Annotated in this window: 56 protein-coding genes, 1 other RNA gene and 1 pseudogene; 28 read left to right on the top strand and 30 right to left on the bottom strand. The window is 28.5% G+C overall.

The window, feature by feature from the left end:
• Positions 1 to 1,496 (bottom strand): amino acid adenylation domain-containing protein (locus tag L8U04_RS07165; RefSeq protein WP_263709741.1); only part of this gene is annotated, 1,496 nt, incomplete at its 3' end.
• Between the two features lies 1 nt (position 1,497).
• Positions 1,498 to 2,280, bottom strand: coding sequence for an AAC(3) family N-acetyltransferase (locus tag L8U04_RS07160; RefSeq protein ID WP_263709739.1), 783 nt, complete (start codon positions 2,278 to 2,280; stop codon positions 1,498 to 1,500).
• 69 nt (positions 2,281 to 2,349) lie between these two features.
• Between L8U04_RS07160 and L8U04_RS08385 the strand changes: the two genes are divergently transcribed.
• From L8U04_RS08385 to L8U04_RS07150, 3 genes are read left to right on the top strand one after another with little or no spacing between them, the layout of a single operon-like run.
• Entirely contained in the window at positions 2,350 to 3,012 is a 663-nt protein-coding gene (locus tag L8U04_RS08385; RefSeq protein WP_412175215.1) for a DUF2920 family protein, read from the top strand.
• Entirely contained in the window at positions 2,966 to 3,571 is a 606-nt protein-coding gene (locus L8U04_RS08380; protein WP_412175298.1) for a DUF2920 family protein, read from the top strand. Before L8U04_RS08385 ends, L8U04_RS08380 begins: the two co-directional genes overlap by 47 nt.
• A 35-nt stretch (positions 3,572 to 3,606) precedes the next feature.
• Positions 3,607 to 4,854 carry a DUF2920 family protein gene (locus L8U04_RS07150; protein ID WP_263659252.1) on the top strand — a complete coding sequence of 416 codons (1,248 nt, stop codon included), beginning with the start codon at positions 3,607 to 3,609 and terminating at the stop codon, positions 4,852 to 4,854.
• Between the two features lie 12 nt (positions 4,855 to 4,866).
• On the opposite strand, the gene L8U04_RS07145 is transcribed toward L8U04_RS07150, so the two are convergent.
• The 11 genes and pseudogenes from L8U04_RS07145 to dcd form a co-directional block, all read right to left on the bottom strand.
• Positions 4,867 to 5,085 carry an acyl carrier protein gene (locus L8U04_RS07145; RefSeq protein WP_214100219.1) on the bottom strand — a complete coding sequence of 73 codons (219 nt, stop codon included), beginning with the start codon at positions 5,083 to 5,085 and terminating at the stop codon, positions 4,867 to 4,869.
• Positions 5,078 to 6,145, bottom strand: a complete 1,068-nt coding sequence (locus L8U04_RS07140) for a beta-ketoacyl-ACP synthase III (protein ID WP_263659253.1) — start codon at positions 6,143 to 6,145, stop codon at positions 5,078 to 5,080. Before L8U04_RS07140 ends, L8U04_RS07145 begins: the two co-directional genes overlap by 8 nt.
• The gene (locus L8U04_RS07135; RefSeq protein ID WP_263659254.1) at positions 6,135 to 7,658 is read right to left on the bottom strand and encodes an HAD-IIIC family phosphatase; all 1,524 of its coding nucleotides are present in this window, start codon (positions 7,656 to 7,658) and stop codon (positions 6,135 to 6,137) included. Before L8U04_RS07135 ends, L8U04_RS07140 begins: the two co-directional genes overlap by 11 nt.
• A complete protein-coding gene (locus L8U04_RS07130; protein ID WP_263659255.1) occupies positions 7,655 to 8,059 on the bottom strand; it encodes a VOC family protein in 405 nt (134 codons plus the stop codon). The genes L8U04_RS07135 and L8U04_RS07130 overlap by 4 nt, the downstream gene beginning before the upstream one ends.
• Complete coding sequence (locus tag L8U04_RS07125) at positions 8,056 to 8,946, bottom strand: class I SAM-dependent methyltransferase (RefSeq protein WP_263709738.1); 891 nt, start codon at positions 8,944 to 8,946, stop codon at positions 8,056 to 8,058. The genes L8U04_RS07130 and L8U04_RS07125 overlap by 4 nt, the downstream gene beginning before the upstream one ends.
• Positions 8,933 to 9,169: an acyl carrier protein gene (locus tag L8U04_RS07120; protein ID WP_220566911.1), complete on the bottom strand. Its 237-nt coding sequence runs from the start codon at positions 9,167 to 9,169 to the stop codon at positions 8,933 to 8,935. Before L8U04_RS07120 ends, L8U04_RS07125 begins: the two co-directional genes overlap by 14 nt.
• A gap of 3 nt (positions 9,170 to 9,172) precedes the next feature.
• A complete protein-coding gene (locus L8U04_RS07115; protein ID WP_263709737.1) occupies positions 9,173 to 9,955 on the bottom strand; it encodes an AAC(3) family N-acetyltransferase in 783 nt (260 codons plus the stop codon).
• Positions 9,952 to 11,215 (bottom strand): annotated as a pseudogene (locus tag L8U04_RS07110) (DUF4910 domain-containing protein). The gene L8U04_RS07115 and the pseudogene L8U04_RS07110 overlap by 4 nt, the downstream one beginning before the upstream one ends.
• 4 nt (positions 11,216 to 11,219) lie before the next feature.
• A complete protein-coding gene (pseC, locus tag L8U04_RS07105; RefSeq protein WP_263709736.1) occupies positions 11,220 to 12,350 on the bottom strand; it encodes a UDP-4-amino-4,6-dideoxy-N-acetyl-beta-L-altrosamine transaminase in 1,131 nt (376 codons plus the stop codon).
• Positions 12,347 to 13,354, bottom strand: coding sequence for a UDP-N-acetylglucosamine 4,6-dehydratase (inverting) (pseB, locus tag L8U04_RS07100; protein ID WP_133319776.1), 1,008 nt, complete (start codon positions 13,352 to 13,354; stop codon positions 12,347 to 12,349). Before pseB ends, pseC begins: the two co-directional genes overlap by 4 nt.
• Positions 13,355 to 13,404: 50 nt before the next feature.
• Positions 13,405 to 13,965 (bottom strand): dCTP deaminase, encoded by a 561-nt coding sequence (gene dcd, locus L8U04_RS07095; protein WP_012661997.1) that lies wholly within the window; start codon positions 13,963 to 13,965, stop codon positions 13,405 to 13,407.
• Between the two features lie 131 nt (positions 13,966 to 14,096).
• On the opposite strand from dcd, the gene accB reads away from it, so the two are divergent.
• Complete coding sequence (accB, locus tag L8U04_RS07090) at positions 14,097 to 14,546, top strand: acetyl-CoA carboxylase biotin carboxyl carrier protein (protein WP_258108147.1); 450 nt, start codon at positions 14,097 to 14,099, stop codon at positions 14,544 to 14,546.
• Between the two features lies 1 nt (position 14,547).
• Positions 14,548 to 15,879 (top strand): acetyl-CoA carboxylase biotin carboxylase subunit, encoded by a 1,332-nt coding sequence (locus L8U04_RS07085; RefSeq protein ID WP_258108146.1) that lies wholly within the window; start codon positions 14,548 to 14,550, stop codon positions 15,877 to 15,879.
• 18 nt (positions 15,880 to 15,897) lie between these two features.
• Here L8U04_RS07085 and L8U04_RS07080 read toward each other — a convergent pair whose 3' ends face one another.
• On the bottom strand, positions 15,898 to 16,725 hold the full coding sequence (locus L8U04_RS07080) for a peptidylprolyl isomerase (protein ID WP_258108145.1): 828 nt from the start codon (positions 16,723 to 16,725) through the stop codon (positions 15,898 to 15,900).
• A 64-nt stretch (positions 16,726 to 16,789) separates the two neighbouring features.
• Between L8U04_RS07080 and gltX the strand changes: the two genes are divergently transcribed.
• From gltX to gdhA, 4 genes are all read left to right on the top strand, one after another.
• Positions 16,790 to 18,181 (top strand): glutamate--tRNA ligase, encoded by a 1,392-nt coding sequence (gene gltX / locus L8U04_RS07075; RefSeq protein ID WP_263659261.1) that lies wholly within the window; start codon positions 16,790 to 16,792, stop codon positions 18,179 to 18,181.
• Positions 18,181 to 19,416, top strand: coding sequence for a malic enzyme-like NAD(P)-binding protein (locus L8U04_RS07070; RefSeq protein WP_263673226.1), 1,236 nt, complete (start codon positions 18,181 to 18,183; stop codon positions 19,414 to 19,416). The genes gltX and L8U04_RS07070 overlap by 1 nt, the downstream gene beginning before the upstream one ends.
• Before the next feature lie 247 nt (positions 19,417 to 19,663).
• Positions 19,664 to 20,329, top strand: coding sequence for an MqnA/MqnD/SBP family protein (locus tag L8U04_RS07065; RefSeq protein ID WP_133319772.1), 666 nt, complete (start codon positions 19,664 to 19,666; stop codon positions 20,327 to 20,329).
• A 12-nt stretch (positions 20,330 to 20,341) separates the two neighbouring features.
• A complete protein-coding gene (gdhA, locus tag L8U04_RS07060) occupies positions 20,342 to 21,709 on the top strand; it encodes an NADP-specific glutamate dehydrogenase (RefSeq protein ID WP_263709735.1) in 1,368 nt (455 codons plus the stop codon).
• Between the two features lie 22 nt (positions 21,710 to 21,731).
• Here the strand turns inward: gdhA and L8U04_RS07055 are convergent, their stop codons facing one another.
• The 4 genes from L8U04_RS07055 to selA are packed head-to-tail and all read right to left on the bottom strand — an operon-like array spanning position 21,732 to position 26,142.
• Positions 21,732 to 22,259, bottom strand: a complete 528-nt coding sequence (locus L8U04_RS07055; RefSeq protein ID WP_263669889.1) for a hypothetical protein — start codon at positions 22,257 to 22,259, stop codon at positions 21,732 to 21,734.
• Complete coding sequence (locus L8U04_RS07050) at positions 22,246 to 22,959, bottom strand: thioredoxin fold domain-containing protein (protein WP_220566922.1); 714 nt, start codon at positions 22,957 to 22,959, stop codon at positions 22,246 to 22,248. The genes L8U04_RS07055 and L8U04_RS07050 overlap by 14 nt, the downstream gene beginning before the upstream one ends.
• Positions 22,960 to 23,012: 53 nt before the next feature.
• Positions 23,013 to 24,818: a selenocysteine-specific translation elongation factor gene (gene selB, locus L8U04_RS07045; RefSeq protein WP_263709734.1), complete on the bottom strand. Its 1,806-nt coding sequence runs from the start codon at positions 24,816 to 24,818 to the stop codon at positions 23,013 to 23,015.
• A complete protein-coding gene (gene selA / locus L8U04_RS07040; protein ID WP_263709733.1) occupies positions 24,811 to 26,142 on the bottom strand; it encodes an L-seryl-tRNA(Sec) selenium transferase in 1,332 nt (443 codons plus the stop codon). The genes selB and selA overlap by 8 nt, the downstream gene beginning before the upstream one ends.
• Before the next feature lie 90 nt (positions 26,143 to 26,232).
• Here selA and L8U04_RS07035 point away from each other — a divergent pair, with 90 nt between their 5' ends.
• Positions 26,233 to 27,885 carry a 4Fe-4S dicluster domain-containing protein gene (locus L8U04_RS07035; RefSeq protein WP_263664927.1) on the top strand — a complete coding sequence of 551 codons (1,653 nt, stop codon included), beginning with the start codon at positions 26,233 to 26,235 and terminating at the stop codon, positions 27,883 to 27,885.
• Between the two features lie 86 nt (positions 27,886 to 27,971).
• Here the strand turns inward: L8U04_RS07035 and L8U04_RS07030 are convergent, their stop codons facing one another.
• From L8U04_RS07030 to modA, 3 genes are read right to left on the bottom strand one after another with little or no spacing between them, the layout of a single operon-like run.
• Complete coding sequence (locus tag L8U04_RS07030; RefSeq protein WP_263709731.1) at positions 27,972 to 28,826, bottom strand: ABC transporter ATP-binding protein; 855 nt, start codon at positions 28,824 to 28,826, stop codon at positions 27,972 to 27,974.
• Complete coding sequence (locus tag L8U04_RS07025) at positions 28,820 to 29,209, bottom strand: hypothetical protein (RefSeq protein ID WP_263666371.1); 390 nt, start codon at positions 29,207 to 29,209, stop codon at positions 28,820 to 28,822. Before L8U04_RS07025 ends, L8U04_RS07030 begins: the two co-directional genes overlap by 7 nt.
• Entirely contained in the window at positions 29,206 to 29,952 is a 747-nt protein-coding gene (modA, locus tag L8U04_RS07020) for a molybdate ABC transporter substrate-binding protein (protein ID WP_263666372.1), read from the bottom strand. The genes L8U04_RS07025 and modA overlap by 4 nt, the downstream gene beginning before the upstream one ends.
• A 210-nt stretch (positions 29,953 to 30,162) precedes the next feature.
• On the opposite strand from modA, the gene L8U04_RS07015 reads away from it, so the two are divergent.
• Genes L8U04_RS07015 through L8U04_RS07005 form a run of 3 tightly spaced genes read left to right on the top strand, consistent with a single transcriptional unit; the run spans position 30,163 to position 33,857 of the window.
• Positions 30,163 to 30,849, top strand: a complete 687-nt coding sequence (locus L8U04_RS07015; protein WP_263666373.1) for a VacJ family lipoprotein — start codon at positions 30,163 to 30,165, stop codon at positions 30,847 to 30,849.
• A gap of 9 nt (positions 30,850 to 30,858) precedes the next feature.
• Entirely contained in the window at positions 30,859 to 31,428 is a 570-nt protein-coding gene (locus tag L8U04_RS07010; RefSeq protein WP_258108135.1) for an ABC transporter substrate-binding protein, read from the top strand.
• A complete protein-coding gene (locus L8U04_RS07005; protein WP_263709730.1) occupies positions 31,428 to 33,857 on the top strand; it encodes an efflux RND transporter permease subunit in 2,430 nt (809 codons plus the stop codon). Before L8U04_RS07010 ends, L8U04_RS07005 begins: the two co-directional genes overlap by 1 nt.
• Before the next feature lie 61 nt (positions 33,858 to 33,918).
• Here L8U04_RS07005 and rdgB read toward each other — a convergent pair whose 3' ends face one another.
• Positions 33,919 to 34,536, bottom strand: coding sequence for an RdgB/HAM1 family non-canonical purine NTP pyrophosphatase (gene rdgB / locus L8U04_RS07000; protein ID WP_263709729.1), 618 nt, complete (start codon positions 34,534 to 34,536; stop codon positions 33,919 to 33,921).
• A 76-nt stretch (positions 34,537 to 34,612) separates the two neighbouring features.
• On the opposite strand from rdgB, the gene L8U04_RS06995 reads away from it, so the two are divergent.
• Positions 34,613 to 35,914, top strand: coding sequence for an MFS transporter (locus L8U04_RS06995; protein ID WP_263659273.1), 1,302 nt, complete (start codon positions 34,613 to 34,615; stop codon positions 35,912 to 35,914).
• Between the two features lie 6 nt (positions 35,915 to 35,920).
• On the opposite strand, the gene L8U04_RS06990 is transcribed toward L8U04_RS06995, so the two are convergent.
• Both L8U04_RS06990 and ruvB read right to left on the bottom strand, forming a co-directional pair.
• On the bottom strand, positions 35,921 to 36,964 hold the full coding sequence (locus L8U04_RS06990; RefSeq protein ID WP_133319757.1) for an AI-2E family transporter: 1,044 nt from the start codon (positions 36,962 to 36,964) through the stop codon (positions 35,921 to 35,923).
• Entirely contained in the window at positions 36,954 to 37,964 is a 1,011-nt protein-coding gene (gene ruvB / locus L8U04_RS06985; RefSeq protein ID WP_039619088.1) for a Holliday junction branch migration DNA helicase RuvB, read from the bottom strand. The genes L8U04_RS06990 and ruvB overlap by 11 nt, the downstream gene beginning before the upstream one ends.
• Before the next feature lie 87 nt (positions 37,965 to 38,051).
• Here ruvB and L8U04_RS06980 point away from each other — a divergent pair, with 87 nt between their 5' ends.
• From L8U04_RS06980 to L8U04_RS06965, 4 genes are all read left to right on the top strand, one after another.
• A complete protein-coding gene (locus L8U04_RS06980; protein WP_039619086.1) occupies positions 38,052 to 38,462 on the top strand; it encodes a hypothetical protein in 411 nt (136 codons plus the stop codon).
• 1 nt (position 38,463) lies between these two features.
• Positions 38,464 to 38,822, top strand: a transfer-messenger RNA (tmRNA) gene (gene ssrA, locus L8U04_RS06975).
• Positions 38,823 to 39,047: 225 nt separating this feature from the next.
• On the top strand, positions 39,048 to 42,800 hold the full coding sequence (locus tag L8U04_RS06970) for a class I SAM-dependent DNA methyltransferase (protein WP_263709728.1): 3,753 nt from the start codon (positions 39,048 to 39,050) through the stop codon (positions 42,798 to 42,800).
• Position 42,801: 1 nt separating this feature from the next.
• A complete protein-coding gene (locus L8U04_RS06965; protein WP_263709727.1) occupies positions 42,802 to 44,361 on the top strand; it encodes a DUF4435 domain-containing protein in 1,560 nt (519 codons plus the stop codon).
• 29 nt (positions 44,362 to 44,390) lie between these two features.
• On the opposite strand, the gene L8U04_RS06960 is transcribed toward L8U04_RS06965, so the two are convergent.
• On the bottom strand, positions 44,391 to 45,320 hold the full coding sequence (locus L8U04_RS06960) for a ribose-phosphate pyrophosphokinase (RefSeq protein WP_039619082.1): 930 nt from the start codon (positions 45,318 to 45,320) through the stop codon (positions 44,391 to 44,393).
• A 64-nt stretch (positions 45,321 to 45,384) separates the two neighbouring features.
• Positions 45,385 to 45,789, bottom strand: a complete 405-nt coding sequence (locus L8U04_RS06955; RefSeq protein ID WP_133319755.1) for an acyl-CoA thioesterase — start codon at positions 45,787 to 45,789, stop codon at positions 45,385 to 45,387.
• A gap of 64 nt (positions 45,790 to 45,853) precedes the next feature.
• Between L8U04_RS06955 and ciaB the strand changes: the two genes are divergently transcribed.
• A complete protein-coding gene (gene ciaB, locus L8U04_RS06950; protein ID WP_263709726.1) occupies positions 45,854 to 47,689 on the top strand; it encodes an invasion protein CiaB in 1,836 nt (611 codons plus the stop codon).
• Positions 47,690 to 47,707: 18 nt separating this feature from the next.
• Here ciaB and L8U04_RS06945 read toward each other — a convergent pair whose 3' ends face one another.
• Both L8U04_RS06945 and L8U04_RS06940 read right to left on the bottom strand, forming a co-directional pair.
• Positions 47,708 to 47,902, bottom strand: a complete 195-nt coding sequence (locus tag L8U04_RS06945) for a hypothetical protein (protein WP_263709724.1) — start codon at positions 47,900 to 47,902, stop codon at positions 47,708 to 47,710.
• Positions 47,895 to 49,364 carry a DNA methylase gene (locus L8U04_RS06940; RefSeq protein WP_263659277.1) on the bottom strand — a complete coding sequence of 490 codons (1,470 nt, stop codon included), beginning with the start codon at positions 49,362 to 49,364 and terminating at the stop codon, positions 47,895 to 47,897. The genes L8U04_RS06945 and L8U04_RS06940 overlap by 8 nt, the downstream gene beginning before the upstream one ends.
• Before the next feature lie 204 nt (positions 49,365 to 49,568).
• Between L8U04_RS06940 and L8U04_RS06935 the strand changes: the two genes are divergently transcribed.
• Positions 49,569 to 49,805 carry a hypothetical protein gene (locus L8U04_RS06935; protein WP_133319752.1) on the top strand — a complete coding sequence of 79 codons (237 nt, stop codon included), beginning with the start codon at positions 49,569 to 49,571 and terminating at the stop codon, positions 49,803 to 49,805.
• A complete protein-coding gene (locus L8U04_RS06930; RefSeq protein ID WP_133319751.1) occupies positions 49,786 to 50,067 on the top strand; it encodes a type II toxin-antitoxin system RelE/ParE family toxin in 282 nt (93 codons plus the stop codon). Before L8U04_RS06935 ends, L8U04_RS06930 begins: the two co-directional genes overlap by 20 nt.
• A 349-nt stretch (positions 50,068 to 50,416) precedes the next feature.
• On the opposite strand, the gene L8U04_RS06925 is transcribed toward L8U04_RS06930, so the two are convergent.
• Positions 50,417 to 50,680, bottom strand: a complete 264-nt coding sequence (locus L8U04_RS06925) for a TetR/AcrR family transcriptional regulator (RefSeq protein ID WP_243705656.1) — start codon at positions 50,678 to 50,680, stop codon at positions 50,417 to 50,419.
• Positions 50,681 to 50,906: 226 nt separating this feature from the next.
• Here L8U04_RS06925 and L8U04_RS06920 point away from each other — a divergent pair, with 226 nt between their 5' ends.
• A complete protein-coding gene (locus tag L8U04_RS06920; RefSeq protein ID WP_263666379.1) occupies positions 50,907 to 51,278 on the top strand; it encodes a hypothetical protein in 372 nt (123 codons plus the stop codon).
• A gap of 15 nt (positions 51,279 to 51,293) precedes the next feature.
• On the opposite strand, the gene L8U04_RS06915 is transcribed toward L8U04_RS06920, so the two are convergent.
• Positions 51,294 to 51,509 carry a hypothetical protein gene (locus L8U04_RS06915; RefSeq protein ID WP_263709723.1) on the bottom strand — a complete coding sequence of 72 codons (216 nt, stop codon included), beginning with the start codon at positions 51,507 to 51,509 and terminating at the stop codon, positions 51,294 to 51,296.
• Between the two features lie 70 nt (positions 51,510 to 51,579).
• Between L8U04_RS06915 and L8U04_RS06910 the strand changes: the two genes are divergently transcribed.
• From L8U04_RS06910 to L8U04_RS06885, 6 genes are all read left to right on the top strand, one after another.
• Positions 51,580 to 51,723 carry a hypothetical protein gene (locus tag L8U04_RS06910; RefSeq protein ID WP_263709722.1) on the top strand — a complete coding sequence of 48 codons (144 nt, stop codon included), beginning with the start codon at positions 51,580 to 51,582 and terminating at the stop codon, positions 51,721 to 51,723.
• Between the two features lie 121 nt (positions 51,724 to 51,844).
• Positions 51,845 to 51,985 carry a hypothetical protein gene (locus L8U04_RS06905; protein WP_165955277.1) on the top strand — a complete coding sequence of 47 codons (141 nt, stop codon included), beginning with the start codon at positions 51,845 to 51,847 and terminating at the stop codon, positions 51,983 to 51,985.
• A gap of 11 nt (positions 51,986 to 51,996) precedes the next feature.
• Complete coding sequence (locus L8U04_RS06900; RefSeq protein WP_263662597.1) at positions 51,997 to 52,128, top strand: hypothetical protein; 132 nt, start codon at positions 51,997 to 51,999, stop codon at positions 52,126 to 52,128.
• Entirely contained in the window at positions 52,129 to 53,940 is a 1,812-nt protein-coding gene (locus L8U04_RS06895) for a hypothetical protein (protein ID WP_263709721.1), read from the top strand.
• A 9-nt stretch (positions 53,941 to 53,949) separates the two neighbouring features.
• Positions 53,950 to 54,369 carry a hypothetical protein gene (locus L8U04_RS06890; protein ID WP_133319747.1) on the top strand — a complete coding sequence of 140 codons (420 nt, stop codon included), beginning with the start codon at positions 53,950 to 53,952 and terminating at the stop codon, positions 54,367 to 54,369.
• A 2-nt stretch (positions 54,370 to 54,371) separates the two neighbouring features.
• On the top strand, positions 54,372 to 55,395 hold a 1,024-nt coding region (locus L8U04_RS06885), incomplete at its 3' end, for a zonular occludens toxin domain-containing protein (RefSeq protein WP_263709720.1).

Genomic DNA, 55,395 nt, shown 5'->3' with positions numbered 1-55,395 from the left:
TAAGAGTTTTTACTCAAAACCTTCCTATCAATCTTCCCATTTGCATTTAAAGTAAATTGTTCTATTTTAACAAATTTTTTAGGTATCATGTAAACAGGGAGTTTGTCTTTTAAAAAGTTTTTAAAATCTAACTCTTCCTTACTTTCATAAAAGCAAATAATTTCTTCTTTAAAAATACAAGCACAATTTCTTACATTCTCATGAGAATTGATAATACTTTCTATCTCTCCAAGTTCTATGCGATGACCCATGTATTTGATTTGATGATCTATCCGTCCATAACATAAAAGTTCACCAAATTCATTATAAGCTACCACATCACCTGTTTTATAAAGCAAGTCTAGGTAATTATCATGCAAAGGATTTTGCATAAAAGCTTGCTTTGTTTTTTCTTTATCGTTGTAATAGCCTAAAGAAAGACAAGTTCCTCTTACATAAAGCTCGCCTTTAACTCCCACTTGACTTGAAGTAATTAAATTTAAATTCTCATCAAAGACTAAAAGTTGGGTATTTTTACATGCTTTTCCTATAGGCAAAAGCTCATCATCGCTAAATTGCCTATCAACTATGTAAAAAGAGCATACATCGGTAATTTCAGTAGGTCCGTAAAGATTAGCAAATAAAGCACTAGGAAGGTGCTTACGCCAAATGTTGAGTTGTTTATTTGGCATGATTTCGCCACAAAAAAGAATTTTGTTTAAATGCCTTAGTGTAAAGGCTTCAAGCGCATTAGTATTAGCAAAATAAATCAGCACTGAAGGTACCCAAAAAATTGTTGTTATTTTTTCTTGTTCTAGATACTCCAAAATTTTATTTGGAAAAGCAAAAAGATGATTAGGCAGTATATGAAGCGTAGCTCCCATTTTAACAGAGCTAAATATATCTAATATGCTATTATCAAAGTAAAATGGCGCTTGATTAGCAAGTATATCTTCATGGCTTAGCTTAAAAGTTTCACATACCCAAAAAGTATAATCAATCACACTTTTATGGCTTATGCTTACTCCTTTTGGAGTTCCTGTGCTTCCGCTTGTAAAAAAGACATAAAGTAAATTAGTATCTATGTGATCGTTTAAAGCTTTTTCTAAAGCATTTTCATTTATAACAAAGCTTTCAAAATCTTCTGTGAAAATGGTATCAAGATTAAAATCTAAATTTAATTTTTTAGAAGTAATTAAAAGCTTTGGTTTCAAAACTTCTATAACTTTTTCTACACGCTCTTTGGGACTTTTTTCATCTAAAAGTGTATAAAAATTTCCACTTTTTGCTACACCAAAAAAAGAAAGCAAACAATCAATTCCTTTAGGAAGTATGATTAATACAGGATCTTGTGTACTTTTAGTAGGAAGTTTAGAAAGAATTTTACTTGCTATTTTTTTACTTAAATCATCAAATTCTTTATAGCCTATACTTCTACCATTAAACTCAACAAAAGCATTTTTGCTTCCAAATTTAGCAACACTTTCTTGTAAAAAATCATTGATATGAGTTGTCATTTTATTCCTTTAGCAAACAATAAGGGTTATCCTTTAAAGCTTTTAATGTTTTTTCTAAATAGTTTTTCATGTTGATATTTATTATATGAGCATTGGAAAAATTTAAAATATTAAAATTATCATCATTTTTTAAAATAGCTACTTGTTTATCAACATCTAAATCTGAATTTTCATCCAATTTTCTAACATAGTATTTAATATTTTTTTGGAGTATTTTACCATCTTCATCAATAATTTTTCCACTAAAATTTTTAAAATATCTATATGGAACATGAGCTTTTTCTTCTATGAAATGACTAAAAGTGTACCCGGCTATTTTAGAGCCAAATAAAAGTAATTTTCCATTTTCTTTGGCTAAAATTTCATACACACAATTTTCTCCAAAACAACTTGTAGTGTCCTTTAAAAACAATTCTTCTTTAGCTCCTTTAATGGCAAATGAAAATATAGGATCATTGGTGCGTTTTACCCCCCCCCATTTGCGAAAATATTCTGTTAAAACACCAACAGTGCTTTTTGAATTCAAATTATCATAAACTTCATTTTTGCAAAAACTATAAGTAAATGTAGGCATGATTAAAGTACCTTCTTTACCTATAACTTCAAAAAAACAATCTAATATAGTTTGTAAAAATTCATTTCTAGGAAGTAAAGGAATACCAAATTTCATCAATTCACTATGTACACACAAAATATCACCTTTTTTAATACCAAGTTTTTTAAAAGCTTCTATTAAGTCTATATTGGAATATTTTTTATCATTGCATTTAAATATATATTTCATACTTTTTTCTTTGAATGTATTTTAATTAGTTATAATAGCATATAAATTATAATATCAAGAAAGAAAAATATGCTCATAAATCAAACTTATTTTATAGACTCTTGTGATGATGTAGAATTAAATATAAAAAGAGAAAGTAAATTAGAATATAGAATCACTTATGATGATAGTAAGCAAATGAAAGCTATTGTTTTTATCATAGGTGGATATGGAGCAAATGCAAATATACATTTTCTAGAAAGTTATAGAAATTTTATAGCTAAAAAATTTGATGTAGTAGCTGTAAATGTATTTTATCATTGTTTTTGCCAAAGAGTTTCTGATGTGGATAAATATAGCGCTGAAATGACTTTTTTATTAGACGATATAAGAACATTTGAAAAGGCTTTCAGGGATTTTGAAATAGAATTTGAAGTGCTAGATAATACAAAAAATATAGAAAAATATTATCAAATTCTTGATCAAAAAATGAGTATATTAAAAGAACAAGGAATTTTAAATCAAGACTATAAGGTTGAGTTATCTGTGACTTTTATCCCACCCAACAATGAGTATAATAATTTTGCCATTATGCCTGCTATCGATCATATCAATGCCTTAAAAGATATAATGAAAAATTATCCTCAATTTAAATCTTTACCTAAAATTTACGGGGGGGGGGTCATACGGTGGCTTAGTGGCACTAATGTGTGCAAAAATAGCTCCTTGGTATGTAGATGGAGTGATAGATAATTCAGGTGCTGCATTGCCTCCGTTAAGATATATCATAGGAAGGGATTTAAATAAAGGTGATGCTATTTTAAACGAAGATGAGTTAAATAGTAAAGTTCATTGTTATGTGGAAACTTATTGGACACGCAAAAACCCAAACTCACCTTATTATTTTGCTGATGAAAATTATTTAATAAGAGCTTTACTTAATAAAGATCATTTGATCTTACAAGCTCAAAAGAATAAAAATATTATTTATACAAGTTATCATAGTGCTAAAGATGACTTAACTCCAGCTGATCATAAAATTTCTATGATAGAAATTTTAAAAGCCTTAAATTATGAAGTAGATTTTCATCTAATAGATGAAAAAGATATAGATGGTAAATTTATTAAAAATTTAACTCATGGCTGTGGAATTCCTGATAAGGCATTATTTAATAAAGAATTACCTATTATGCTTGAAAAATTAAAAGATAAAACATTTAACATGAAAAAAGATAGCATATCTTATCCTTGTAAAAATAAAGTTTTTACTTTTAAAGATGAAAATGATAAATTTGTTTTAGATATTATTTGATAGAATATATCTAAAACTAGCAAAGGCTTTTTAAAATGTTAAAGAATGAGACCTATTTCATAGACTCTTGCGATGATGTAGAATTAAATATAAAAAGAGAAAGTAAATTAGAATTTAAATTAACTTATGATGATAGCAAAGAAATAGAGGCTATTGTTTGTGTTATACAAGGACTTGGTAGTGATATAAGTGAACCTATGCTTAATTTTAATATGAAATATTTTGCTATGAATTATAATGTAGCAGTTTTAAGTGTAAATTATCATTGTATAGGTAATCGTCCTCAAACAGGAGCAAAATTTTTTCTTGATAATATTGATAAGCTTATTTTTGATGCAAGCTTAAAAGCTATTGACATAGAAATTCCTTATGATATATCAAAACTTAATACTTTTGAAGAATTTCATCCTGCTATGGATTATCTTAATAAAGAAATTCAAAAAAAGAAAGATAGTTGGGAATTTGACAAAGATTATTATTTGGACTTAAGTGTGAGCTTGCAGCCTACCAAAAATGAATATCAAAATTTTGGCATCATGCAAGCAACAGATATACTAAATGCTCTTTTGTATATTAGAAAAAATTCTCCTTTTAAAGTTATGGGGGGGGGTATAAAGCATATTTTAGTTGGAAGTTCAAGAGGTGGATATTTAGCAAATTTATGTGCAAAGTTAGCTCCTTGGCTTGTTGATGTTGTAATAGATAATTCTTCTAATGCTTTACTTGGAGATTTGTGGAGAATAATAGGATTTGGAAAAGAAATAGATTATATAAAATATCCTTCTTTTGACACTTTTTATTTTTTTAAAAACATTAAATTATGTTGTTTTGATAAAACCATTTGGACTTCCAATACTTCATCATTTAATTATTTTTCAAATGCAAGGAGAATGATTAGGGATATATTAGTAAAAGATCATCTGAACACACAAGCAAAATATCCAAAGCCAAAATATATTTTTTATCATTCTAAATTTGATATTGATTTAGCTCCACCGCAAGATAAAGAAGATTTAGTTGAAATACTAAAAGAACTAAATTTTAATGTTTATTTTTGTATGATAAAAGATGAAAAACAAATAGATGGTAAGTTTATTAAAAATCTAACTCATGGTATGGGTATACCTATGAAATTACTTATTAAAAAACACTTACCGCAAATTTTACAAGAACCTTTAAAAGATAAAACTTGTAAAAAAGAAATCTCATATAAGTGTGATGATTTAATATATACTTTTAAAGAGGAAAATGAGCAGATTATTTTAAGTGTGGAAAGGGTTTAAACAAATATTTGTTTAAACACCAGCTAAAGCTAAAAGATCGCTTACTTTTTCACATTTTTTAAGATCATCACCGCTAATTTGTTTACCAAGTGAGTTTTTAAATAATACCATGATAGATACAAAAGCTAAGCTATCCCATTCATCAATATCATCTAAAATCATATCTTCTTTTAGTGTTTCATCCATATGCATAGCTTCGCTAATAGCTTCTAATAATTCTTCTTTAGTCATTTTTTTCTCCTTTATAAATTGAAATTGTATCAGTTTTAAAGTTTTTATCAAAATTTATATAAGCACTCCCCCAGGCATATCCAGCGCCAAAAGCACTTAAAATGGCATTAAAATCATTTTTTTGCATTGTACAAAGTAAAGCAGGTAAAGAGCAGGCACTTAAATTAGCATATTTTGACATCAAAAAATTTGGTGCTTTAGAGCTATCAATACCCAAGTCATTTATAATAGAATCAACTAAAAATTGATTGGATTGATGTAATAAAAAATAATCCACTTCATCTTTACTTTTTTCACAAAAATCAAGCATTTCTTTTATGCTTTGGCTCTCAAGATTAAGTGCTTGGTTAAAAATTTCAGCCCCATCCATGTAAAGATTATCTAAGCTCCTATGCTTATTGGTTTGAAATATTTCTTTATTGGAGCTTTTACTCTCATCAAGTTTAGCAAAAGCTCTATTGGGTATGATGAGTTTGTCAAAACCTTCTCCATTAGAATGAAGCTTAAAAAACGATTTTTCATTTGCACAGCTTATGAGTGTTGCGCTTACTCCATCGCCAAAGATTGGAGCTAAATTTGGATTTAAAGGGTTTATGGTTTTGCTTAAAGTATCACCACAAATTAATAAAATATTTTTTGCATTTTGATTTTCTAAAAAAGAAAAAGCTATAAATAAGCCATATAAATACCCAGAACATGCTTGATTTACATCAAAAGCTATGGTTTGAGGTTTTAAATTTAATCGTTTGTGAAGATAGTTTGCGCATGATGGCATAAAAAAATCAGGAGTTTGTGTAACAAAAATCACCATATCAAGCTTATTTTTATCAAAATCAAGCATTTTAAATAAATTTATACTTGCTTCATAGGCTAAATCTGTTGTGCTAATATTTTCATCAGCAATAAATCTTTCTTGTATGCCTGAAATTTTTTTCATTCTTTTTAGCATTTTGACATCATTTTGAAAAACATCTTCTAAGCAATCATCTATATTTATACATTTATTAGGCACGCAAACGCTTATACCTGCTATTTTGGCTTTATTAAAACTAGCTTTCAATTATAAGTCCTTCGTAATTTATCATTTCTTTTTGGATTAGAGCAAAATTTTCTTTTATATTTGCATTTAAACTATATAAAAATTCTAAAAATGGCATATTTCTTTCGCCCTTTTGAAAGTATAAAATACATTCTTTTGTATTAAAATGCACATGTAATAACTCTATAGCTTTATATAGCATAATTTTTTCAAGCTTTCTTCCTAAGGCTCTACAGCTTATACAAAGATCTTTTATGATTAAATTTGTTTCATCTTTATAAGCTAAAAAAATTGCTATAATGCCACTATCACTTAATTTATCACTCATGCTTATAGTCAAAATAGCATATTTTTGCATAAATTCTTCACACTCTTTTAAGCTTAATCTTGAGTAATTTGATATAAATTGATTAGTTTTATTAAGTAGTTGTGAAATTCTTTCAAGTTCATCCGTGTGGTTGATATGAAATTTCAAACAAATCTGTAATTTTTCAAAATACTCTTTAGGGCTAAGCTTGCTAAGTTCTTGTCTTTGTAAATTTGCTTTAATATCAGCACTTCTTAACTCATCTTCTTTGCTAAAGCTTGTTTTTAAAAGTCTAGGATAGAGCTTTAAACTATAAGCACTATTTTCATCAGCTAGTAAGGTGTTAATATGAAGGTGTGATACATTTTCAATTTCGGCTATATTATCATCAATAAATAGCACACTATCAAAAGCTATATTAAAAAAATTTACAATTTCTTTAATATTTTCGTCTTTACTTTTCCAATTAGCCTTGATCATACTAAAATCATCAAGTTGTAATAAAAAGTCTTTTCTTTGTGAAAAAAGTTTTTTTACATCTTCTTCTTCATTTTTTGAAGCGATGGCGAGTAAAAAACCTTGATTTTTTAAATTTAAAAGCTTACTTTGCAAGGCTTTATGATTGCTAGATAAAGTAAGATTTTCAATGCCATCTTCGCCTAAAATTCCTTGGTATAAGGTATTATCAAGATCTATGATGATTGCTTTTAAAGTTGGTTGCAAGAAGCTAGGTAGGATTTTTAGTCCTAGAATTTGGGCTAATTTTACACAAGCTTTATTACTAAGTCTGCTTGCATTTATTTCAAAATTACTATCATCTATGATGAGATTTTCATCTAAAAAGGGCTTTAGTATTTTGCAAATACTATATTCTTTTAAGCTTGTATCGCCAAGTAAAAGTGTGATGATAGGAGCGTTGCTAATGCTTGATAGTTCTTGTATTTTTTCTTTGATAAAATCATCTACATTTTTTTTATAATTGTTTAAATCTATAAATATAATATTTAAATCTGCTTTTTGAAAATTATCATAACTTAAACTATCATCATAAGAGCTTATGTTAAATTCAGCCTTTAATTTACTAAAGGCTAAAAATGCATTTAGTATGCTTGAAATCACTTCAAAAGAGTGATTTCTAAAAACATTAATAGTAATTTTTTTATAATGATTTTCCTTACTAAGTTTTATGAGATCATTTCTTTTTAAATTTGGTGAAAAAAGATTCATTTTAGCTCTACTAATTCTATTAATAAATTATTACTCATCATCACAAAGCAAAGTTTTGCAAAATAACTTGCTTTCATTATGTCAACAACTAACAAACCATCATTTAAAAGCAAAGATAAATCTTGCTCTATATTTTTGCTTTCATAAGCTATATGATACATTTTAGTTTTATTTTTCAAATAGTTATCTAAAACGCCTTTTTCATTTAAATTTGACAAAAGTTCAAAGCGATATTGGGGGAATAAGTTATTTTTTGGAATGATAAATTCTCCTTTTACCCCTTGTTGTTCGTCTATAAATTCAGCTTCTTTAATAAAACCTAGCTTTTCAAATATTTTTCTTTCTTTTTCTAAAGATTTACATGCTACACCTATATGGTGGATTGGTAAATTTAAATTCATTTTTCAAATACCACAGCCATAGTTATAGCATTTTTAAATTTTAAAGCTTTTTCTAAAGAATAGTCATTTGCCATAAAATATTCATATTGTTTTATTTTTAAATCTGCTTTTTTTGCCATTTCAAAAATTTCAGTTGGATGTGTAAATAAGTATATATGATCAATTGCAGGTGCGTTGATAGGTATGGTTGCAAAAATTTCACCTTCATCGCTTAATAAGTCTTTTGCTCTTTTTAAAAATTCTAAAGGCCGTTCAACATGTTCTAAAACTTCTCCAATTACTATTAAATCAGCTTTTTCGTGAAATTGAAATTGAAAAAAATCTTTACATAAAAATTCACAATTATTAATTAAATTTTTAACTTGATTTTCCACCATATTTTTTGTCAATTCACAACTAGTAGGGGATAAATCTAAACCTAAATAATAATCAAATTTCAAACTTTTAACAGCTTTAGTAAAAAATTCTCCATGTCCTGGGCCTATTTCAAAATAATTATCATGTTTGCTTTTTGGTTGAAGATAATTTTCAAAATACTTTCTAACTTTTATATGAGCAATCCAAATATAAGATGAAAGCGCAAGCCCTATCATGTATTTTTTCATATAAGTTTCATTAAAATAGACTTTATCTTTTACTTCTTCAAAACTTTTATATCTATATGAGTTATTTTCTATGAAATATTTTGTTTCTTCTAAAGTGTCATTAAGTATAGTTAAATAGCATTCGCACTGCTCTTGTAAAGAAATATTGTTTTGAAGATAATATGAAATGAGATTTTCAAATTCTATTTCATCTTCATTTGTTAGACTGATTTTATTTAAATATTTTGCGTGAATTGGATTTTTTATAGCTATTAACTCAAATAAGTTTTTAATATTTTTCATTTTTTACCTTTGATTTGATAGCTTGCAAAAGTTCATTTTGTGATTTTAGCTGACTTAATTCATCTTTGCTAAATTTGATTTCAAATTCTTCTTCTAAGCTCATGATTATATCAATATGATTTAAAGAAGTCCAATTTTTGCAATTTTGCATGCTTAAATTTGAATTTTCATCAACTTTTACTTCTAGTATATTTTCTAAAATTTCATAAAATTTATTTTCCATTTTTTAACTATCCTTTAGAATAAGTACATTTTTATTCATGTTTAAGGCTCTTATTATGGCATTTTCATATTCTTGAGCAATAAAAATACTTATGTTATCATTGGCAAATTTTATCATATCGCTTTTAAAAGATGATAAAGCTATTTTAATAATATTTTTAATATTAGGAAGAGAGTGCTTGTTTAAATCTCTAACAAAATATAAGATTTCTTTTTTTGTTTTTTCTCCATTTTCATCAAGAATAAAACCCTGAAATTTTTTAAAATATCTGTAATCTACTTGATATTTTTCCTCAATATGGTGGGTTATGGTGTGTCCAATGCCACCAAAAGTAAGAAATTTCCCATTTTCTTTTATTAAAACATCATACACACAATTTTCTCCAAAACAACTTGTAGTGTCCTTTAAAAACAATTCTTCTTTGGCTCCTTTTATAGCAAAGGAAAATATAGGATCATTAGTGCGTTTTACTCCTGCTTGTTTGCGAAAATATTCATTTAAAGCACCCATTTTTGTAGGAGAATTTAATTTATCATAAACTTCATTTTTGCAAAAACTATAAGTAAAAGTAGGCATGATTAAAGTACCTTCTTTACCTATAACTTCAAAAAAACAATCTAATATAGTTTGTAAAAATTCATTTCTAGGAAGCAAGGGTGTGCCAAAATTAAAAAGTTCACTATGCACACACAAAATATCGCCTTTTTTAATACTAAGTTTTTTAAAAGCTTCTATTAAATCTACATTAGAGTATTTTTTATCATTGTATTCTAAAAAATATTTCATTTTATCAATCCGTGAAATTTTAATTTTTCTATTAAATCTTTTAATTCATAAGCTTGCATGTCTAGTTTTGAGGCTATATCTAAAACATCGTTTTTACCATCACAATATGCTAAAAAATTACATGATATTGGTATATCATTGGTTGAAGAAGTATTGATAGTATGGTATAAGCCTCTTTTACCTAAATTAGGTTCGCAAAATATCGTATTTTGATAAATTTCATTAACCTCTAAATTCATAATGATTTCTTGCATGGCTTTTAAGCCACCTTGTAAGCCTTCTTCACTGATGAAATTTAAATCATCTTTGCTAGTGTGGTATTCTTTATAATCACCAAATCTAGTTCTACATACACAAACTACGGGTAAATTTACCAAAGGAGAGCAGTATTGTCTCTCATCGCTTCCTCTATCTAAAAAGCTAAATTCTTTAAAATTATTTTTTTCTTTTAAGGTATGTAAAGCTACTTTATCTGCTAGGGTATTTTCACTTGGAGTGTGAATGAGTGAGTAAGCATTATCATCACCTATGCAAGAGAGTACAAAACCTGCTTTGGTATGTTTTTGCAAATGTTTTAAATGTTTACTAAGATAAACTATACTCCCTATGGTTTCAGGAATAAAAACAAAACGATAATTATATTTTCTCTCTTTAAGTTCTAAAAGCCATTTAGCTAAAAATGTAGCTACCGCAGGACCACTTAACTCGTTATTTGCCATAGATGGATGACAAAGGTAAGTGGAAATTAAAATTTCATCTTTTGTTTCTTGCGTGCTAGGTATGAGTAAATCAGCATAGTTTAAAACTCCATTTTCATGGTGCTTTGCATCTATGAAAACTTTATATTTTCCTTCTTTTAGTTTAACTCTATCTTCATGTTTTATACAAAACCCCCAACGCCTTTTATAATAGCTTGTCACATAAGGTATGGCATCAGGCATATCCTCTATAGAGTAAAGATGCTCTTGTAAGCTTGCTAGATCAAGCTCTGTGTCTATGCCTGTGCTATAGTTTAACACATGAAGATTATTTTGCTTAAAATCACAAATTTTTTCTCCATCTGGAGTGATGATATAAGCATCGTTTATCTCCCATTCAGCAGGTACTTCCCAATCAAATATTTTACTCCCGCTTGCTATAGAGTGAATTTTTAATATACCCCCCCCCCATAGCTTCATCAAGCATTTTTAAGCTTTGTCTAAAGCCTTTCCCGGTAATACTTCTGCATATAGGAAAAAGCTCACAAGCTAGCTCATACATACTTTTACTCACAACAAGCCTTTTTAGTTTCTTCTAAAATCTTAAATAAACTATCTTTAATAAATTGTGCTTCTTTTAAACTCATTTCTTGATGAGCAGGTATGCTAAGTTCAGCTTTATAAAAATTATCCGCATTTTCTAAGAATAAATTTCCATATAAGTTTTTATAATAACTAAACTCATAAGTAGGCTTATAATGCACTTGTATACCTATGCCCAAATTTAATAATTTTTCAAAAATAATCTCTTTTTGGCAATAAAACTCAGGAAAAAGCAAAATAGGATATAAATGTCTTGAGCTTTTTTTATAATCTTTGATTTTTATAGTGCTAAAATAAGGATTTTTTTCAAATTCTTTATCGTAAAAACTTGTGATGATTTCTCTTTTTTCTAGCATATTATCAAGTTTTTTTAGTTGATTTATACCTAAAGCACAAGCTACATCGCTTAAACGATAATTATAGCCTAGTTCAATCATATCACTATCCCAAAGCCTTTTTTTGACTATACCATGACTTCTTAAAAGCTTGATTTTTGAGATTAATTCCTCATCATTGCTAACAACTGCACCACCCTCAAAGGTTGTAATAGGTTTAACCGGATGAAAAGAAAATATGCTCAAATCTCCCATAGAACCTACTTTTTGATCTTTATAAATAGCACCTAGAGCATGACTTGCATCATCAATTAGTGGGATGTTGTATCGTTTGGCTAAGGCTAAAATTTCATCCATTTCTACACTATTTCCCGCAAAATCAACCACGCAAATTGCTCCTATATTAGAGCTATCTTGGCTTAATCTTAAAGCAAGTTTTTTCTCATCAATATTTCCATCGCTTTTTACATCTATAAACTCAACCCTAGCACCTGCCATTAAAGCTGCATTTGCAGTTGCAGCAAAGGTAATGGGGGTTGTTAAGACAATTTTATCTTTTATATTTAAAGATAAATATGCAAGGTGTAAAGCAGAAGTAGCTGAATTTAGCACGCAAGCATATTTTACACCTACATATTCACAAAGGGCTTGTTCAAATTCTTCAACCTTTTTTCCACCGGTTAAAAAATCATCTTTTAAAGCCTCACAAACTACTTGTATGTCTTGTTCGTCAATATTTTGATGAGAATAAGTTATCATTTTTCAAGCTCTGTATGATTTATTATATTTAAAAGCTCTTCTTGGCTAATCCATGATGGATTATTATCAGAGCTATAAGAAAAGCCATTAGAAACTTTTTTACCCTTTTGTCCTTTTGCATTTATACTAAAATCAACATTAGTGTTATTAAATTGAATACTTGGGCTAATGGCATAATAATTTTCAAATTCATAAGTTAAATGACTATCATCACTTGAAATCATAATTTCATGTAGTTTTTCACCTGCTCTTATACCTATGATTTTATGAGCTAAATTAGGAGCCATAGTTTTAGCTAAATCAACGATTTTCATAGAAGGAATTTTTGGTACGAAAATTTCCCCTCCATGCATATAGGCAAAATTATTCAGCACGAAATTAACTCCATCTTCTAAGGATATCCAAAATCTTGTCATTCTCTCATCTGTGATAGGAAGTTCTTTAGCGCCTTCATTGATTAGTTTTTTAAAAAATGGTATGACAGATCCTCTTGAGCCCACTACATTACCATATCTTGTAACGCTAAATTTAGTATGAGAATTTCCTGCTATGTTGTTTGCTGCTACAAAAAGCTTATCACTTGCAAGCTTTGTAGCTCCATATAAATTAATAGGATTGCATGCTTTATCGGTTGAAAGAGCGATACATTTTTCTACATTATTTTCCAAACACGCATCGATTACATTTTGTGCTCCATGGATATTAGTTTTTATACATTCCATTGGATTATATTCTGCAATTGGCACATGTTTCATAGCAGCTGCATGAATGACAAAATCAACATCCTTCATTGCTATGCTCAATCTTTCTTTATCTCTTACATCGCCTATAAAATAACGCATACAATCATCATTAAATTCTCTTGCCATTTCAAATTGTTTTAACTCATCTCTTGAATAAATGATGATTTTTTTAGGTTTGTATTTTTGAAGTAAAGTTTTAGTATAAGTTTTTCCAAAACTTCCTGTGCCACCGGTGATTAAAATGCTTTTTCCATTAAACATATATATTTTCCTATTACTTGACTAAGTTTTTATATCGGTTGAAAATAAAATTATTTTAAAATTCTTGGTAAAGTTATACCTGTTTGAGCTTGGTATTTACCCTTCTTATCAGCATATGTTACATCACAAGGTTCATCTCCTTGTAAAAATAAAACTTGAGCTATACCCTCATTAGCATAAATTTTAGCAGGTAGTGGGGTTGTGTTTGAAATTTCTATAGTGATATGTCCTTCAAAACCTGGCTCAAAAGGAGTTACATTTACTATAATGCCACATCTTGCATAAGTGCTTTTGCCAAGACAAATAGCCAAAACATCATTTGGCATTTTAAAATACTCAACCGTTCTTGCAAGCGCGAAAGAATTTGCAGGTACTATACATACATCGCCTACAAAATCTACTACATTTTCTTCTACAAAATTTTTAGGATCTACAACGGTGGAATTTACATTAGTGAAAATCTTAAATTCTCTTCCAACTCTTATATCATATCCATAGCTTGAAAGCCCATAACTAACTATACCTTTACCTATATTTGCTTCACAAAATGGCTCTATCATATTGTGCTCTAATGCCATTTTTTTGATCCAATTATCTGCTTTTAAGCCCATTTTTGTCCTTTATAATTAAAGTGAATTTTTAAATTATATCTTAAAATAAAAGTAAAAAATAAATAATTGAAGTTATTTTTAGTATTTTTATATATAATTATAAATTAAGTCTTATAAATTAAGGAGAATATATGACAAAAGAAGAAATCAAAGAACTAATGCAACTTTTTGCAGAAGCAAATATAAGCAAGATTAAAATAAAAGAACAAGATGGATTTGAAATAGAACTTGAAAGAGATATGTGTTGTGAATTACCAGCTCCAACTCCTGTTGCTCCAGCTCCACAGCCAATTAATGTAAATGTAGTTAATGAAACCAAAGCAAGCTCAAACTCTTCTAATAAACCGACTATCAATAGCCCTATGGTAGGTACTTTTTATCAAGCTCCAAGCCCAGGTGCAGCACCTTTTGCTAAAGCAGGACAAACTATCAAAAAAGGAAGTACTATAGCAATTATTGAAGCGATGAAAATTATGAATGAAATCGAAGCTGAATATGATTGTAGGATAGTAGAAGTATTAGTTGCAGATGGCCAGCCTGTAGAATTTGGTATGCCTTTATTTGTGGTGGAGAAATTATAAAATGGAAATTAAAAAAGTTTTAATAGCAAATCGTGGAGAAATTGCATTAAGAGCTTTAAGAACTGTAAAAGAAATGGGAAAAAAAGCAATTTGTGTGTATTCTACTGCAGATAAGGATGCTTTGTATTTAAAATATGCTGATGCGAGTATTTGCATAGGAAATGCTAGAAGTTCAGAAAGCTATTTAAATATCCCAGCTATTATTAGTGCAGCTGAAATTAGCGAAGCGGATGCGATTTTTCCAGGATATGGATTTTTAAGTGAAAATCAAAATTTTGTTGAAATTTGTGCAAAACATAATATCAAATTCATAGGCCCTTCAGTAGCTGCTATGGCACTAATGAGTGATAAAAGTAAAGCAAAACAAGTAATGCAAAGAGCAGGTGTGCCTGTAATCCCAGGAAGCGATGGGGCTTTAAATGGGGTTGAAGCAGCAAAAAAACTTGCTAAAGAAATAGGCTATCCTGTGATTTTAAAGGCAGCAGCAGGTGGTGGCGGCCGTGGTATGCGTGTAGTTGAAGATGAAAAAGATTTAGAAAAAGCTTACTGGTCAGCAGAAAGTGAAGCGATGAGTGCTTTTGGTGATGGAACTATGTATATGGAAAAATACATCCAAAACCCACGCCATATAGAAGTGCAAATCATAGGAGATAGCTTTGGAAATGTGATACATTTGGGTGAGAGAGATTGCTCTATGCAAAGACGCCATCAAAAACTTATAGAAGAATCTCCTGCAATTTTACTAGATGAAAAAACAAGAGCAAGACTTCATGAAACAGCAGTTAAAGCTGCTAAGGCTATTGATTATGAGGGTGCGGGAACTTTTGAGTTTTTAGTGGATAAAAATTTAGATTTTTATTTTATCGAGATGAATACGCGTTTGCAGGTTGAGCATTGTGTGAGTGAGATGGTAAGCGGGGTAGATATTATCGAGCTTATGATTAAAGTAGCAGAAGGGTATCCTTTGCCAAAACAAGAAGAAATTAAACTTAAGGGTCATTCTATAGAATGTAGAATTACTGCTGAAGATTCTAAAACTTTCTTACCTTGCCCAGGTAAAATCACAAAATATGTAGCTCCTGCAGGACGCAATGTAAGAATGGAAAGCCATTGTTATCAAGATTATAGTGTGCCTCCATATTATGATTCTATGATTGGAAAATTAGTCGTTTGGGGAGAAGATAGAAACACAGCTATAGCTAAAATGAAAATAGCCTTGCAAGAGCTTATTGTAGGTGGGATAAAAACAACCAAGGATTTTCATTTAGCGATGATGGATAATGCAGATTTTATCAATAATAATTATGATACAAATTATCTTTCAAGACATTAATTGAAGATAGGTTTTAACCTATCTTAATTCTTCTATATGAGCATTTGCTCTTATTTTATCAAGATGATTTTTTAAGGCTTGTTCTTTTTGAGTTAGGGTATAGACATTGCTAACTTGATCTTTGATTAAATCAAATTCGATAGGATTTTTACCATATTTTTCTTTTACAAAATACACTATATAAGCGTTTTCGCCATTTAACACTGGAGTAAATTCTCCTATTTTTGTATTATTTAACAAAGCAAGTAATCTTGGATCTAAACTAGCTGCGTTTAAACTAATGGCTTTTGATTTAATTTGAGAATTTTTATACATAGGATTTTGTGCAAGCTGTTGTAAAAGTTCAGGATTGGTAGAATTATAAACAACTAAGTCTATATTTGAAAAAGTGCTAAATTTATCAAGATTGCTTTCATAAAAATGTTTTAGTGTTTCATCATCAATATTGATTTTTGCATTTTGCATTATGCTTCTATAAAGTTTTTCTCTTTCAAGATCTTTTCTAATTTTGTTTTTAAAAACTTCAAAACTTAAACCATCTTTTTCTATCTTTGCTTGCAAACCATTAATGTCAGTTTTATTGCCTTTTGCTATTTGGGCTAATTTTTCATTAAGTTCAAAAGTGCTTACATAAATTCCTAGCTTTTTAGCTTCGCTTTGTTGAACTTTATCATCTACTAAAAATGCTATAGCTTTTTGTTTGTCATTAGTTTTTAATTCTTTCATAGTTTGTTCTATATCATAAAGAGTAATAGGTTGATTTTCTACTACCATTGCTACACCACCAAGGGTTTGAGCATATAAAATATTTGCAGCAAAACAACAAGATATTAAAAATTTTCTCATATAAAACCTTTATTTAAGTGTAAATATAGCATTATAACAATAAAAATTTAAAAAAGGTAAAAATATGCAAGAAATCACAACGCGTTTTGCTCCTTCTCCAACAGGATATTTGCACATAGGAGGGCTTAGAACAGCTTTATATAATTATCTTTATGCAAGAAAAAATAAGGGTAAATTTTTATTGCGTATTGAAGATACGGATTTAAAAAGAAATTCACAAGAAGCTACGCAAGCTATTATAGAAGCATTTAAATGGTGTGGGCTTGATTATGATGGGACGATTGAGTATCAATCTCAAAGATTTGATATTTATAAAAAATACATTCAAAAATTATTAGATGAGGGCAAGGCTTATTATTGTTATATGAGCAAAGAAGAGCTTGATGAGTTAAGAGCTAAGCAAGAAGCAGCTAAAGAGCGTCCAAAATATGATGGTAGATATAGAGATTTTAAAGGAATTCCGCCAAGTGGTATTGAGCCTGTGGTGCGTATAAAAGCACCACAAAGTGGAGAGATTAAATTTATAGATGGCATTAAAGGCGAGGTTAGTTTTAAGGCTGAAGATATTTTAGATGATTTTGTAATTGCAAGAAGCGATGGTAGCCCAATTTATAATTTAACCGTTGTAATTGATGATGCACTAATGGGTGTGAGTGATGTTATAAGAGGAGATGATCATTTATCAAATACTCCAAAACAAATTGTCCTTTATGAAGCACTAGGCTTTAAAATACCTAAATTTTATCATGTAGCTATGATACATGGTGAAGATGGTAAGAAACTTTCTAAGCGTCATGGAGCAACTGATGTGATGGAATATAAAAATATGGGGATTTTACCTCAAGCCCTGCTTAATTTCTTAGTGCGTCTTGGTTGGAGTCATGGCGATGATGAAATTTTTTCTTTAGAAAGTATGCAAGAGCTTTTTGATCCAAATCATATTAACAAAAGTGCTTCTTGCTATAATTTTAAAAAATTAGAATGGCTTAATGCTCATTATATTAAAACTTTACCTTTTGAAGAAATCAATAGACAATTAAAAGATTTAGGATTTGATTTAAGTCAGTATGAAAAAGCAGGCTTTTTGCTAGATATGTTAAGAGAGAGAGCTAAAACCTTACATGATATTATTAGTGGGGCTAAAGTGTTACTAAATAACCCAAAAGAATATGATCAAAAGGCTGTAGATAAATTTCTCAATGTTACAAATTTAACTTATTTGGAAAAATACGCTATGGTTTTAAATGAGCAAAAAAATGCTTGTGAATTTGAAGAATTAACTAATCAATTCTTAGAAGAAAATAATCTTAAGTTAAAAGATCTAGCTCAAGCTATACGCATCGCACTCACAGGAAACTCGGTTAGTCCTAGTATATTTGAAGTATTGGAATTTTTAGGAGTGCAAAAGGCTAAACTTAGGATAAAAAATTTACTAAATTATATGAAGGAAAAATAATGAATTTAAAAGAAGAGGCTTTAGAATATCACTTAGGTGGTAAAGTAGATATTGTTGTTAGAAAGCCTATGGATAGTGCGCATGATTTATCTTTGGCGTATTCTCCTGGGGTTGCTGAACCTTGTATTGAGATAGCAAAAGATGAAACTTTAGCTTATAAATACACTAATAAAGCTAATTTAGTTGCTATAGTAAGCGATGGTAGTGCGGTTTTGGGACTTGGCAATATAGGAGCGAGTGCAAGCAAACCAGTTATGGAAGGAAAAGCTTGTTTGTTTAAAAAATTTGCTAATGTTAATGCTTATGATTTAGAAATTAATGCTCATAGTATAGATGAAATTGTTACTTTTTGTAAAGCTATAGCGCCTACTTTTGGAGGGATTAATTTAGAAGATATTTCAGCACCAAAATGTTTTGAAATAGAAGCTGCTTTGCAAGATCTTGGAATTCCTGTAATGCATGATGACCAACATGGAACCGCGATCATTTCTACAGCAGGATTAATGAATGCTATGGAAATTAGTGGTAAAAAATTTGAAGATATTAAAGTAGTGGTAAGTGGTGCAGGTGCAGCAGGTATTGCAAGTGCTAGAATGTATAGAAATTTAGGGGTTAAAAATATCGTTTTAGTAGATAGTAAAGGTGTAATTAATACTCAAAGAGATGATTTAAATAAATATAAACTAGAATTTGTAAGCGATACCAAAGATAGCACTTTAAGAGAAGCTTTAAAAGGTGCTGATGTATTTTTGGGTTTGAGTGCACCTAAGATTTTAGATGATGAGATGATTTTAAGTATGGCAAAAGATCCCGTGATTTTTGCATTAGCTAATCCTGTACCTGAAGTAATGCCAGAAGATGTTAAAAGAGTTAGAAACGATGCTATAGTTGGAACAGGTAGAAGTGATTATCCAAATCAAATTAATAATGTTTTAGGTTTTCCTTTTATCTTTAGAGGAGCTTTAGATGTAAAGGCAACTAAAATTACTGAAAATATGAAAATAGCAGCCGCAAAAGCTTTGGCTGATTTAGCTAAGCTTGAAGTAACTGATGAGGTAAAACAAGCTTATGGAGTAGAAGAGCTTAGTTTTGGTAGAGATTATGTGATACCAAAACCATTTGATAGCAGAGTAAAAGCTGTAGTTAGTGCTGCGGTAGCAAAAGCTGCGGTTGAAGATGGAGTAGCTTTGATAAATAATTTTGATTATCAGAGATATTTTGATAGTTTAAAATAATTTTTTATAAATTAAGTTTTATTTAAAATAATTTTTTATTATAAAACTTAATTTTATCTATTTTTTATTGTTTATATGAGTTATAAAAACATATTTTTTAAAAATCATTTAAAAAATATGTTTTAAATGTTACTTTTTTTCTTTTTAAATTATATAAATTTGATATTACTAGTGTTTTTAATAAAATTAATTTATATTTAAGATATTTTTTAATAGGATATTTTTACTTAATCATAGAAAGGTCGAGATGATTTTTGGTAAGATAGATTATCTTAATTTACTCCCTTTACATATCTATCTTAAAAAATCAGCTTTTCCTAGCTATGTTAAGCAAACTACAGAATACAAAAAAGGGGTTCCTAGTAAGCTAAATCGCCATTTGTATTTTAGACGCATTGATGCAGCGATTATCTCAAGTGTTGAAAGTCGTAGAAAAAAATACAAAACCTTAAATGTGGGGATTTGCGCAAGCAAAAAGGTAAAAAGCGTTTTAGTGAAAAAACAATCTGAAAGCAAAGAAGATGCAAGCTCTGCAACTTCTAATGCTCTTGCAAAAGTTTTAAAGCAAAAAGGGGAGGTTATCATCGGTGATAAGGCTTTAAAACTTTATTTGCAAAATCCAAAAGATTATATTGATTTATGCGAATTATGGTATGAAAAGACAAAACTACCTTTTGTTTTTGCTCGATTTTCTTGTATTAAAAATTTTTCTATTTATAAAAAAATGATGAAAAATTTCACAAAAAGTAAAATTTTCATTCCGCAATATATTTTGCTAGATTATTCTAAGTCAAGAAATCTTTCTCAAAAAGAAATTAGTGCATATTTAAAGCTAATTTACTACAAAATAGGAACAAAGGAGCAAAAGGCGCTAAAAAAATTTTTAGCCAATGCAAACAGCAAGATACTATAAAAAGGACAATTTATGAGTATAGCTAAACAATATATCAATGAAACCTTAGAAAAAATTCAAGCAATTTCCCCAAGACAACCTATCTTTTTTCAAGCAACAACTGAGGTGTTAAATTCTTTAGAACCTTTACTTGAATCTAACAAAACTTATCAAGATCATGCTATATTAGAGCGTATTGTTATGCCTGAAAAAACGACTATATTTAGAGTTGTATATATCAATGATGCGGGTAAAGCTCAAACGCATTTTGGTTATAGAGTGCAGTTTAATTCTAGTTTAGGACCTTATAAAGGTGGGATCAGATTTCATCCTAGTGTAGATTTAGATGTTTTGAAATTTTTAGGTTTTGAACAAATTTTCAAAAACTCTCTAACAGGTTTAATGATAGGGGGAGCTAAAGGAGGAGCAAATTTTGACCCTAAAGGTAAAAGCGAAGCAGAAATTATGCGTTTTTGTCAAGCTTTTATGGCCGAGCTTTCAAAAATCATAGGTGCAAGCACTGATGTGCCAGCAGGCGATATAGGGGTTGGTGCTAGAGAAATTGGATATATGTTTGGAGCTTATAAGAAAATTAGCTCTAATTTTGATGGAACTTTAACGGGAAAGAAAATTCCATGGGGTGGAAGTTTAGTAAGAACAGAAGCAACAGGGTATGGCTGTGTGTATTTTACTCAAGAAATGCTAGCAAAATATAACAATGCATTAGAAGGAAAAGAGTGTGCAGTTTCAGGTAGTGGAAATGTGGCAATTTATACCATAGAAAAATTACATCAACTTGGTGCAAAAGCAATCACAATAAGCGATAGCGATGGATTTGTTTATGATAAAGATGGGATAGATTTAGATTTATTAAAAGAAATTAAGGAAGTAAAAAGAGTTAGAGTGAGTGATTATGCAATGCTTAAAAAAGGTGCTATTTTTACTCCAAAAAGTGCGTATAAACAAGGTTGTAATGGAGTATGGAGTATACCTTGTGATATAGCTTTTCCAAGTGCTACGCAAAATGAATTAAATTTAGAAGATATTAAAACCTTATATCACAATGGTTGTCGTATGGTAGCAGAGGGAGCTAATATGCCAAGCACACTTGAAGCGATCGATTTTATGTTAAATCAAAAAGACTTTTTATTTGCGCCAGCTAAGGCTGCTAATGCAGGTGGTGTAGCGACTTCTCAACTTGAAATGCAACAAAATGCAAGTATGTGTCAATGGAGCTTTGAGGAAGTTGATGCAAAATTACATAAGATTATGAAAAATATTTTTGAAAATTCATACGAGTATGCAAAAGCTTATAATCATGAAGGAAATTTAGTAGTAGGCTCAAATATAGCAGGCTTTAAAAAAGTAGCTGATGCGATGATTGATCATGGTTATATTTAAAAAGATGGCTTAAATGCCATCTTTAGTGTATATAAAAAAAGCTTGTTATTTGATTAGCGATTTTTTCTTCTAAAGACTCTTTGGCTCTGTCTATATTGCCAAGATAAGCAGTTCTTGCTAAAAGCGAGGTGCTTTGAGTAGAGTTTTTGGAGCTAATTTGTAAATTAACTTGCAAAAGATAGTAATTTTCTACTTCCATTTCAAAAACATCATCTATTTTATCAAAATCATTATAAAAAAATCTCGCATTAGAAGCGCGTAATCTTTGTGCGTAAGAAAATTTCTTAAAATCTACTATATTGATATAAATTTTATAATCACTCTGAACATTATTTAAAACTAAGCCTAAATTTTGTAATTTTTGAGCGAGCTTGGCTTCTAAATTTGTGTTTAATTTTGAAGGATTATTGATGTGTAAAGAAAAACTTTGATTTTTACTAGCATGCAGGAAAATACCTTCATTATTTGTTTGGATAAAAGTTTGCATAGGGCCTGTGCAAGCACTTAAAAATAGTGCAAACACAAGCAAGAAAAAATTATTTTTGAGCATCGATTATAGTTGGCACAGCACGAAGACCAAGTTTAGAGTATTTTGCGAAAGTTTCTCTTACTGCTTTAACCTCAGCTTCACTAGGTTTTTTATAATCTTTTAAATTTTTATCATAATATTTTTTCATGATAGCGATTTTTTGCGCATCATCTTTAGCATTTTTACTTTCTTTGTAAATTAATGCAGATTTTTCAAAAGCACTAGTATCATGGATAGGGGTTAAGATAAATTTAACCTGATGAGTTTTTAGTGTTTCTTCTATTTTATCTAAATGCATTCTACAATATGGACATTCAGGATCGCTAAAAACATAAAGTAAAGGTTTGTTTTTATCGCCTAAAGAAATAAACATTTTTTCTTTTTTAAGTTCAACTAGAGCTTTTTTTGAAAATTCAGCTTGTTGTTTTTCCATGAGTTTTGCTTGATAAACTTGAGAGTAAAATTCACCTTTTTTTACATCAATTACTTCAGTTGTGATGATATTATCTTGAGTGAAAACGATTTCTTGGAAATTTTTACCACTAATTTCAAAATTAACTATCACAGCTTCAAAGTTAGTATCAGGAATTTTTTCTCTACTAGAAACACTAATGTTTGCATTTGATAAATTTGGATTTTTCTTAAAAAAATTAATAATTTCTTCATTGCTTGCAGCAAATAAAGAGCTAGCAAGAGTTAAAAGAGCTAAAGATTTTTTCATCATTTTCCTTTGTTTTAAAATTTTTGCACATTATAAAATGTAATCTTTAACACTTAGATTTTTAATATTCTTTTTTCCTCTATTTTTTTAACTTGAGGGTAGTTTTTATCAAGATATTCTAAATAAGCTATGGCATATTTTCTCGAAATTTTAAAATGATTTTTAACAAAAGCTACATCTAAATGATGATTTTGCAAAAGTTTTAAAAACTCTTGCATGAGATTTTCAAGAGTATTTTTTTCTATAAAAAGATTATGTGCTAATCTTTTGACTTTGTTTTCTTTGGTGAGTTTTTTTAAGATAAGATCTCCATTTTTTCTATCAAGCTCTAAATATTCATAAAGATTGTAAGGTGCAGTAGGTTTTATACCTTCTTTTTTTAAAATTTCATAAAGCTCACAATGAGCCTTTTCTTGTAATTTTTCAAAATCTTGTCCTTTTAAAAACCATATGCCATCTTTAAAATCTAATTTTTCTTGCATTTGCTTGAGTGTATAAGCGCAAAAGCTCTCACTTGCCCAGCTAAGCCTTAAGGCGATAGAATGAGGCGAGATTAAAGCATAAGGATTTTTAGAGAAAATAAAATCAATAAATTCTTTCAAAGTTTGCATAGCATTTAAATCATATACATTTAAAGCTTGCTCATCGACAAAAACATGATTTAAGCTTTTTGCTAGGTTTAGGGCTTGCTCATGAGTGAGTTTAAAGCGTTGATAGCTTGAAAGTAATCCAAAGCCAAGTTTGTGAGTTTGTTTTAAAAACTCAAATACCTTTTTTAAATCTTTTTGTTCTAAAAGTGCTAAATACTTAGCTTTTATATCTTTTTTTAAAGGCTCACTTACCGCATTAAGAACCACACCACCGCTTTTAATACGCCCATTTTCAAGCAAGATGAATTTATCATCAAAACACAAAGGTAAGCTTTTATCAAATTCTAAGTTAATATAAGTTTTATCTTCAAATTCTTTGATTACACTAATTTTTGTATTAAGCTTTTTTGAGCCACTACAAAATTCTAAAATACTCCCGTGTTTAATCTCTGTATTAAAAACAACCCCATCGATACTTTTAAAGCTTTTAAAAACACCTTTTTTACTTAATATATAGCCTTTTTTTAACTCATGATAATCACAGTTTAAACTCAAAGCAACCCTATTATAAGCTTTTGCTTCTAAAACATTTTCTTCATGAATTTGTATATTTTTTACAATGATATCTTTTTGATTTTCAAGGCAAAATATTTTTTCATTTTTGCTTATTTTTCCTTCATTTAAACTCCCTGTTACTACCGTTCCTATGCCTTTTAGAGAAAAAACCCTATCAATGTAGTATCTAAAAATCAAATTTTCATCATTTTCTTTAGGCTTTAAACTAAGTAGATAGTTTTTTAAATTTAATATACTTTGCTCATCATAAATGCTAGTTGGAAAAACTTTTAAGATATTGATTTTAAAGGCTTTTAATTCTTTTAAAAGCTCTGCTTGCTTTTGTACTAAATCCTTGCATAAATCAACCTTACTCAAAATAAGCACTACATCTTTTACGCCTAAAAATTCCAAAACCCTTAAATGCTCTATACTTTGAGCCTTTAAACCCTCGTTTATATCTATGACAAACATACACACTCTAAAGCCAAAAGCACCACTTATCATAGTTTTAATTAAACTTTCATGCCCAGGCACATCGATAAAAGCAATATTTAAATTTTCACTTTTTAAATTTGAAAAACTAAGATTAATCGTAATGCCTTTTTCTTGCTCTTCTTTTAAATTATCACCTTCAAAACCATTTAAAGCTTTAATAAGCGAAGTTTTACCATGGTCAATATGCCCAGCAGTGCCTATGATGATACTATGCATGAAATACCTCTTTAATAATGCTTATTATTTTGTTTAAATCTTTTTCTAAAATACTTCTAAAATCTAGCACAAAATGCCCATTTTCAACACGGCCGATTACGCCTTTTTTTCTAAATTTTTCTTGTAAAAGCAAAGCTTTCTCATCAAAACTTAACACAAAAGTATCTAAGCTTTTATCAGGCATAGAGCCACCACCTACTAAACTTTTAGAAGCTTTTAACTCGCATTTTATAGGAATTTTTTCTTTGACAAAGAGTGCTTTTTTTTCTATGGTTTTTAAATCATCATTTAAAAGTTTTAGTGTGGGGATTTTTTCATATTCTTTTTCTAAGTAAGCTTTGGCAGTTTCATTTAAAAAAGCTAGAGTGATTTTATCAACCCTTAGCATTCTTAGAAGTTGATTTTTCTTTAATTGTTGAATGTATTTTTTCTTTCCAAGTATAATGCCTGCTTGAGTAGAACCAAAAAGTTTATCACCGCTAAAACTTAAAATATCACAATGTTTTAAAAGCTCTTTCACACTTGGCTCGTTTTTACTAAGTTGTTTATTAATCTTTTCACACCAGCCAGCACCCAAATCATAATAAGATATGAGTTTTTTCTTTTTTGTCAAAGCGTGAATTTCACTTAAGCTTACTTCTTCAAAAAATCCTTTAAAAGCAAAATTAGAACGATGGGTTTTTAAAATCATCTTAGTATTTTCATTGATGGCTTTTTCATAATCATATAAATGAGTTTTATTAGTCGTGCCTATTTCTTTTAGTTTAACTCCAGCTGCTAGCATAACTTCAGGAATTCTAAAATTTCCCCCAATCTCAACTAACTCACTTCTTGAAGTAATAACTTCTTCATTTTTTGCTAAGGTGTTTAAGATCAAAAATACAGCAGAAGCGTTGTTATTAACAACCAAACAATCTTCACAATTAAATAATATTTTTAAATTCGCACTAAGTGCGTCATACCTTGAACCTCTTTTGCCACTTTGCATGTTAAACTCTAAATTAGAATAAGAGCAGATGATTTCTTTAGTTCTTTCAAAAATACTCTCATCAATAATGCTACGACCAAGATTAGTATGTATGATAACTCCACTAGCATTGATCAAACTTTGACTTTGCATGTTTAAAAACTCATCAATACTTTGGGCAATTTTACTTAGCAAATCTTGCAAGCTAAAATTTAAATTTTCATTTTTACTCAGTTCTTTTTTACAATTTGAAACAACTATTTTTGCAAAATGAGATCTTAAATACAAAGGATAATTAGCTAAGTTTTCATCGTTTATAAGTGTGTTTATGGGTGGAAAATTTCTAAATTTGTTCATCTTAAACCTTAAGAATAAATTAGTAAAATTATAACTTTTTTATAATGAAATTTATATAATTAAGATTAAAAAAATTTAAAAGAGAGTGTTATGAAAGATTTTGTATTTTTAGAAAATGAAGATTTAATTCCTTTAAGTGATGATATTAGCATAGTTCAAAAAGCCTGTAATGAAGAAGTTTTTATAGGAAATTCAAAGCTTTTAAATCCTGAAGTTTATGCACCTGAGATTAATTTTTACCTTAAAAACTCACAAGATGATGTGCTTAAAAAAGCCAAAACTATTGAGTCCTTATATAAGATTAGATCTAAAGTTTATGATTTAGGACTTGATTTAGAATACACCAAAGAAGTGGGTAAAAATGTAATTATTGTAAGCAATGAGGATCAAAATGAGCTTATTGAAAGCTTAAAAAAACAAGAATACAAGGTTTTAAAATTAAGTAATGAGCAATGTTTGGGTGTTTTAGGTTGCGTGGGCGAGCTTTGTGTGATAGCTTTAAAAGATAATGAGCAAGTAGAGATTGATTGTGATTTTTTCTTATATGATGTAAAAAAAGAAAGTTTTGATCAACAAAGTGGTTGCTATGATTTAACTACTTTAAGTCAAGAAGAGCTTATAAAACTTTTAAATTCTAATTCTCCAAAATATAAATTTAGAAATTATATTAGTTATGATGATAGCATTTGTCAATACCATGAAAGAAGAAGTATTCATTGTGGAAAATGTGCTGAAATTTGTCCTAGTGTGGCTATTTTAAAAGATGATGAGCAAAGAAAATTAGAATTTTCTCATGTGGATTGTTTAAGCTGTGGTGATTGTGTGGGGATTTGTCCTAGCGGAGCACTTGATTATGCACCTATGCCACGCAATAGCTTTTATGAAATTTTAAAATTTTATGAAGATAAAATCATTTTAATAATCCCTGAGAAAATGTCTATAGAAAATTTAAATATCACTTTAAAAGAAGATGTAATGCCTTTTATGATTAAAGGCGAAAACTATCTTGATCAAGCACATTTTTTAGCTATGCTTCAAACAAGTGGTGCGAGTGTGATTTTTTATAGTGATGGCTTATCGCAAGGTGCTTTAGAAGTGATAGCTTTGATGAATGAAATTTTTCAAAGAAAATTTAAACAAAACGCAATTTTTCTAGCTAAAGATGAAAAAGAACTTTTAGAGGCTATAAATCAAGCTCATTTTATAGAAAATCTTAAATTTATATCTTATAATCCTGCGCTTTTAAAAAGAGAAGATTTTGCTATAAGATTAAGAGAGCTTATAAAGGAAGAAAATTTAGGCAATATCCCAAGCAAAGAATGGATACGCTATGGAAAAATCACCATTAATGCAGACACCTGTACTTTATGTCTTTCTTGTGTGGGAGCTTGTAATGTAGGAGCTTTAGTGGCTGATACTAAGGATAATTCTTTGAAATTTAATGCAAGCTTATGTACTACCTGTGGGTATTGTGAGGCAAGTTGTGCTGAAAAAGATACTTTAATGCTTCAAAGAAGTGGGATAGATTTGGAAAAAGAGTATTTTTCTTTTATGGTTTTAGCTCAAGATGAACTTTTTGCTTGTGTAGAGTGTGGGAAAGAATTTGCTACTAAAAAGGCCATTGAAAAAATTGCTAGCATTATGAAACCAAGATTTATAGGTGATGAAGCTAAGATAAAAACACTATATTGCTGTGCTGAATGTAAAGCAAAAGTAATGATACAAAGTATGAATGTGCTTTAAGCCAAAAGGCTTAAGCACTAAGTTTTAGCTTGTATTAAAAATTTTATATAATTTTTTAATATACAAGTTAATGTAAATTATAGTTTTTATACTTTGCTTAAATTTAGCGCAAAAGCTTTTTGGCTCAAAAGCACTTCATCATTTTCTTTAAAATCTTTAGCTTCTAAAGGGCTTAGCGCTACTTGGCTGATTTGATTACCTATGGCAAGTATGGCTATAAATATGCTATCTTGCTTTTGTAGTTTTAAAATGCGTGCTTTTATAGCAAATTTTTGTGAGCCTTGTGTCTTTAAAAAAACTTCATTAGGCGAGCCTTCTTTAATGATAGCTCCATTTTCTAAAATGATGACTTTATTAGCTAGTTTATAAACTTCACTTACATCATGGCTGATTAAAATAGTAGTGATTTTATAAGTTTTATGTATATTTAAAAGATAATCATGCAAGTGTAGTTTTATCTCATTATCTAAGGCGCTAAATGGCTCATCTAAAAGTAAAAGTTTGGGTTTTTGCATAATGGCTCTTGCTAAAGCTACGCGTTGTTTTTGTCCCCCACTTAGTTCTAAAATATGACTTTTTTTGTGTTTGCTTAAATCTAAAAGTTCTAAAAGTTCATTAGCAAATTTTAGATCTTTTTTGGCAAAAAGTAAGTTTTGCTCTACATTCATATTTTCGAATAAAGCATAATCTTGAAAAACAAAGCCAAGTTTTCTTTTTTGTGGGTTTAGAAAGTTTTTATCATCAAAAAATATCGTATTATTAAAAGTGCAAATTCCTTGTGCTTTTTCAAAACCCGCTAAAATTCTCAAAAGCGTAGTTTTACCACTACCACTTTTTCCAAAAATAGCACAAAATTCTCCTTCTTTAACTTCAAATTTAACCTTAAGTTTAAATTCTTTTTCTTTATTTTTAAAGATTTTTTCAAAGTCAAGTTTTAGCATAAATACTCTTTGATAAATAAAGCACTAGGATGTACATAAGCAAATACAAAATCATTTTTTTGATAATTTTGCTCTAAAAACTCATGGGTACTAATTTGAGCTTCGAAAGTGCAAATTTCATTTTCTAATCTTACGATAGTGATGATTTGTCCTTGGAAAATATCAATGATTTTTGCATAAAAGGTATTTAAAAATGAGTTTTCTAAATTTTTTTTACTAAGCAAGCACTCGCTACTTTTAAAAGCAAGTAAAACTTCTTGATCAATGCTTGCTTTTTCATCAAGTTCTAAAGCAAGCATATATAATTTATGTTTGTTTGTAAGAAATTCTACCCAGTTTATATTTTCATGATTTTTTATAGTATTTATTTTAGCTTTAATCATGGGATATTATAGCCATAAGCTTTGAAAATTTCCTTAGCTTTTTTGCTTAAAATAAAATCATAAAATTTCTTTGCTTTAGCATTATCTTTACCATAAGAAGTGATGATAATGCCTTGATTGATTGGTTCATAAAGCTTTGGATTGATTAAAATATAATTTTTTCCTTCTTGGAGTTTATAAGATTTTAGCGTATCTTCATATAAAGCACTTGCTGCTATAAAACCCACATCGGCTGCTTTTAATGTTTGAGTAAGTGCTTCTCCTATGGATTTTGCCTCGATAATTTTAGTTTTTGTTTGCTCATAAATTTTAGCATTTTGTAAAGTTTCTATACTAGCTTGACCATAGGGAGCAGCTTTGGGATTAGCTATGGTGATGATTTTTACTTTTTCTTCTTTAAGCGTGTCTAATCCTTTGCTTAAATCCATTCTAACACTTAGTAAAGCTAAAGCTCCTTGAGCATAAATAACAGGTTTTGTACTAGCAAAATTATCTTCATACAAACTTTGTGCAAATTTCATATTTGCAGCCATAAATATATCAAATGGCGCTCCATTTTTGATTTGCGAAACTAAATTTCCACTAGCACCTAAGCTTACATTGATACTAATATCAGGGTTTTCTTTTTGAAATTCTTTTTGTAAGGCTTTAAAAGCGTAAGCTACATTTGCAGCTGCAGCGATATTTACATCAGCACTATAGCCAAAAATACACAAAAAAAGTAGGGTAAAAATTTTTTTCATTTTTTATCCTTTTAATAGTAAATTTTAAAAAATTATAGCTTATTTTTAAAAGCAAAAATAAATTTATATTTTTTGCATATTTTCTAAGACTTATTTCATAAGCAAATAAAAATTACTAATTTTTTTTAAAGAATATTTTTAATGTAAAAATTTATTTTAATTTTTGTATAATATAAGATTTCAATTTATGAAATTTTAAAAGGAAAAAGCTTGTTAAAATACATACTAACTTTGTGTTTATTTTTTAACACTTTGATTTTAGCAAATGACTTTGAAGATTTTGAACAAGAATATCAAAAAAAAGAAGTCAAAGATAGCTTTTATACTTACAATAAAGCTATGAGTAAATTTAATTATGATCTTTATACTTATTTTTTAAGACCGGTTGTGTTTTCTTATAAAAGCATTACTCCAAGCTTTATAAGAACAGGTGTAAAAAATGCTTTTGATACTACAAGATCACCTTTTAGATTTATTAATCACCTTTTAAGTTTAGAATTTAGAAAAGCTGGTGAGGAATTTGGAAGATTTTGTGTGAATGTGATTTTTGGATTTGGTTTGTTAGATAGTGCGAGTAAAACTCCTTTAAAAAGTTATGAAGCTGATTTTGGAACGACTTTGGGTAAATGGGGAGTAGGTAGTGGAGCGCATTTAGTGCTTCCGCTTTTAGGTCCTTATAATGTAAGAGATGCTTTAGCTTTGCCTGTAAATTGGTTTATGGTGCCTGAGGGGTATATTGAGAATTTTTGGGTTGGTGTGGGTGTAAATGCTGCATTAAAACTCAATGAATTAAGTTTTGAGTATGAAAAAATAGATGATATTTACCAAAATAGTGTAGATTATTACATTTTTATACGCGATGCGTATGAACAAAGACGCCAAGAACTCATCAAATAAGGAGATAAAATGAAAAAAATCATAGCTTTGTTTTTTAGCGTAGTATTTGCTTTTGCTTTAAATTTGCAAGATATTTCTAAAACCATGCAAGAAAAAATTGATGAGAGCTTAAAAATTCTAGATCAAAATAAAAACGATAAAGCTAAAGCAGCGGAAAAAATCTTTGCTTTATTTGATGGTGTTTTTGATTATGAACTTATGGCTAAGCTTAGTCTTTCTACAAGATATGAAAAATTAAGTGAAAATGAAAAAAATGAATTTAACAAAGCTTTTGAAAAAAACCTTAAAAAAAGTTTCACAGATAAGCTTGCTTTGTATGATTCTCAAAAATTAAAAGTGATTAATTTAGAAGAAAAAAATAAAAGAGCCTTTTTAAAAACTTCTATGATAGTAGATGGTAAAGAAAATTTTGTAATCTTTAAATTTTATGATAAAAATAATGACTGGCAAATTTATGATGTGGATATTTTTGGTATAAGTATTATACAAACTTATCGCTCACAATTTAAAGATGTCTTACAAAATGGTGATTTTAAAACCTTGCTTGAAAAGCTTTCTAGTGTTGATTTTTCTAAATAATGCTAAGTAAAATTTTAAAAATCTTTCTTAATTTCCCAAAGCTAACTTTGGGGATTACTTTAATCTTTTGTATATTTTTTAGTTTTTTTGCTAAAAATTTAAGTGTTGATGCAAGTGCTGAAAGCTTGCTTTTAGAGCATGATGAGGGTTTGAAACTATATAGAGAAGTTTCAGCACGTTATGGCAATGATAATTTTTTAATGCTTGCTTTTGCTCCTAAAAATAAAGATATTTTTGCTAAAGAAAATTTAGAAACTATCAAAAACTTAACCCTTGATTTAGAAAAAATCAATGGTGTGCAAAAGGTACTTTCTATCACTAATGCGCCTTTACTTGCAAGTTCTAAAGGTAAAGAATTAAAAGAGCTTATCCAAAATATACCTAATATTTTTAGTCAAGATGTGGATGTTAATCTAGCTAAAAAAGAAATTTTAAATCAACCCTTTTATAAAAATAATATCATCTCAAAAGATGGAAAAACAACAGGAATTTTGATTTATCTAGCGCCTGATCTTGTTTATAATGACTTGATTAATTCAAGAGATAGTGCAAAAAGTAAAAATGAAAAAGAGCATTTTAGAGCCTTGATTAAAAAGTACCAAGAAAGCTCAAGGGAATTTAGTGCAAAAAGATTAGAAGAAATTACTAAAATAGTATCTAAATATAGTCAAAATGGAGACTTTTTACACCTTGGTGGTGTTGAAATGATCGCTAATGATATGATTAATTATGTAAAAAGTGATTTAAAAATTTATGGACTTAGTTTAATAGGGCTTTTATTTATAGCACTTTGGTGGTTTTTTGGCTCTTTGCGTTTAGTGTTTTTGGCTTTGGGAATTTGTGTGGTTTCGCTTTTTACTTCAAGTGGGATTTTCGCGCTTTTGGGCTTTGATATTACTGTGGTGTCTTCAAACTATGTAGCTTTGGTACTCATTATCACTGTTTCTGTTGTGATACACTTAATCGTGCATTTTATAGAAAATTTACACAAACACCCAAAAACTAGCGTTTATAAGCTTTTACTCTCAACCTTACTTGATAAAGCAAGTCCTAGTTTTTTTGCTATTTTAACCACGGTTGTTGGGTTTTTAAGTTTTGTTTTTTCAGATATTGAGCCTATTATCAAACTCGGTATTATGATGAGCCTTGGCATCAGTGTGAGTTTGATTTTAGCTTATATTTATTTTGCAAGTATTTTAGTATTAATGCCGCGTTTAAATTTTAAAGAGCTTAATCAAAATTCGTTGAAATTTTTAAGTTTTTGTGCAAATGTAAGTTTAAAACATAGAAAATTTATCTATGGTATAAGTTTATTTTGTGTGGCTTTTGCTTTGTATGGAATTTTGCAAATTAAAGTAGAAAATAGTTTTGTGAGTTATTTTAAAGATAGTTCTAGGATTAAACAAGGTTTGTTGATTATAGATAAAGAGCTAGGTGGAACTATGCCTTTAGATGTGATTGTCAAATTTAAGCAAAATCCAAAACAAAATGAAAGCTTAGATGAGTTTGAACAAGAATTTGATGATTTATCCAAAGATGATAGATATTTTTTTAGTAGTGAAAAAACAAGAATAGCTGCTAAGGTTCATGAGTTTTTAAGTAAGCAAAAATATGTAGGTTCTGTGCTTAGCTTGCAAAGTTTGCTAGAGCTTGGAAAAAGCATTAATGATGGTAAGACTTTAGATGATTTTGCTCTAGCGTTTTTGTATGAAAATTTAGATGAGAATTTTAAAAAGCAAGTTTTAACCCCTTTTGTTAGTGTAGAAAATAATGAGTTGCGATTTAGCGTGCGTATGCTAGATAGTGATCCAAATTTAAGACGCGATGCTTTTTTAAAACAGCTTGAAAAAGACTTAAATGAGCTTTTGCAAAATGATAATGTAGAGGTTAAAATCAGTGGTATTATGCCTTTGTATAATAATATGCTTCAAAGTCTTTTTTCATCACAATTTGACACTTTAGCCTTTGTGGTGCTTGTGATTTTTGCTTTGTTTGTGGTGATTTTTAGAAGTTTTGTTTATGCTTTTGTGGCAATTTTGGCCAATCTTATACCTTTAGCTTTAGTGTTTGGCTTAATGGGTGTTTTAAATATACCACTTGATATTATGAGTATTACCATAGCTGCTATTTGTATAGGAATAGGGGTTGATGATATGATTCATTATATTCATCGTTTTAAAGAAGAATTAAAACATAAAAGCTTAGAAGAGGCCATAAAAGCTTCGCATATAGGTATAGGAAGTGCGATTTATTATACTAGTGTTACGATTATTCTAGGTTTTTTAGTAATGATTAGCAGTAATTTTATCCCGACGATTTATTTTGGCTTGCTTACGGTTTTAGCTATGAGTTTGCTTTTGTTTGGTTCGCTTTTTTTATTACCAAGTTTTATTTTAACTTATCATTATTTTAAAACAAAATTAAAATAAAGTAAAATCCAAATCACATAAACACCAAAAGCAATAAGCATATATTTTATAAATTGTTTCATCAATACTCCATTTTTTCTAATACCCTTAAGATATAAGTAGCAAACATTAGCGCTTGTGAGCGGTGTGAAATTTTTAATTTTACTTGCTCATCTAATTCACCTAAGGTTTTATCAAAACCTTTTGGGATAAATAAAGGATCATATCCAAAGCCATTATTACCCCTTGGAGTGTCAATAGCAAGGCCATGCATATACCCATGCGTGCTAAAATGTCCATATTTTGAGCTTATAGCTATGGCTGCAGTGTAAAAAGCTTTGCTTTGATGTAGATTTTTTTCATGTAAAGCTTGGATGAGCTTGTTTCTATTGGCCTCATCAGTGCCTTCTTGAGAGTATCTTGCAGAAAAAATCCCTGGCGCATTGTCTAAAGCCTCTACGCTTATACCACTATCATCGCTTAAGGTGATAAATTCATCTTGTTTTTTTTCTAAAGCATTAAAAATAGCTTTAGATTTTATCAAAGCATTTTCTTTAAAACTTATGCCATCTTCGATGATTTCAAAAGGGGTGATGATTTCATTTAAGACATAAATTTCATAAGTAGTTAAAAATTTTTTGATTTCTTCTACTTTGTGTGCGTTAGAAGTTGCTAGAATGATTTTTAATTTTTTCTTCATAAATTACTCTTTTTGTTTTGACTTTAAAAAAAGTTTATCAAAATCATAGTAAAATTATCCTTTATAAGGAGAAAAGATGTTAAAAACCGTTTTACCTTTGTCTTTTATTGTAGGAACTAGATTTTTCGGATTATTTATAGTTTTGCCGGTTTTAAGTTTATATGCTTTAAATTTAAAAGGAGCCAATGAGTTTTTAGTAGGACTTTTAGTAGGTGTGTATGCTCTAACTCAAATGGCATTGCAAGTTCCTTTTGGAATCATTTCAGATAAAATAGGGCGTAAAAAAACTATGCTAATAGGACTTGTGGTGTTTATCATAGGTTCTTTGGTATGTTCATATGCTGATGATATTTATACGATGATGTTTGGAAGGCTTTTACAAGGAGCAGGAGCCATAGGAGCAGTAGCTACTGCTATGATAAGTGATTTTATCAATGAAGAAAATCGTGGTAAGGCCATGGCTATCATGGGTTCATTTATAGGACTTTCTTTTGCAGCTTCTTTAGTGCTTTCTCCTTTAATGAGTGCTAAATTCGGACTTTCTAGTTTGTTTGATTTAAGTGCCATTTTAAGTCTAATTTGTATCGTGCTTTTATTTAGCGTTGTGCCAAAAGAGCATACAATAGTACATGAAAATACTAAAACCCCATTAAAAAAACTTTTAAAAGAAAAAAACTTAGCTTTGATGAATCTTACTAATTGTATGCAAAAAATGCTTATGAGTATTGCGTTTTTAAGTATTCCTTTGGTTTTAGTACATGAGTTTAATTACCCGAGTGAGAATTTATGGCATGTTTATGTTAGCTCTATGGTGCTTGGGTTTTTAGCTATGGGTTTATCAGGATCTTTGGGAGAAAAAAGAGGCTTAAGTAAAGAGATATTGCTTTTAGGTGTGGCGTTTTTTATCATTGCTTATATTATATTTGCTTTTTCGCATAATGCTTTAGTGTTTATGGTGGGTGTTGTAGTGTTTTTTATAGGATTTAATTTACATGAGCCTATTATGCAAAGCTGTGCGAGTAAATTTGCTAAGGTAAATGAAAAAGGCGCAGCTTTGGGTGTGTTTAATGCTTTTGGCTATTTTGGAAGCTTTTTAGGTGGTGTCGTTGGAGGGTATTTTTTACACCATTTTAGTTTAGTTGCTCTTGCTTTTATTTTGATAGCTTTGTCTGTAATTTGGTTTGTGTTGCTTTTGTTTTTACAAAGTCCAGCAGATTTTAAAAATGTCTATTTATCTTTAGAAACAAAACATGATTTAAATATGATTAAAGGCATAAATGGAGTTTTAGATGTGTATAAAAACTCTAAATTTTTAGTGATTAAATACAATAAAAAACTTACAAGCGAAGAAGAAATTTTAGCAATTATTGAAAAATAATCGCTTTTATACAAAATGCTTTTCTTTTAAAATCACATATAATTTTAAAGTAGAAATAAAGAAAGTTAAAATAGCAGGTCCAAGGATAATACCCCAAAAGCCAAAACTTGAAATTCCTGCTATCATTGCAAAGAAAATTAAAAGTTCGTTAATTTGTGTTGGAATTTGAACAAGTTTTTCATTGATCCATTTAATGATATAGGGTTTTACTAAAGTATCTGCGATAAAAGATATCATTACCACGCTATAAATGAAAATCACTAAAGCACCGCTTAGATTGTTATTTGCAAATTCATATAAAGAGACAGGCACATAAACTAAGGCCCCACCTACCACAGGGATTAAAGAGCTAAAACAAAATAATATTCCCATTAAAATCGCATCATAACCATAAAATTTAGTAATGATAGCAAAAAGCACCCCTTGTAAAATGGCATTTAGCACCATAGAATAAAACACCACAGACATTACATTACTCACTTCACTTAAAATGCCTTGAGTTTCTTCTTTTTTCATAGGCACTATGCTTTTTATATAGCCAATGAGTTGGGCTCCATAAAGATTAGCAAAGAAATAAAATACGCAAATTAATACCATGTCAGTTAGAAATTTAGTGCCAAATTTAGTTGCGCTTGAAAGATAGGTTAAAACATTTTTAGAGATAGAATTTAAGTCAATACTTGCTAATGCTTCTTTGATTTTGGGTTCTATAAAGCTTAAAGATTCGGGTAGGTGTAGGGAATAATTTTTAAAATATTCTATGGTATTGTGAAAATAGCTTATATCAAAACCTTTTGCAGCCTTTGCTAGCTCTATAATAGCATATACAAAAGGGATAAAAAATAAAGCTAGCATAAAAGCAGTAGTAGCTGCTGCAGCAACGACTTTTTTACCTTTGAAAATACTTAAAAATTTAACATTAACATTAGAAGTAGAAACAGCCATTAAACTTGCTATGGCTATATTCATCAAAAAAGGTTTAAACAAAAAAAGTACCCAAAATAAAATGATCAAAATAAAACTAATCAAGAAAAAATTACTACTTTTCATCAAATAAACCTTTGTTATATTTTAATTTTAAAACATCAAAGCTTTTTAAGCTTGCAATGCGACCTTTGGCTGTTCTTTCTATATAACCATTTGCTAGTAAATATGGCTCTATCACATCTTCTATGGTATTTTCATCCTCACTTAATGCTGCAGCTATACTAGAAAGTCCTATAGGTTTTCTTTTAGCCTCAGTTAAAAGCTCTAAATACCGCAAATCCATCGCGTCAAAACCAAGCTCATTTACCCCTAAAGAATCAAGCGCTTCTTTAGCTCTTTTTTCGCTAATGATTTCCTCATCATTTACATCAGCAAAGTCTCTTACACGCTTAAGCAATCTTAAAGCAATCCTTGGGGTTGAGCGACTGCGTTTGGCTATTTCTAAAGAAGCTTTTTTTTCACAAGTTTTATTAAGCTTTAGAGCTGCTTTTTCTAAAATGATAGCAAGTTCTTCATTTTTATAAAATTCCAAGCGAAATTGCATGCCAAAGCGATCGCGCAAAGGATTGCTTAGCATACCTGCTCTTGTAGTAGCACCTATTAAAGTAAATTTAGGTAAATCGATTTTTATCGTTTGTGCAGCAGGGCCACTACCGATGATAATATCAAGACGAAAATCCTCCATAGCAGGGTAAAGTACTTCTTCTATGGCGGGACTTAAGCGATGAATTTCATCGATAAATAAAATATCTCCCTCGCTAAGATTAGTTAAAATCGCAGCTAAATCCCCGCTTTTTTCTATCATGGGTGCAGCGGTAGTTTTGATATTTGCATTCATTTCATATGAGATAATGTTTGCTAAAGTTGTCTTACCAAGTCCTGCAGGCCCACTAAAAAGGATATGATCTAGACATTCATTTCTTTTTTTAGCAGCTTTAATAAAAATTTCTAAATTTTTTTTAATGTTTTCTTGTCCTATGTAGCCATCAAAATTTGAAGGTCTAAGGCTTGTTTCATAAGTTTCATCAGGGGAGAATTTTTCAATCTCTACGATTCTATCCATATTTTTTCCATTTTATTTTGTAAGAAATTTTAATTTTATCTAAAATTTGCTAAAATAAACATTTAAACTTACATTATAGAAGTTTTTATGGGAATTTTAGAGCAATTAGAGTTAGATTACGAGCTTGAAGAAATCGAGCGTTTTTTGTATTTTTTTAGAAGTCTTTGTGATGTTTTAGAGCCTTTGATAGTAAAGCTAAGCAGCGATAGCTCAAAATACAAAGAAGCTTTAAAAGACTTAGAGCAAAATATCCACAATGTAGTTTGGGCTGCTAAAAGATTAAATTTAGATGAGATTGCAAATTTTTGCACATTTTGTGAGGAAATTATGCAAGAAGCAGCTAAATTTGATGGGCCTGCTAGCGATGAATTTGTGGATTGGATGTTTTTAGTGGGTGAGCAGCTTGATAGATATTGCAGTGATTATGAAAAAAATGCTTCTTTTTTAAGCGTATTTAACCCTCAAATTGCAAATGTTCCTGATAAAATTTCTAAATAACGGGGACGACTTGGCTTCGACAGGAGTAGAGTGGCCTTGGTGGCATGTCGCTTTGAGCAAAGCGTATAAAGCTCAAATTAAAATTAAACGCAAACAACGTTAAATTTGCTCCTGCTTACGCTAAAGCTGCGTAAGTTCAGTTGAGCCTGAATTTTAAGCGATACTATCTAGCTTAGGATTTGGTCATTTTCGATAGTGTAGATTGAAATTTGACAAGTTTTGATTGAAGTTAAAGTCTTAGTCTAGCTTGAAATTTTGGAAGGTGAGTTTGGCTAGATGAAATTTTCACCTTTGCTAAGCATGTAGATGCCGTGGTTGTTTTATTTTTGGACAGGGGTTCAATTCCCCTCGTCTCCACCAAATTTAATCTTTCATATATCAATTTATTAGAATTTAGTATTTTAATAATTTAATTTCATCAAAGGTTTCTTATTATTGATAGGACTTCAAGGAAGGCTTCTTTTAAGATAGATGGTAAGGTTTTTATTAATTCTAAATTTAAATTCATTATAAAGCTTGATAGTATTTCTTAGCATTTTAAAAAGTTCTTTTTGTTATCATTTTAAAAAATACTAAGGTTGTTCTATGAATTTTTATGAAGAAATTAAAAAATATCTTGATAATAATCTTTTTACCAACTATGCTCTAGAGGTGGATTTTCCAAATATTTATAATTTTACTAAAAATGAAAACATATATAAAACAACCTTAGATAATATAATCTGTCTATACAACGCCACTCAAAGAAATTTTCAAAATTATAATGAACATCAATTTGAAGATGAATTTATATCAAAAGTGTTAGACATTTTAGGGTGGAAATTTATAAGACAAGATGAAAAGATCATACAGGGTAAATTAGAAAAGCCCGATTTTTTGCTTTTTAGTGATGAAAATATAAAAGTAAATTATGAAAATTTAGACAAAGAAACAAAAAAATCAAGTAATGAATTTACTATCATCATGGAATCAAAAGCCTATAATGTGCAAATAGATAATAAAAAAGTAAAAGAAAATCCCCATTTTCAAATTTTAAGATATCTTAGTAATCTTAAGAAAAATTATGGCTTTTTAACTAATGGTAGATTTTGGCGTTTTTATGATAACTCTACACTTAGTGCAAACAAGGTATTTTATGAGATAAATTTAGAACAAATCATAAAAGATAAAAACTATCAAGCTTTTGCGTATTTTTATAGTATTTTTGCTTCAGCAAGTTATACAGAAGAAAAACACATAGAAAAATCTTTACAAGTTAATAAAGAATCAAAAATAAAAATAGAAGATGATTTAAAATCTATCATCTATGGAACTAATGGCAATGAATCTTTATTTGAATTTATAGGTTCTAAGATTTATAACAAAACTAAAGCTGATTTAAAGCTAATCTATGAAAATTCTTTATATTTTGTGTTTAGGCTTTTATTTATTGCTTATTTTGAAGATAAATTTGAAAATATCTTAGAAAAGCATAAATACTTCAAAAGCAAAATTAGCATAAAAACTTTATTGCAAAATTTAAGCGATGATGAAAGCTCAAGTGCTGGCTTTGGTGATTTAGAAATGATATTTCAAATTTATAATAAAGGCAAAGGCAATTTTGACATGCCTGTTTTCAATGGTGGGTTGTTTGATGAGAGCAAAACCACTCTTTTAAACACACCAAAGATTTTCAGCGATAAAGACTTGAAGAAAATTTTAGAACAATTATTATACTACAAAGATAAAAATTTAACTTTTAAAAGAGATTATAAAACCTTAAGCATAGAGCATTTAGGCACGATTTATGAAGGCTTGCTTTCTTACTTTTTTGAAGTAGCAAATGAAGATATTTACTATGTAAGCTATAAAGAAAAATCAAAAGAAATAGAGTGTTATTTTGATAATTATGATTTTAAAATTTTAGAAAAATCAAAAAAATTAGAAAAATACACCTTTTATGAAAAAGGACAAATTTATCTAAAAAATACTAGCAACTCAAGAAAAGCAAGTGCAAGCTTTTATACACCTCAATCTATTGCTAATTTTTTAATCCAAAGTGCTTTAAAAGACAAACTAAACAATGAAAACATTTTGAAATTTAAAATTCTAGACAATGCTTGCGGTAGTGGGCATTTTTTAGTTGGAGTTTTAAATGCTATCACGCATATTGTTTTATCAGATTTTGAACATTTTACAAATTTAAAGCAACTCCACGAACAAGAAAAAGAAAATATCGCAAATCATATAAAAGATTTCACGCAAGATTATGAGTTAGATGAAAGTGATGTTTTAAAACGACTTTTGCTAAAACGCATTATTTATGGAGTGGATTTAAATCCATTTAGTATAGAGCTTACTAAGCTTAGTCTTTGGATAGATAGTTTTATCTTTGGAACCCCACTTTCTTTTATAGAACATCACATAAAATGTGGCAATGCTTTGCTAGGCTCAAGTATAAGTGATTTTGAAAATTTAATAAAGCAAAATAAAGAAAATATTTTCACAAATTCCATTACTCAAGAATTTGAAATTTTGCAAGAAGTATTTGAAAAGCTTGATAATCTACAAGATACCAACGAAGAACAAATCAAACAATCCAAACAAATCTATCAAAATGAAATCACACCAAAACTTGATAAGCTAAATTTATATCTAAACTATATCAACTCACTTCATTTTGCTAACAAAGAAGAATTACAAATTCTAAAAGCCCTAAGTCAAGATGATATACAAAATTTAAGCCAAAATGAACAAGCAAAAGCTATCATTAGCAAATATCAAAAAGAATTTAACTTCTTTAACTATGAGTTGGAATTTCCTGAAATCATAGAAAATCAAGTCTTTAAAGGCTTTGATATCATCATAGGTAATCCACCTTGGGATAAAACTAAATTCAGCGATGATGATTTCTTTCCACAATATAAAAGCGATTATAGAAGCTTAATTGCTAGCAAGAAAAAAGAAATTCAAGACAATTTACTAGCGAAAGATTATATAAAGCAAAATTATGAAAAACAAAAAGCATATATAAATGATTTAAGCGAGTATTATAAAAAAGCTTATCCGCTAAATAAAGGCAGTGGAGATGGAAATTTATTTCGTCTTTTTGTAGAAAAAAATCTTTTTCTTTTAAAACAAGATGGAAATTTAGCTTATGTGCTTCCTAGTGCTTTGATGTTTGAAGATGGAAGCTTGACTTTAAGAAAAGAAATTTTAGAAAATAAAACTTTAGAGTATTTTTATAGTTTTGAAAATAGACAAGCTATATTTTCTGATGTGGATTCAAGGTATAAATTTGCTCTTATGCTTATAAAAAACACGCAAGTAAATCACACTCATAAAATCAAAACGATGTTTTATAAAACAGATATAAACTCACTAAAAAACAAAGATGAAATTTTAACTCTAAGCTTAGAAGATATCAAAAAGCTAAGTCCAACTCACCTAGCCTTAATGGAACTAAAAGACAAACAAGCCTTAGAAATTCTAAGAAAATCTTATAAAGCTTTTCAAACCTTGTCTTTTGATTATATAGATTTTAGAAATGAACTTCATATGACAAATGATAAAGATTTGTTTATAGAAGAGTTTGAGGAAGGGCTTTTACCTTTATATGAAGGTAAAATGATACATCAATTTAATGCCGAATTTAGCCAAGCTACTTATTTTTTAGAAAAGGCTAAATTTGATGAGCGTTTAAAAAGCAAAGAACTTTCAAGAGCTAAAAAGGCCACCGGTAAAGAACTAAAGCCTGAATTGATAAAATATGATAGAGAATTTTTTAGACTTGCTTATAGAGCTGTTGCAAGTGATACTAATGAAAGAACCTTGATAGCTTCTTTATTACCAAAAAATTGTGGATGTGGAAATAGTATTTATTTTAATATTCCAAAACAATATATTTTAAAAGATGATAAAATTTGTATAGATATAATGCCTTATGAAAGAATTTTGCTTGTTTTGGCTTTGTTAAATTCTTTAGTGGTTGATTTTATCATAAGAAATATGGTGCAAATCAATGTAAGCAAAACCTACTTAGAAAGAATTCCTCTGCCTCAACCAAGTGATAAAGAAATTCAAAACAATGAAATCTATAAAACCCTAGCTAAAAATGCCTTGCTTTTACAGCTTTATAATGATAAAAATCATCATTTTGATGAGCTAAAACAAGAATTTAACATAAAAGATGATGAAATTCCAAAAACTAAAAAAGCTTATGATGTCTTAAGAGCAAAAAATGATTTATTAGTTAAAGAACTTTATAGTTTAAGTGATGATGAATTTTCTTACATGATAAGCACTTTTAAAGTCTTAAACGAAAAACAAAGCGAATATATAGCATTGTTAAGGAATTAAAATGGGAGAATATATTTATTATTTGCCTGATGAAAATGGAGATAAAAAAGAATTTAAAACAAATGCAAATTCTATTATAGTAGTAGGTGCCAACGGCTCAGGTAAAAGTAGGCTTGGAGCTTGGATGGAAAAAGAATGCGGAAATTTATATAGAATTCCAGCTCAAAGAGACATAACTATATCAGAGTATACAACAAGATATAATTACGAATTAGCTAAAAACGATTTGTTTTATGGAACTGCCAATCCTAGTCTATATACCAATGTTTTCAGTTATAAATATGATGGATTTAAAAATGCAACAATAAAGCTTCGCAGTGATTATAATAAACTTTTAAGTTATGTTTTATCTTATGAACAAGAACAACTAAGACAAGAGCATAATAATGGTATAAAAATTCAAAATATTATAGATAAAACTAAAAATATTTGGAAAGAAATTTTTCCTCATAGAAAAATAGATCTTATAAAAGATGAATTTTTATGCATTATGGATAAGCAAAATATATATGAAGCAAGAATGATGAGTGATGGAGAAAGAGCTGTATTATACTTGATAATGTATGTTTTGTGTATTGAGAAAAAAATTATCTTAATCGATGAGCCAGAATTACACTTACATCCATCTTTAACTAACAGGCTTTGGAGTGTTTTAGAAAAGCATAGGCAAGATTGTTTATTTATATACATAACGCATGATTTAAATTTTGCTGCAAATCATATAGAAGCGGATAAATTTTGGATTAAATCTTACAATGGGCAAAAATGGGAAATAGAAAAAATAGAAAAAAATGATATGTCGCAAGAATTATTTTTAAAACTTTTAGGTGCTAGAAGAGATATTTTATTTGTAGAGGGAAAAAGTGAAAGTTTAGACACTAAAATTTATAGCATATTATATCCACAATATCAAATCATTCCATGCAGTAGTTGCGAAAATGTTTTAAACTATACAAAAACTTTCAACGAACAAAATGCCTTGCATGGTTTCAATGCTTATGGGATTATAGATAGAGATTTTAGAACACAAGAGGAAATAGATAGTGCAAATAAAAATAAAGTGAAAGTTTTAGAAGTGGCTGAAGTTGAAAACTTATTTTTATTAGAATGCATTATTTTAGCTATTTTAGAACAATCAGACGCAAGAGAAAAATTTGAAGAAGTAAAAGATTATATCTTTGAAATAAAATATAAAAATGTTCTACAAAGTCAAATTTCAGAAAAATTAGAAAAAGAAGTAAAACATAAATTAAAATCTATATTTAAAGAATCAAAAACACCCAAACAAATACAAGAAAAGATTAGTTCTTTGGAGCAACTAATAGGTTTTGAAAACTTACATAAAGATATTGAAAATAAATTTAATTCTGTATATGAAAGTAAAGACTATGATGAATTATTAAAAATATTTAATCAAAAAGGAATTCTTGAAAATGGTGTATTTTTAAGCAAAGTAGGCAAAACAAAAGATACTTATGCAAAATCGGTTTTAAAATTATTAAGAGAAAATGAAGAGCTTAGAAAAGAAGTCTTAAAATATATTCCAAGCTTTACAGAATAATTCTTTGCAAGGATAGCCTTGCAAAGAATTTATACAAATAAAGAATTCACACTTTCATTATGATAAACTCTGCGTATTACCTCACCAAAAATAGGTGCTACGCTTAGGACTTTGATTTTATCCATTTGTTGTTTTAAAGGTATAGTGTCAGTTACTACTAGTTCATCAAGCGCATCTTTGGCTATTCTTTCATAAGCTACGCCACTAAGCACAGGGTGGGTACAGCAAGCTATAACTGACTTTGCACCTTTGCTTTTAAATACTTCAGCAGCTTTTACTATGGTTCCTGCTGTATCAATGATATCATCTACTAAAATCACTTCTTTATCTTTTACATCACCGATGACATTCATCACCTCACTTTCATTAGCCTTTTCGCGTCTTTTATCTACTATAACTATATCAAGTCCTAAAGCTTTTGCTACGCTCCTAGCTCTTGCTATACCGCCTATATCAGGACTTGCAATGATAGGATTTTTATAGTTTTTATTTTTAATATAATCATTAAAAATAATACTTCCATAAAGATTATCCACGGGTATATCAAAAAAGCCTTGAATTTGTCCAGCATGTAAGTCTATGGTAGCTACTCTATCTACCCCTGCTGATTCTATAAGATTTGCTACTAATTTTGCAGTAATAGGCACCCTAGGACTTGCTTTTCTATCTTGTCTAGCATAGCCAAAATAAGGGATGATAGCTGTGATAGAGCTTGCACTTGAGCGACGCAGAGCATCTGTCATGATTAAAAGCTCCATTAGATTATCATTTGTTGGAGCGCAAGTACTTTGAATGATAAATACATCTTTACCACGCACGCTTTCATCTATTTGAATGCTAATTTCACCATCACTAAAACGCTTCACACCCGCATTGCTTAGAGGTAGTGAAAGGTATTTTGAGATTTTTTTAGCAAATTCCTCATTTGCTGAACCAGAAAATATTTTATATCCGCGCATATATAAGCCTTAGAAAGTTTTCTGTGATGATATAAAATTTTTTTTGAAAATACAATAAAACATATCAAAAGCCGTGCAATCTTTTTAAATCCGCATCAATAGGAAGTTTATTTCCGTCTTTATCTACACTTACATAAGTTACCACAGCTGAAGTTACATGCATGCAATATACACGGCCATAATCATTGGCTCTTTGGGTAACTACTTCTACTTCTACGGTGATAGAAGTATTACCTGCTTTGATGATTTTTGCATAGCAAGATACCAAATCACCTACGAAAATTGGTTCTTTAAAAATGATTTTATCCACTGCTACAGTTACTACTCTTTGCGGAGAAAGCTCCCTTGCTGCAATGGCTCCAGCTAGATCAATTTGTGACATGATCCAACCACCAAAGATATTACCAGCAGGGTTTGTATTGCTTGGCATAGCTATAACTCTTAGTTTAGGTTCTCCCATATCTTTCATACATTCTCCTTGTGTTTTAAAAAAAACATTATAATTAAGTTTTAAAAATAAAGAAAGGTAAAAAATGAATGATTTTAAGCAAATAGCAAAAATTGTGAAAAATAGGAAACAAAATATCAATAGTCTTTATAATATACTTCAAACTAATCAAAGTCATCCTTTGATAGATAGAGCTTTAGAACTAGCTAATCTTGAAAATGAAAAAAGCAATATTTTGGCAATGTTGCGTCGTTTGGTGGATTTAAAAGAGGAAAATTTAGTCCAAGAACTTGAGAAAAAAGGTTTAAATGAAGAAGAAATTTCTCAAATAAAATATAAAGTTTTTTCTTTAGTAAGAGCCTTTTATGAAGTAGAACATCAAGATTTAATCGATGAGATTAAGAGTAAAAATTTACTTGATGAGTTTTATTTGGCTTTAGTTCAAGGTGTGCATAATATAGGCGTAGTTATGAATTCTTTTGAGCTTGTTTGGAGCAAGCAAATTTTAGATACAAATAATAAAATCTTAAAAGAACAATTTCCAAATTTAAGCGATGCTTTGGAGTTTTTAAAACAAAATGAGCTTTATCAGCTTAATCAAGATGGTGAAATTTGTGAAAGAAGCTATGGAGCTTTAGTTAAAATAGGAACACTTTGGAGATTTTTACCTTATGCAAAAGCTTTTGAAAATGAAGTTTTAAAGCTTGAATATGAGTTTGATAAACTTTTAGAAAAACTAAGAAATTGCACGTTAGATGATGAAAAAAATGCTTATATTGATTATATAGAAAAATTAAAATTTGCTTTTTGTGAAAAAGATAATAATGAAGTGGTTAAAAAATGGCAAGAAGCAGAGCTTGCGTGGATGGAAGTAAAATGTCCATTACAAATTGGCCATCCTTTAGAATACTATGAAGATTCTTATACACATGCAGTAGCACTTGAGTGGGATATACGCTTAGAAGATGTGAGTGATTTTAATGGGAGTGAGTTTAAAGATAAAATCAAAGAAAGCTTTGCGATGGTGTATGCAAATTTAGATGAAGAAGATGAAGCTTTGTTTGATGAAGTGAATTTTAATCTTGAAAAAACTCAGCTTTATATTTGTATGCCTATGATTTTTTATGGAGCAGAGCTTAAGGGACTTTTTTCTGCTCAAGTAGTGCCAAATGATGAGTATGTAAGCAATATAGCAGGTAAAAAGATCTTTGCTTTTTTAAATTATGTTTATGAAAATGCTAAAACTAAGCCCTTTATGAAGCTTTCTTCTATGGTATTTGAAAAAGAATTTTTAGATTATGGTAGAGAAATTTTATTTTACAATGAAAAATTATGGAAAAGAATTTATGAAGTTTCTACCATAGGTCATGAGTTTGGGCATATTTTCTTTGTGGCAAATGATAGCGAAAAGAAAATGAATGAAAGTGGCGTGTTTAAAAATATAGAAGAGTTTAAAGCTACTGCGGGCGGGCTTGTAAATTTCTTTTTACATGAAGAAGATGATTTAAAGCTTCCTGTATTTTATGAGCTTATTAAAAGGGCCATAGGATTGATTGCTTGGCAAAGAGTAGAGGAGGTTAAGCCTTATTATACAGAAGGTTTGATTCATTTGTCATTGTTGTTTAAATCAGGGGTGTTATCTTTTGCAAATGAGAAATTAAACATTAAATTTGATGAGGAAGCTTACGAGAGTTTTAAGGCTGTGTTTATGCAAAATTATTATAAGCTAGCAAGACATTATATGTTAAAAGAAGATGCTAAAAATTATTTAGACGAATTTTGTGTTTTAGAAGATGAGGTGTTTTTACCGCTTGATGAAGAGTGTAAGGAATTTGTAAAATACTACTATGAATTACACAAACTTTATGGCAATGAAATCGATGAAAGTGGAGAGTTTGAAAAATATTCTAATGCAAAATAAAATTTTATCAAGAAGAACTTAGCTTTCTTCTTGATATTTACTATTTTCTAATACTTTTTCCATATCTTTTTGCGTTTTTAAAATAGCTTTACTAAAGCCATTTAGTACTGAAAATGGAGCAAATTGTGCCGCTCTTTTTTCTCTTGACATTGGTGGAAATTGTTTTGATTTTTGATATTTTATATCTATTATATCTTTATATTCATCATGCATTATGACCTCCTATTAAAGAAGTAATTTCTTTAGTCTCATCATCCAAGCTTGAAGCTTTTAAAATAGCTTTTTTACCAAATTTTTGTATGATTTGAAGTCTTGCTTTTTGGAGCTTTTCTTCTTTTTCAAGTTGATTTTTCTCTTGTGAAATTGCATTAAAATCACTAAATAAATTTAATTCTTGGTAATTTTCTTGAGCTTTATCTGTGATATTATTTAAACTTAGGCTGATTTTTCTAATACTTAAGTTTTTATCACTGATTTTATAAAAAAGTTCTAAGGTTTTTTTGTTGATGATTTTTAAAGAATGGGTAAAATTTTCTAAATTCATACTTCCGTGAGCATTTTTAGGTATAGCTCTTCCGTAATTATCTTTAGTGATAGCTCCTTTATAAGAACCTAAAAAACTTGAATTTTCTAAATTGCTTTTATCATATTGTATATCTAGTGTGATATGGTTTGTTTTAAGGTTATTTTGTATAAGTTCAAGTACTAAATGATCTACAAGTTCTTTTAAAACTTTTATTGTTTGATTATTATCATATGCAAAAGGCAAAACCTTAGCCATGATTTTAGAGTGATTTTGTGATTTGTAATTTTTAATATCTTTCATTGTGCAAGTTTCAACGCCCCATGCATGATCGATCAAAAGTTCAGCATTAACACCAAAGTGTTTATAAAGCAAGTCTTCATGTTTTAAAGAAAATCTTGCAAGATCTCCCATAGTATAAATGTTTAAATCTGCAAGTTTTAAGGCAATACCTTTACCTATACGCCAAAAATCTTTTAAAGGTTTATGCTGCCACAATTTATATCTATATAATTTTTCATCTAAAAAGGCTATAAGCAAGCCATTTTCATCTACTTTTTGTCTTTTAGCAAGTATATCCATAGCAATTTTAGCTAAGTATAAATTTGTGCCTATGCCTGCTGTTGCGGTGATTTTACTTGTGTGTGAAATATCAAGTAAAACCTTAGTAAGTAGCTCATAAGCTGATAGTTTGTATTTTTCAAGATAAGAACTAAGATCGATAAAAACTTCATCAATAGAGTATATATGAATATCTTTAGCATCAAAATACTTCAAATAAATGCTGTATATTTTTGTGCTAAATTCTATATAAGTAGCCATTCTGGGCTTAGCAATAATGTAGTCTAATTCTAAATTTAAATCATTTTCAAGTTCCAATATATTAAAACTTTTAGCTTTAAAGTGGTGTTTTTGAGCTTGTTTTAGTCTTTCTTGGTTGATTAAATGGATTTTTTGTTTAAACTCAAAAAGTCTTAATCTACCAGGTATATTGTAAGTTTTTAATGCAGGTGAAACTGCTAGTATGATGGTTTTGTCCGTTCTTGTTTTATCTGCTACAATAAGATTAGTTGTTAAAGGATCTAAATTTCTTAAAACACATTCAGCTGAAGCGTAAAAAGATTTCAAGTCAATAGAAGCGTAAATTTGCATAGTATGTGAAGCTTGCCTTTAGATTTATTAAGTTTTGATGATATTAATTATAACAATAAAAATTACTAAAATAGATGAAATAAAATGAAATTTATAAGGTGGCGGACAGAGAGGGATTTGAACCCTAATAAATATTGATTTTTTCATAAAAATATTTTATTATGTTTTTTTGTTATAATTTTCAAAAAAAGAAAGGATTGTTATATGTATTTAGAGCTTTCAAGAGAATCAGAACATTTTTTAACTAATTATTGTAAAGATAACAATTTAAGTCAAAAAGAAGTTTTAGAACTCGCTTTAACCTATTTAGAGCATAAGATAAGAATAGAAGATTATAAAAAAGATATAGAACTTTATAAACAAGGAAAATTAAAAACATATACTTCTGATGAAGTTTTTTCAAAAGTTAGGTCTAAAATAAATGCAGATCATACAAACTGATCGTTTTTTAAATGAATTAGGGGTAATATCTGATTTTATTTCATTGGATAGTGTAAAACAAGCTAATTTATTTTTAGATAAATTAGAACAAAGTATTCATAATCTTTCTTTTATGCCTTATAAAAATAGAAAATCTTTATCTTTTGATGATGAAAATATAAGAGATTTAATTTTTAAAGGTTATGTTATCCCTTATTTAATTGATACAAACAAAGATCAAATTATAATACTTGGTATTTATAAAAGTAACATTTTCTTTTAAATTTTTATTTTTTATTTTATTTTTTATTTTATTTTTTATAAAAATAATAAATAAATATACTATAATTTATAATCGTAATTAATTACAAAAGCTATTTTTTAGAATCTTGATTGCTTTCTTTTATTTCTTTTTTAAATCAAGATTCTTTTACTCATTCTATTTCTTTTTTTAATATTCTAGCTTCTATATCAGCAATATAGAATTTTTTTCCTTTTCGTTTAATTTCTCAAAAAGTTCTAATAACTTGCTTTCCATTGGATTATTTTCTTTTTTGGAATAATAACTAATTACTGCTTTGTATAATTCTGGGTTGTTTTTTCCCAATTATAAAGTGTTTTAATATCTTTTTTTATTCATTTTCTTTTAATTTTCTTTTTAATATTTTTGTTTTCATTTCTGATAGATAATATTCTTTTTCTAAATCTGTAAGATTTTCATATAATTTTTGTAATTCTTCTAATTTTGAATTTCTTTCATTTTCTTTATTTATTGAATTAACTATGAAATTATACAACTTTGGTCTTGTTTTTTCCCAATTATAGAGTGTTCTTATTTCTATGTCTAGTTTTTCTGATATTTCTTTTTTATTGATTTTATTTTGAATTTCTTTCATTTTTAAGCTACTTTTTATTTTTTATATGAAATAATTTCTAAAATATATTTGAAATAATTTCATATTTAATTATTTTTAATTTTACTAAATTTTTTTAAATTTTTCAAAAGCTGAAAAGTCAAATTATTAGAATTTAATTTTTGAGCTTTTGCTCTGCTCCCTTTTTTCTTAACACCTTGAAAGGGAGTTTTTTTAAAGGTGTTAATTTTTTTTGAAAGGTGTAAAAATGGAAATTGTAAGTCAAGATTATTTAATTAATTATAGTCTTTCAAATGGTCTTGTTAGATCTGTTGCTGAAGGTTCTTTTGATGGTAGGACTTATTCTGCTAGTGTTAGAATAGAATCATCTAATGTTTATGATGTTTTAAATGAAAAAACCGGCGTTTTGGATACTATTAAAAAAGAACTTATCTTTCGTATTATTTGCCCTGATAATTTAACCGCTGGTCAAGTTCTCTCATTTATCCGCAATAAGTTTAAAAATAAAGAAACTATTGTTATTGACGGTGGTATTCCTGATAATAATGGAGTTGTTAGAGTGAATAATCCAATAGAACATTTTTTAGGTGTCGAGTTTAAAAAATCCGATAAAAAATAATTTTTTTTGAAGTATTTAAAATATTTTAAATACTTCTTTTTGAATTTTCTTATATTTTTTGGTGTTGAAAATATAAGAGAATTTAAATTCTCTAATAAAAATATAAGGAATTGTTATGTTAAAGAAAATTTCTAAACATAAAATGTTAGCTTCTGCTTTTGGTGTTGCATCTTTTGCATCTTTTGCTTCGGCTGCTGTTACTGTTAGCGAAGCTGGTGTTGCTATTGTCATCGCTGCTATTGGGACTATAGTTGCTGTTAAAGCCAGTATAAAAATGCTTAAGTCAATTTAAGGTTTTTTTATGGGTTTTGGTTTTAGCAATGTATTTGATGTAGGTAAATTAATTCTTTTTGCTAATTCGCTTATCGCTTTACTTATAGCAACTTTTTTTATTGTTAAATCTGTATTAATTTCAATTAAAATCTTAAATGATGTTGTTGATTAGTTTTTTTTGCACTATTTTTTTAAAAAAAATAGTGCCTAGCGCCGACAATTCAACTTAAAGGCTTTTTAAAAACTTCTCGGCGATGTGTAACACTTTCAAGCCTATTTTAAAGGATTTTTTTATGAAACTTGAATTACCTTTGGAAGTTTTATATATTTTGGGTCAGCAAAACTATAATTTTTTAATGAGTTTAACAGGTATTCTTTGTGGTTTTTCTCTTTTGCTTCTTGTGGTGCTTTTGATAGCTTCTTTTAAGTCTTAAAAGGTGTTTTTATGAGTGGTATTCTTAACATAACAGGCGTTGTTAGTTTTGATTTCTTTTTTAGTATTTTCATATATTTTATTGTTGGTATAACTCCTATTTTGCTTATTTTGGTTTTATTTGTTAGTCGTTGGATGAAGTAAATGCGTTTTTTAATTTCTTTGTTATTTTTTCTTGATTTTTCTTTTGCTTTTTGGCCTGTGTATTATTCTCCTTCGGATTGGCTAAATCGTTCTTTTCCTAAAAATTTTATTGGTAATGCACATTTTAGTGCTAATTTTGCTTTTAGTGAGATTGGTTTTGTAGTCAGTGAGCGTGGAGCACTCTATTTTAACTCATCTAAGGAGTTAGATCCTGATTATCAAGATTTTACTGTAGCTGATTCAAGATATCCATATTCTGACTATTTTTATGATAAGTATGATTTTAAAGTTCCAGATACTGCATTTTATGAAGTTCATGTTATTAATGATAATTATATTTACGGAAAATTATTTATAGATGATGTTCATTTCGGTGGTGGTGAAATTGGTATTTTACTTAGTTTTGGAAAGCCAAATACCCTGAAAGAGATTGATAATAGTTGTTTGCGTCCTTTAGATTCTATTTTTGATTATGAAGAAGGTTATATATACACCGACGGCGGTGATAATTACTATAATTCTCCTTTTATCATGAACAGTGAAGATGAAGGTTGCGAAGGCTCTTATAATGGAGAATATGTTAATATTGAATTGCAAAGAGGTTTACAAGTTCAGAAATTTTATCAAACTTTTTATAAAAAAATTCATGAACCTTGTGAAGATAATTATATTTTTAAAATTGATGATAGCGTTAATTCTGTTACTTGCGTTCCTTGCCAACCTGGTGAAATAGCTGATAGTTTTAAAAATAAATGTGTTTCTTTGATTGATAAAGAAAGTATATCTAATCCCTATTCTTATGCTAAAGCTCAGTGTTTTGAAAATGGTGGTTTAAAATACATTGATAGCGTTCTTGGTATTTCTAATGGTGGTAAAGGTTATAATTGTGTTAGTATTTGTGCTGATGAAACTACTTATATAAATTATAATTGCCCTAATATTATTGATTTTTCTAAAGATAATTTTACTCCTTCTTGTATTGAGCATCATTGTAGTTTTATTTCAAATGAAAATACTAGTTCTAATAATATACCTTTTCATAAACCTTCTACCCCATCTTCTAGTGGTTCTGAAATTAGTATTTCTAAAGATAATGATAATATTTGTTTTGATGGTAATAGTTGTTTTAAAGCTGATGATAATACTGATGTAAAAGACAATAAAATCTGTATTAATGGTAAGTGTTCTTCTATTAATAAAGGATCAGGCTTTAGTAAAAATAATACTATTTGTATTGATAATAATTGTTTTCATTTTGGTCATAGTGATGAAAGAACTTCTATTAAGGATAATAATAAGTTATGTATTGGTAGTAATTGTTCTTCTATAAAACCTTCTAATCCTGTTGGAAATAGCTCTAATAATAGTAATAGCTCTAATAATAGTAATAGCTCTAATCCTGTTGGAAATGGTTCTAATGGCGATAATGTTTGTAAAGATAATAATTGCGGTTCTTATGATGGATCTGATTTTGGTAGCTATAATAGTTTTATTGATTCTTTAAAATCAGATTTTTTATCTTTTTCTGATGATTTGAATAATCAATATAAGTCTTTTTCTAATTCTATAAATGATTTTATATCTGTTGTTGAAAGTGGTTTTAAATCTATAGATTTTCCAATACAGACAAATACTTGTCCTTTAACTTTTGATTTTGATTATATAGATGGTAAAAATGAAATAAAAATTGATTTTTGTGAATTTACAAGTAAATTATCAGGCGTTTTCTATATTTTCTTTTATTGCCTTTTTTTCTTATTTTTTATCAGGGTTATTTGGCGTTTTTCTCTTAAGTTTTTAATTAATCTTTAAAGGAATAATATGTTTCAAATTATTGTAGCTACGCTTGCTTTTTTTGGTGATTTTTTTAAAAGATATGTTATTGAAGCTAGTTTAAGAATTTCTAGTTTTGTTACGATCATTGCTATAAATTCTTTATTTTTTTTGGCTTTTTTTGCTGGTCTTTTATCGTTTGCAAAAATTATAATTTTTGTTTTTAATGAAATAAATAATTTTTTTGAATATATCAATTCTTTATTTTTAAGTTCAGATGATATATTTTTAAATGTTTTGTCTGTATTTTCATCTCTTGGATTTTTTAAGGCTTTTAATGATGTTTTTTCTGTTTTTTCTCCTATTTTAATTAGTGTTTTTGTTTTAATTTTTTCTAAACTTCTTTGGTCTGTTCTTTTTCATATTAGAAATTCTGTTTTAGCTGTAATTATTTCTATTAAGGAGTAAAAATGGCTATTACTTATATTGTTGGCAATCCTGGAAGTGGTAAAACTTATTTTGCGGTAAATAAGCTATATGAATATTTTGTTGAGCCTACTTTAAAGAATAAAAAAATATTAGGTTTTGAAATTAAAAGAAAAATTAAGACTTTTGATTATCTTTATTGCTATACTAATATAAATGGCTTAAAATTTGATATTAGCAATAAGCTTTTAAAGTTTGATTTTGATGTTTTTTATTTGTATCTATCAGAACTTTATAATTTATATTCTAATAGTGCTAATGATGATGAAATAAATATTAAAGCCAATGAATTGAAATTATTTAAATTAATGTTTATTATTGATGAGATACACAATGTTTTTAAAAATAAAGATGATAAAATTTTAATTTGGTGGTTAACATATCATCGTCATATACATCAAGAAATTATTTTAATCACTCAAGATTTAAGTTTAGTTTCTAATGAATATAAAAGAGTTGCTGAGTTTTTTTATAAAGCTTTAGATAGTGGTAAAAGAATAAGTAAAAATTCTTTTAGATACGCTCAATTTTCATCTTATAAAATGTATGGCAAAGATTTAGTTTTTAGATTTTCTTTAAAAGCTAATCAAGAAGTTTTTAATCTTTATCAGTCTGGGAAATCTAGCTCTAATAAATCTTTTTTTACTAAAATTTTTATTTTTGCTTTTATTTCTTTTTTTCTTTTAATTTTATTTTTCTATATTTTTTTAAATTATTTTAATACTAATTCAAATGATATACCTAAAATTAATTCTGATGAAAATAACTTAACTTTTAACTTTGATAATAATTCTTCATTTCCTTTATTTAAAACAAGTAATTATTTAAATGATTTTTCTGATAATGTTAAAGATTTTAATTCTACTTTTGTTTATAAGGTTAATTGTATTCAACTTGAATGTAATATTGTTGATAAGGATGATAATTCTTTTTTTAGTATTCCTAGAGATTATTTTGATGAAATTCTTAATTTTTACAATCCTGTTTTTATTCATAAAACAAAAATTT

The organism is Campylobacter sp. IFREMER_LSEM_CL908 (assembly GCF_025771545.1).
Taxonomy (GTDB): domain Bacteria; phylum Campylobacterota; class Campylobacteria; order Campylobacterales; family Campylobacteraceae; genus Campylobacter_D; species Campylobacter_D lari_D.
Note: the sequence above shows the minus strand (reverse complement) of the source record. Positions and strands in the feature narration are given on the sequence as shown.

Coding starts and splice junctions, on each gene's coding strand:
- L8U04_RS07160 (WP_263709739.1), bottom strand. CDS start 2,280: ATGAAATATATATTTAAATGCAATGATAAAAAATATTCCAATATAGAC.
- L8U04_RS08385 (WP_412175215.1), top strand. CDS start 2,350: ATGCTCATAAATCAAACTTATTTTATAGACTCTTGTGATGATGTAGAA.
- L8U04_RS08380 (WP_412175298.1), top strand. CDS start 2,966: ATGTGTGCAAAAATAGCTCCTTGGTATGTAGATGGAGTGATAGATAAT.
- L8U04_RS07150 (WP_263659252.1), top strand. CDS start 3,607: ATGTTAAAGAATGAGACCTATTTCATAGACTCTTGCGATGATGTAGAA.
- L8U04_RS07145 (WP_214100219.1), bottom strand. CDS start 5,085: ATGACTAAAGAAGAATTATTAGAAGCTATTAGCGAAGCTATGCATATG.
- L8U04_RS07135 (WP_263659254.1), bottom strand. CDS start 7,658: ATGAATCTTTTTTCACCAAATTTAAAAAGAAATGATCTCATAAAACTT.
- L8U04_RS07130 (WP_263659255.1), bottom strand. CDS start 8,059: ATGAATTTAAATTTACCAATCCACCATATAGGTGTAGCATGTAAATCT.
- L8U04_RS07125 (WP_263709738.1), bottom strand. CDS start 8,946: ATGAAAAATATTAAAAACTTATTTGAGTTAATAGCTATAAAAAATCCA.
- L8U04_RS07120 (WP_220566911.1), bottom strand. CDS start 9,169: ATGGAAAATAAATTTTATGAAATTTTAGAAAATATACTAGAAGTAAAA.
- L8U04_RS07115 (WP_263709737.1), bottom strand. CDS start 9,955: ATGAAATATTTTTTAGAATACAATGATAAAAAATACTCTAATGTAGAT.
- pseC (WP_263709736.1), bottom strand. CDS start 12,350: ATGATAACTTATTCTCATCAAAATATTGACGAACAAGACATACAAGTA.
- pseB (WP_133319776.1), bottom strand. CDS start 13,354: ATGTTTAATGGAAAAAGCATTTTAATCACCGGTGGCACAGGAAGTTTT.
- dcd (WP_012661997.1), bottom strand. CDS start 13,965: ATGGGCTTAAAAGCAGATAATTGGATCAAAAAAATGGCATTAGAGCAC.
- accB (WP_258108147.1), top strand. CDS start 14,097: ATGACAAAAGAAGAAATCAAAGAACTAATGCAACTTTTTGCAGAAGCA.
- L8U04_RS07085 (WP_258108146.1), top strand. CDS start 14,548: ATGGAAATTAAAAAAGTTTTAATAGCAAATCGTGGAGAAATTGCATTA.
- L8U04_RS07080 (WP_258108145.1), bottom strand. CDS start 16,725: ATGAGAAAATTTTTAATATCTTGTTGTTTTGCTGCAAATATTTTATAT.
- gltX (WP_263659261.1), top strand. CDS start 16,790: ATGCAAGAAATCACAACGCGTTTTGCTCCTTCTCCAACAGGATATTTG.
- L8U04_RS07070 (WP_263673226.1), top strand. CDS start 18,181: ATGAATTTAAAAGAAGAGGCTTTAGAATATCACTTAGGTGGTAAAGTA.
- L8U04_RS07065 (WP_133319772.1), top strand. CDS start 19,664: ATGATTTTTGGTAAGATAGATTATCTTAATTTACTCCCTTTACATATC.
- gdhA (WP_263709735.1), top strand. CDS start 20,342: ATGAGTATAGCTAAACAATATATCAATGAAACCTTAGAAAAAATTCAA.
- L8U04_RS07055 (WP_263669889.1), bottom strand. CDS start 22,259: ATGCTCAAAAATAATTTTTTCTTGCTTGTGTTTGCACTATTTTTAAGT.
- L8U04_RS07050 (WP_220566922.1), bottom strand. CDS start 22,959: ATGAAAAAATCTTTAGCTCTTTTAACTCTTGCTAGCTCTTTATTTGCT.
- selB (WP_263709734.1), bottom strand. CDS start 24,818: ATGCATAGTATCATCATAGGCACTGCTGGGCATATTGACCATGGTAAA.
- selA (WP_263709733.1), bottom strand. CDS start 26,142: ATGAACAAATTTAGAAATTTTCCACCCATAAACACACTTATAAACGAT.
- L8U04_RS07035 (WP_263664927.1), top strand. CDS start 26,233: ATGAAAGATTTTGTATTTTTAGAAAATGAAGATTTAATTCCTTTAAGT.
- L8U04_RS07030 (WP_263709731.1), bottom strand. CDS start 28,826: ATGCTAAAACTTGACTTTGAAAAAATCTTTAAAAATAAAGAAAAAGAA.
- L8U04_RS07025 (WP_263666371.1), bottom strand. CDS start 29,209: ATGATTAAAGCTAAAATAAATACTATAAAAAATCATGAAAATATAAAC.
- modA (WP_263666372.1), bottom strand. CDS start 29,952: ATGAAAAAAATTTTTACCCTACTTTTTTTGTGTATTTTTGGCTATAGT.
- L8U04_RS07010 (WP_258108135.1), top strand. CDS start 30,859: ATGAAAAAAATCATAGCTTTGTTTTTTAGCGTAGTATTTGCTTTTGCT.
- L8U04_RS07005 (WP_263709730.1), top strand. CDS start 31,428: ATGCTAAGTAAAATTTTAAAAATCTTTCTTAATTTCCCAAAGCTAACT.
- rdgB (WP_263709729.1), bottom strand. CDS start 34,536: ATGAAGAAAAAATTAAAAATCATTCTAGCAACTTCTAACGCACACAAA.
- L8U04_RS06995 (WP_263659273.1), top strand. CDS start 34,613: ATGTTAAAAACCGTTTTACCTTTGTCTTTTATTGTAGGAACTAGATTT.
- L8U04_RS06990 (WP_133319757.1), bottom strand. CDS start 36,964: ATGAAAAGTAGTAATTTTTTCTTGATTAGTTTTATTTTGATCATTTTA.
- ruvB (WP_039619088.1), bottom strand. CDS start 37,964: ATGGATAGAATCGTAGAGATTGAAAAATTCTCCCCTGATGAAACTTAT.
- L8U04_RS06980 (WP_039619086.1), top strand. CDS start 38,052: ATGGGAATTTTAGAGCAATTAGAGTTAGATTACGAGCTTGAAGAAATC.
- L8U04_RS06970 (WP_263709728.1), top strand. CDS start 39,048: ATGAATTTTTATGAAGAAATTAAAAAATATCTTGATAATAATCTTTTT.
- L8U04_RS06965 (WP_263709727.1), top strand. CDS start 42,802: ATGGGAGAATATATTTATTATTTGCCTGATGAAAATGGAGATAAAAAA.
- L8U04_RS06960 (WP_039619082.1), bottom strand. CDS start 45,320: ATGCGCGGATATAAAATATTTTCTGGTTCAGCAAATGAGGAATTTGCT.
- L8U04_RS06955 (WP_133319755.1), bottom strand. CDS start 45,789: ATGAAAGATATGGGAGAACCTAAACTAAGAGTTATAGCTATGCCAAGC.
- ciaB (WP_263709726.1), top strand. CDS start 45,854: ATGAATGATTTTAAGCAAATAGCAAAAATTGTGAAAAATAGGAAACAA.
- L8U04_RS06945 (WP_263709724.1), bottom strand. CDS start 47,902: ATGCATGATGAATATAAAGATATAATAGATATAAAATATCAAAAATCA.
- L8U04_RS06940 (WP_263659277.1), bottom strand. CDS start 49,364: ATGCAAATTTACGCTTCTATTGACTTGAAATCTTTTTACGCTTCAGCT.
- L8U04_RS06935 (WP_133319752.1), top strand. CDS start 49,569: ATGTATTTAGAGCTTTCAAGAGAATCAGAACATTTTTTAACTAATTAT.
- L8U04_RS06930 (WP_133319751.1), top strand. CDS start 49,786: ATGCAGATCATACAAACTGATCGTTTTTTAAATGAATTAGGGGTAATA.
- L8U04_RS06925 (WP_243705656.1), bottom strand. CDS start 50,680: ATGAAAGAAATTCAAAATAAAATCAATAAAAAAGAAATATCAGAAAAA.
- L8U04_RS06920 (WP_263666379.1), top strand. CDS start 50,907: ATGGAAATTGTAAGTCAAGATTATTTAATTAATTATAGTCTTTCAAAT.
- L8U04_RS06915 (WP_263709723.1), bottom strand. CDS start 51,509: ATGACAATAGCAACACCAGCTTCGCTAACAGTAACAGCAGCCGAAGCA.
- L8U04_RS06910 (WP_263709722.1), top strand. CDS start 51,580: ATGGGTTTTGGTTTTAGCAATGTATTTGATGTAGGTAAATTAATTCTT.
- L8U04_RS06905 (WP_165955277.1), top strand. CDS start 51,845: ATGAAACTTGAATTACCTTTGGAAGTTTTATATATTTTGGGTCAGCAA.
- L8U04_RS06900 (WP_263662597.1), top strand. CDS start 51,997: ATGAGTGGTATTCTTAACATAACAGGCGTTGTTAGTTTTGATTTCTTT.
- L8U04_RS06895 (WP_263709721.1), top strand. CDS start 52,129: ATGCGTTTTTTAATTTCTTTGTTATTTTTTCTTGATTTTTCTTTTGCT.
- L8U04_RS06890 (WP_133319747.1), top strand. CDS start 53,950: ATGTTTCAAATTATTGTAGCTACGCTTGCTTTTTTTGGTGATTTTTTT.